35 protein-coding genes and 2 pseudogenes (2 of these 37 cut by a window edge) are annotated in these 57,671 nt (G+C 40.4%); 13 read left to right on the top strand and 24 right to left on the bottom strand.

Translation table 11 applies throughout. From position 1 onward, the window contains the following. On the top strand, positions 1 to 832 hold the 3' portion of the coding sequence (locus tag AAC852_RS19505; RefSeq protein WP_340622423.1) for an NAD(P)/FAD-dependent oxidoreductase. 266 nt of this gene lie to the left of the window's left edge; only the last 832 of its 1,098 coding nucleotides appear in the window; the start codon falls outside the window, past its left edge; it ends in the stop codon at positions 830 to 832. A 284-nt stretch (positions 833 to 1,116) separates the two neighbouring features. Then, positions 1,117 to 2,220 (top strand): alkene reductase, encoded by a 1,104-nt coding sequence (locus AAC852_RS19500; RefSeq protein WP_340622422.1) that lies wholly within the window; start codon positions 1,117 to 1,119, stop codon positions 2,218 to 2,220. A gap of 96 nt (positions 2,221 to 2,316) precedes the next feature. On the opposite strand, the gene AAC852_RS19495 is transcribed toward AAC852_RS19500, so the two are convergent. From AAC852_RS19495 to AAC852_RS19480, 4 genes are read right to left on the bottom strand one after another with little or no spacing between them, the layout of a single operon-like run. Beyond that, positions 2,317 to 3,549 (bottom strand): HlyD family secretion protein, encoded by a 1,233-nt coding sequence (locus AAC852_RS19495; RefSeq protein WP_340622421.1) that lies wholly within the window; start codon positions 3,547 to 3,549, stop codon positions 2,317 to 2,319. Beyond that, on the bottom strand, positions 3,542 to 5,005 hold the full coding sequence (locus AAC852_RS19490) for a TolC family protein (protein WP_340622420.1): 1,464 nt from the start codon (positions 5,003 to 5,005) through the stop codon (positions 3,542 to 3,544). Before AAC852_RS19490 ends, AAC852_RS19495 begins: the two co-directional genes overlap by 8 nt. Next, a complete protein-coding gene (locus AAC852_RS19485) occupies positions 4,998 to 6,206 on the bottom strand; it encodes an ABC transporter permease (protein WP_340622419.1) in 1,209 nt (402 codons plus the stop codon). The genes AAC852_RS19490 and AAC852_RS19485 overlap by 8 nt, the downstream gene beginning before the upstream one ends. Next, positions 6,199 to 6,936, bottom strand: a complete 738-nt coding sequence (locus AAC852_RS19480; RefSeq protein WP_340622418.1) for an ABC transporter ATP-binding protein — start codon at positions 6,934 to 6,936, stop codon at positions 6,199 to 6,201. Before AAC852_RS19480 ends, AAC852_RS19485 begins: the two co-directional genes overlap by 8 nt. A gap of 361 nt (positions 6,937 to 7,297) precedes the next feature. Between AAC852_RS19480 and AAC852_RS19475 the strand changes: the two genes are divergently transcribed. The 5 genes from AAC852_RS19475 to AAC852_RS19455 all read left to right on the top strand — a co-directional run bounded on the left by AAC852_RS19475 (position 7,298) and on the right by AAC852_RS19455 (position 11,323). Continuing rightward, the gene (locus AAC852_RS19475) at positions 7,298 to 7,576 is read left to right on the top strand and encodes an LCI fold-containing protein (protein WP_047681534.1); all 279 of its coding nucleotides are present in this window, start codon (positions 7,298 to 7,300) and stop codon (positions 7,574 to 7,576) included. A 294-nt stretch (positions 7,577 to 7,870) separates the two neighbouring features. Then, entirely contained in the window at positions 7,871 to 8,161 is a 291-nt protein-coding gene (locus tag AAC852_RS19470; RefSeq protein ID WP_340622417.1) for a hypothetical protein, read from the top strand. 124 nt (positions 8,162 to 8,285) lie between these two features. Then, positions 8,286 to 8,573: an LCI family antimicrobial peptide gene (locus AAC852_RS19465; protein WP_340622416.1), complete on the top strand. Its 288-nt coding sequence runs from the start codon at positions 8,286 to 8,288 to the stop codon at positions 8,571 to 8,573. 467 nt (positions 8,574 to 9,040) lie between these two features. Beyond that, positions 9,041 to 9,940, top strand: coding sequence for a LysR family transcriptional regulator (locus AAC852_RS19460; RefSeq protein WP_047681529.1), 900 nt, complete (start codon positions 9,041 to 9,043; stop codon positions 9,938 to 9,940). Between the two features lie 441 nt (positions 9,941 to 10,381). Then, positions 10,382 to 11,323, top strand: a complete 942-nt coding sequence (locus AAC852_RS19455) for an acyl-CoA thioester hydrolase/BAAT C-terminal domain-containing protein (protein ID WP_340622415.1) — start codon at positions 10,382 to 10,384, stop codon at positions 11,321 to 11,323. Positions 11,324 to 11,561: 238 nt separating this feature from the next. Here the strand turns inward: AAC852_RS19455 and AAC852_RS20110 are convergent, their stop codons facing one another. Beyond that, entirely contained in the window at positions 11,562 to 11,798 is a 237-nt protein-coding gene (locus AAC852_RS20110) for a non-canonical purine NTP pyrophosphatase (protein ID WP_422824323.1), read from the bottom strand. Positions 11,799 to 12,014: 216 nt separating this feature from the next. Here AAC852_RS20110 and AAC852_RS19450 point away from each other — a divergent pair, with 216 nt between their 5' ends. Continuing rightward, complete coding sequence (locus AAC852_RS19450; RefSeq protein ID WP_340622414.1) at positions 12,015 to 13,223, top strand: insecticidal delta-endotoxin Cry8Ea1 family protein; 1,209 nt, start codon at positions 12,015 to 12,017, stop codon at positions 13,221 to 13,223. Positions 13,224 to 13,343: 120 nt separating this feature from the next. On the opposite strand, the pseudogene AAC852_RS19445 reads toward AAC852_RS19450, so the two are convergent. Both AAC852_RS19445 and AAC852_RS19440 read right to left on the bottom strand, forming a co-directional pair. Further along, positions 13,344 to 14,477, bottom strand: a pseudogene (locus tag AAC852_RS19445) (DmpA family aminopeptidase). Between the two features lie 355 nt (positions 14,478 to 14,832). Beyond that, positions 14,833 to 15,936, bottom strand: coding sequence for an alkene reductase (locus tag AAC852_RS19440; RefSeq protein WP_340622413.1), 1,104 nt, complete (start codon positions 15,934 to 15,936; stop codon positions 14,833 to 14,835). Positions 15,937 to 16,105: 169 nt separating this feature from the next. On the opposite strand from AAC852_RS19440, the gene AAC852_RS19435 reads away from it, so the two are divergent. Both AAC852_RS19435 and AAC852_RS19430 read left to right on the top strand, forming a co-directional pair. After that, positions 16,106 to 16,603 carry a GNAT family N-acetyltransferase gene (locus tag AAC852_RS19435; RefSeq protein ID WP_340622412.1) on the top strand — a complete coding sequence of 166 codons (498 nt, stop codon included), beginning with the start codon at positions 16,106 to 16,108 and terminating at the stop codon, positions 16,601 to 16,603. 193 nt (positions 16,604 to 16,796) lie between these two features. Beyond that, positions 16,797 to 18,332: a hypothetical protein gene (locus tag AAC852_RS19430; protein WP_340622411.1), complete on the top strand. Its 1,536-nt coding sequence runs from the start codon at positions 16,797 to 16,799 to the stop codon at positions 18,330 to 18,332. Between the two features lie 2 nt (positions 18,333 to 18,334). On the opposite strand, the gene AAC852_RS19425 is transcribed toward AAC852_RS19430, so the two are convergent. The 6 genes from AAC852_RS19425 to aptA all read right to left on the bottom strand — a co-directional run bounded on the left by AAC852_RS19425 (position 18,335) and on the right by aptA (position 30,212). Further along, positions 18,335 to 18,793: a MarR family winged helix-turn-helix transcriptional regulator gene (locus AAC852_RS19425; protein ID WP_340622410.1), complete on the bottom strand. Its 459-nt coding sequence runs from the start codon at positions 18,791 to 18,793 to the stop codon at positions 18,335 to 18,337. A gap of 103 nt (positions 18,794 to 18,896) precedes the next feature. Next, entirely contained in the window at positions 18,897 to 23,570 is a 4,674-nt protein-coding gene (locus AAC852_RS19420) for a non-ribosomal peptide synthetase family protein (RefSeq protein ID WP_340622409.1), read from the bottom strand. Next, positions 23,560 to 25,380, bottom strand: coding sequence for an AMP-binding protein (locus AAC852_RS19415; protein WP_340622408.1), 1,821 nt, complete (start codon positions 25,378 to 25,380; stop codon positions 23,560 to 23,562). Before AAC852_RS19415 ends, AAC852_RS19420 begins: the two co-directional genes overlap by 11 nt. 392 nt (positions 25,381 to 25,772) lie before the next feature. Then, a complete protein-coding gene (locus AAC852_RS19410; RefSeq protein ID WP_340622407.1) occupies positions 25,773 to 28,040 on the bottom strand; it encodes an ATP-binding cassette domain-containing protein in 2,268 nt (755 codons plus the stop codon). 254 nt (positions 28,041 to 28,294) lie between these two features. Further along, complete coding sequence (locus AAC852_RS19405) at positions 28,295 to 28,498, bottom strand: hypothetical protein (protein ID WP_340622406.1); 204 nt, start codon at positions 28,496 to 28,498, stop codon at positions 28,295 to 28,297. Between the two features lie 352 nt (positions 28,499 to 28,850). Next, the gene (gene aptA / locus AAC852_RS19400; protein WP_479715111.1) at positions 28,851 to 30,212 is read right to left on the bottom strand and encodes an omega-aminotransferase AptA; all 1,362 of its coding nucleotides are present in this window, start codon (positions 30,210 to 30,212) and stop codon (positions 28,851 to 28,853) included. Between the two features lie 237 nt (positions 30,213 to 30,449). Between aptA and AAC852_RS19395 the strand changes: the two genes are divergently transcribed. Then, positions 30,450 to 30,839 (top strand): DUF2946 domain-containing protein, encoded by a 390-nt coding sequence (locus AAC852_RS19395; RefSeq protein ID WP_340622405.1) that lies wholly within the window; start codon positions 30,450 to 30,452, stop codon positions 30,837 to 30,839. A 125-nt stretch (positions 30,840 to 30,964) separates the two neighbouring features. Continuing rightward, complete coding sequence (locus tag AAC852_RS19390; RefSeq protein WP_340622404.1) at positions 30,965 to 32,962, top strand: TonB-dependent copper receptor; 1,998 nt, start codon at positions 30,965 to 30,967, stop codon at positions 32,960 to 32,962. 152 nt (positions 32,963 to 33,114) lie between these two features. Here AAC852_RS19390 and AAC852_RS19385 read toward each other — a convergent pair whose 3' ends face one another. Together AAC852_RS19385 and AAC852_RS19380 are read right to left on the bottom strand one after the other, a co-directional pair. Next, positions 33,115 to 33,606, bottom strand: coding sequence for a MarR family winged helix-turn-helix transcriptional regulator (locus AAC852_RS19385; RefSeq protein WP_340622403.1), 492 nt, complete (start codon positions 33,604 to 33,606; stop codon positions 33,115 to 33,117). A gap of 704 nt (positions 33,607 to 34,310) precedes the next feature. After that, positions 34,311 to 34,781 (bottom strand): annotated as a pseudogene (locus tag AAC852_RS19380) (Rpn family recombination-promoting nuclease/putative transposase); the annotation flags it as partial. A gap of 556 nt (positions 34,782 to 35,337) precedes the next feature. On the opposite strand from AAC852_RS19380, the gene stlA reads away from it, so the two are divergent. After that, on the top strand, positions 35,338 to 36,936 hold the full coding sequence (gene stlA, locus AAC852_RS19375) for a phenylalanine ammonia-lyase StlA (protein WP_340622401.1): 1,599 nt from the start codon (positions 35,338 to 35,340) through the stop codon (positions 36,934 to 36,936). Between the two features lie 247 nt (positions 36,937 to 37,183). On the opposite strand, the gene AAC852_RS19370 is transcribed toward stlA, so the two are convergent. From AAC852_RS19370 to AAC852_RS19330, 9 genes are all read right to left on the bottom strand, one after another. After that, a complete protein-coding gene (locus AAC852_RS19370) occupies positions 37,184 to 38,347 on the bottom strand; it encodes an FAD-dependent monooxygenase (RefSeq protein ID WP_340622400.1) in 1,164 nt (387 codons plus the stop codon). Further along, on the bottom strand, positions 38,344 to 45,543 hold the full coding sequence (locus tag AAC852_RS19365; RefSeq protein ID WP_340622399.1) for an amino acid adenylation domain-containing protein: 7,200 nt from the start codon (positions 45,541 to 45,543) through the stop codon (positions 38,344 to 38,346). Before AAC852_RS19365 ends, AAC852_RS19370 begins: the two co-directional genes overlap by 4 nt. 312 nt (positions 45,544 to 45,855) lie before the next feature. Beyond that, positions 45,856 to 49,044, bottom strand: a complete 3,189-nt coding sequence (locus AAC852_RS19360) for an RHS repeat protein (protein WP_340622398.1) — start codon at positions 49,042 to 49,044, stop codon at positions 45,856 to 45,858. Positions 49,045 to 49,095: 51 nt separating this feature from the next. Next, positions 49,096 to 50,778 (bottom strand): toxin TcdB middle/C-terminal domain-containing protein, encoded by a 1,683-nt coding sequence (locus AAC852_RS19355; RefSeq protein ID WP_340622426.1) that lies wholly within the window; start codon positions 50,776 to 50,778, stop codon positions 49,096 to 49,098. Next, positions 50,775 to 53,510, bottom strand: coding sequence for a SpvB/TcaC N-terminal domain-containing protein (locus AAC852_RS19350; protein WP_340622397.1), 2,736 nt, complete (start codon positions 53,508 to 53,510; stop codon positions 50,775 to 50,777). The genes AAC852_RS19355 and AAC852_RS19350 overlap by 4 nt, the downstream gene beginning before the upstream one ends. Positions 53,511 to 54,332: 822 nt before the next feature. Continuing rightward, positions 54,333 to 54,986, bottom strand: a complete 654-nt coding sequence (locus tag AAC852_RS19345) for a hypothetical protein (protein ID WP_340622396.1) — start codon at positions 54,984 to 54,986, stop codon at positions 54,333 to 54,335. Between the two features lie 12 nt (positions 54,987 to 54,998). Beyond that, positions 54,999 to 55,406 carry a hypothetical protein gene (locus AAC852_RS19340; RefSeq protein ID WP_340622395.1) on the bottom strand — a complete coding sequence of 136 codons (408 nt, stop codon included), beginning with the start codon at positions 55,404 to 55,406 and terminating at the stop codon, positions 54,999 to 55,001. Positions 55,407 to 55,864: 458 nt separating this feature from the next. Continuing rightward, positions 55,865 to 57,406 carry an NAD(P)/FAD-dependent oxidoreductase gene (locus AAC852_RS19335; RefSeq protein WP_340622394.1) on the bottom strand — a complete coding sequence of 514 codons (1,542 nt, stop codon included), beginning with the start codon at positions 57,404 to 57,406 and terminating at the stop codon, positions 55,865 to 55,867. Positions 57,407 to 57,477: 71 nt separating this feature from the next. After that, positions 57,478 to 57,671, bottom strand: the final stretch of a protein-coding gene (locus tag AAC852_RS19330) for a DUF805 domain-containing protein (protein WP_340622393.1). 232 nt of this gene lie beyond the right edge of the window; 194 of the gene's 426 nt are visible here — the last part of the coding sequence; its start codon lies beyond the right edge, outside the window; its stop codon occupies positions 57,478 to 57,480.

Genomic DNA, 57,671 nt, shown 5'->3' with positions numbered 1-57,671 from the left:
GTCAGGTGCTATCAGTTGGCAGGAAACTGAATCTGCAACCCGTGAATTTATCGATGGTTATAGTAAATCCGGCTTTAATGTTAAGGCATTGACGAAAGCTGAACTTCAGACACTGGAACCACAGCTAGCAACACTCCCAGAGCTTGCTGCCTTTGCAACGGAAGAAGGTGCTGTTGATCCTTTTCACGCAACACAAGTACTTTTGCAGGAAGCCCTGAACAACGGTGTCACCTATCTGCCTGAAACGGAAGTGACTGCCATTAACTATAATGGCAAACAGATTCTCGGAATTACTACATCACAGGGTGTTATCTGTGCTGATCAAATTGTACTGACTGCCGGTGTCGGCATAATTTCTCTAATGGAAAAATTAGGGGAACAGCTTCCCTTATCTGCATCTCCTTCTATTATCGTGCAATATCGACATCACGCTGAAACCCCTTTTGTACGCCATATTATCTCAACGCCTGATATGGAAGTTCGTCCGATGTCAGGAAAAACTTTGCTTGCAGCAGAAGATTATTTAAGTGACTGTCCTGAAAACAGTGCTACATGCATCGCACTGAATGCCTTACCTGTCATAAAAAAAGCCTTTACAGGCAGTGATAGTCTATGTTTAGAAAAGGCTTCTATTGGCATACGCCCAATTCCTAAAGATGAAATGCCCATCGTTGGAAAAGTTGCTGATTATCGTGGCTTATATATGATCAGCATGCATGCAGCAATTACACTTGCGCCTCTGATATGCCGACTGGCGCAGGAAGAAATAATAAATAACTCAGAACAAGCTGCGTTAAATCCGTACCGGCTAACACGCTTTGATAAAAATTGAGGTTACTCGTTTTAATAACATTATTGAAGACTTGCGTTCATCTCACCTACCCCGCGCTTTTTCGCCTCTCAATATCTGATTTAATGAAAATGGCTTTCGCCATCTTTGCAATATCAGCAAAAGACTTCTGCGTTTATTGCTCTTTTTTAGAGTAATTTATCTCATGATAATAAAACCCTTCTTAACTATCTCTTAATTCGGTAATTTCTCAGCTTCACTGAGGGAAAATATTTGCTCATTTCATCGCCTTCCACAATCAATTCTAATGAAGGATGAGGTTTATTATGCTTTTTGAACACTATTCTCTGAGTGGTTTGTTGTTATCTAATCGTATTGTAATGCCACCGATGACTCGTTCGCGGGCAGGAGTAGATGGTGTAGCTACTGATTTGATGGCTAAATATTATGCACAACGTGCCAGTGCAGGGCTTATCATCAGTGAAGGGACACAAATCAGTCAGCAGGGACAAGGATATGCCTGGACGCCGGGTATTTATAAGCCTGAACATGTCATCGGATGGAAAAAAGTAACAGATGCAGTGCATAAGGCAGGTGGAAAAATTTTTGCCCAGTTATGGCATGTAGGACGAGTTTCACACACAATTTTGCAACCTAATAACGCTGCGCCTGTTTCTCCCTCTGCTCTTCAAGCAAAAGGTGTAAAAGTTTTTGTGGATATTGCAGGTTGTGGACCTGAATATGGTTTTGGTGAAATGGTACAACACTCGCAGCCACGAGCACTGGCATTTGATGAAATTCCAGATATCGTAACTGATTATGTTCAAGCAGCAAAAAATGCTATTGCAGCAGGTTTTGATGGCGTAGAGCTTCATGCAGCGAATGGTTATCTGATTAATCAGTTTATTGATTCCCAGTCTAACCTGCGGGATGACGAGTATGGTGGAACCCTGCAAAATCGGTTACGTTTTTTGAAAGAAGTCGCTATGTCAGTAGCTGCTGCAATAGGTAAAGATAAGCTAGGTGTTCGCCTGGCACCACTCACAACTCTGATGGGTTCAAAAGATGATACCCCTGAAGCAACTTATCTGGCTGCCGCGAGTATGCTGAATGATATCGGGGTGGCTTATATTCATATTGCGGAAGCTGACTGGGAAGACGCTCCTGTTATGCCAGCCGCTTTCAAAGAAGCGTTCCGCCTGCTTTATCACGGTACGCTGATATATTCTGGAAAATACACGTTGGAACGCGCTGAAGAAGCGCTAACTAAAGGTTGGGCAGATCTGATCGGGTTTGGCCGCTCTTTTATTGCTAACCCAGATTTACCCTACCGTCTTGCCAATGGACTGGAATTAAACCAGCCGATAAAAGAAAAATTTTTCGGTGGCAATGAGGAAGGTTATACCGATTATCTGGCGATAAGCGAATAAAAATATATCCCTTCAATTTTCAAGCTATCTCTTGGTGGCTTTATATTCCAGCTCCTTCGGGAGCTGTTTATTCGCCCATATCTGAAATCAATATTTTCAACGAGGTAACGCGATAAATCCCTCTTCCAACCCATGAACTTCCATACCTTCCGGCATAGCTTCCCCGATAGTTACCCGACGAGATACAGCCGGGCTTTTTAAATTCGGGCGCCAGTTTACGGTTAATTGTCCATTGCTATCGTGAGTTAATGCTTTTTCTGGCACAACAGTGCCCCGTTCATTGCGATAAGTAATAATATTAACTTTGGCACTCATACCGGGTCTGATGGGGTAACCCTGTTTCATGGGTGAAGTCACTTTAATCACAACGTCATAATAAATCGCCGATCCGGGGTTGTCGTTATTCACACTTTGCATGGCAATGGTTTCAATTTCACCATCCAAAGGGTAATCGGAAAACCCCTCCCCGCTAATTTTTACTGCCTGCCCTTCTCTGAGTTTGGCGAGATCAGTTTCTTCAACTTTTGCCAGTACCTGATACTGTGTTGTGTCCATCACTTCCAGTAAAGGCATCCCATCGGTAACCCGCACGCCGGTCTGAATTGTTAATAACTTCCCCTTTTCTCCCTGTGTTGCTCTGAGCGCTTTGATTTCTTTATGGGTGTATTGTTCCTGTAGTGCCTGATAGCGGCTGGTTGCATTTTGCAGCTCCATCTCTGCAACACGTACATTGCTAGCACTTCCTTTTTGTCGGGTTGATACAAGATCATCCTTTACAGAAGCGAGCTCCGTGAGTTGCCGACGAAGTTGCTGCTCAAGGTTTTCTACTTCCATTCGTGGAACGATACCTCGTGAAAAAAGCGCCTGTGTTTTTGCCAGATTATTTTTTAATTCCATCACCATATGATTCGCATTTTCGACATTTCTTCTGGCCCGGATGACTTCCTGACTGTTTTCCCAATCACGCAATTGTTCAACGGCAGATGAGGCTTTAATCATTTCAACCTGCGCCTGCCGAAGTTCAATATCCAGCTTGCGGGTGTCAAGTATCACTAATGTCTGACCAGCTTTCACTTGCTGCCCTTCTTTGACCAAAACTTGTTTGATAATGGCATCAAATGGCGCAGGGATAGTTTCGAGACGCCCGGATTGCAGCTTGCCGACCAGACCTAATTGCTTTTCTATCAGGTTGTGTTTTACTTCAATCCACTGTACTGATCCCTGATCTGACGATTCTTTTGAGGACAAATACCCTGAGAACAATAAGGCAAAAAAACAAATTACTATTATAAGTACGCCAACGATGGCCCATTGATAACGTTTAGTCATTGAGAACGATCTCCCAGCTTTCCAGTGTCGTGCCAAGAATTTGATCCAGTTCGGCCTGAGCATTGAGATAGTGGATAAGTGTATTCAGGCGTGCATTTTCGGCATTTCTCAAGTCGGTTTCAAAACTCAGAACCTGAAAGTTACTGGATCGCCCTGCCTGTAATTTTTCCTGTTCAATTTCGAGTTTCTTTTGAGAAAGTGAACTGGCTTTTATTGCTAGTTGATATTCCTGCCAGCGTGATTCTGTATCTCGGATGGCATTGATGACTCTTTGTTCCAGATTTATTTTGGCCTCTTCCAGATGTAACGCCTGCTTCTGGACTTCCACTCTGGCCTGAACTTCCTCTTGTTTCCGGGTCATATCACCGATTGGAATATCCAGTTGTATACCTACATAATTTTCCCAGTTGCGGGCCTCAGAAGAGGATGAACGATACTGGGATGTTCCTCCAACCAATGATAAATCCCAGAGCTGGTTATCTCTGGCCTGTAATAATTGAATATCTGCCTCTTTTGCGGAAAGTAACTGGATCAGATAACCCGGCTGCTGAGCCTGCGCTTTTTTAATAGATTGTTCAACATTCAAGCTGACATGAGTACCTTCCAACGTATCGGTCGCCTGGATGGGAGTTTTAAGATTCAGGGCAAGTAACTTAAGTAATGCCAGCTTTGCAGTATGTACATTGTTTTCAGCCTCTTTTGCCGATAGTTCCTGCATGGCCAAATCAGCCTGCGTCTGTATGATATCTGTCTGGGCCATTCTGCCGGCATCAATCAACTCTTTATTTGTTTCCACTAATCTCTGCATACGTTTAAGGGAAGCGATGGATAATACTTGTTGCTCCTGAGCACGAAGTAACGCATGGTATGCCAGAATAATTTGTGTGATGGAATCGGAAATAGTTGCTTTTAGATTCAATCGGTTGGTTTGTTCCCGGAGTTTTGCCAGTAAGATTGGGGCATTATTAATATCGGTTCCTGCTCCCCGTAAAAGAGGCTGTATCACAGTAATACTTGCACCATCATTGTGAAGTTTGTTTATCCTTGAGTTATTGTTCTCACGCGTCCAGGAAAGTGTGAAACGCGTTCCCAAAGGAGTGAGCAATGTGGCATTAGGAGAAAGGTTAGTTTTCCTGAAACTTGAATCCTGACTTTTACCTGCAATGTAACGTCCACTTAGCTGTAATTTTGGTGTGAATCTATCCTCTGCCACCCGTAAATCAAATTTTTGCGCAATGCGATCCAGATAAATACTGCGGATTGCGTAGTTATTCCTTAAACCAAGCGATATCGCATCACTCAACGACAAGCCGATCACTTCTCCAGAAGTTTCCCGGCTAAGACTGTAATCAGGTTCTGATAAAACCCATCGTCCCTGTTCAGATGCAAAGGTTCCTGTTTGAGTAAAACAGAAAAACAAAGTCAACGAGCTATAAAGGAAATATTTTTTAATCATCACGTAATGCCTGTACCGGTTCCATTTGAGAGGCTTTATGCGCGGGATAAAAGCCGGAGATAAGCCCCGCTACGATTGAACTCCCTATTCCTAATGGAATAGATAAAGGAGCCAGAGAAAATGACCAACCAGAATAAAGAACAAAAAGAAAGGCGACGATGACACCGACTAACGCACCTAGGATTGCGCCGGCAAAAGTCAGTGCCGCAGCTTCATACAAAAAAAGACGCCGGATATCTTGAGTTCTTGCCCCTAAAGCCATTCGCAACCCAATCTCTTTTCGCCGAGCCGAAACGTTCATCAGCATCACATTCGAAATCGCAATGCCGCCAGTGAGCAGCGAAATGCCGGCTAACCCAATCAACATAAAAGAAAAGGTTTTACTTTGTTCTGTCTGCCCTTTCAGTAATTGCTGAGCAACCCGAACATCAATGTTAACCTCTGGAAACTTTCGTTTGAGCAACGCCAATAAATCCTTTGCATCGGTTTCTGTGGTTGCGTTTGTTATGGTACGGGCGATGATGCCGTTCAGATCAATATTGGATGAGATTTTTCGCATGGCATTGATAGGAGCAACCACAACCGAATCCAGAGAAAAAGGAAAGATGGGGTTTTGCCCTTTTACATCGAAAATGCCAATGACAGTGTATAAATAATTGCCAAGCTGAATCTGCCTGCCAATTATGCGGGATGGATCCCCTTCACCAAGGGTAACCGCGACTTCATTGCCAATGACCAGATAAGGCGAGTGCTGATCATAATCAGAGATGAACCGGCCATAACGAAGTCGCAATTGCATAACTTCTTCCAGTGCCGCAGAAGAACCTATTACGGTAAATGTTTCTGTTTTCCCGTTATATCGACCGGAAGAAGGAGAATAGATCCACGGTGCTGTTGAAGATAAACCAGGAATAGCCGTTGTCAGCTCGGCCATATTAAGTGAGTCACCATCAATTCCATGATTATATGAGTAAAAATTTGTTGTAATGACATTGATATCCAGCCCACTGAACATCTTTAACGCAGCCAGTGTGGCGTTATGTCCGGTATTCACAAATGCCACAATAGACGCACAACCAATAGCAATCCCCGATAAAGCAAGCAGAGAACTTTTCCCTGTTGCCATTAAGTTACGCCAGGCTTCTTTCCACATCATTAATACCGACATGCCATAGTTGCCGGACTGACGATTATCATGCATGTGTTGTCATCCTTTTGGTTTCATGCAACTGACCATCAATCATGCGTAATTCGCGCTGCATATGGTTTGCAACCATAGCATCATGGGTTATTACAACCAGCGTCATCGCGTTTTCTGTGTGAAGAGAAGAAAGTAGCAATAAAATTTCTTCTGCTGTTTGCTGATCCAAATTGCCGGTTGGTTCATCAGCCAGCAGTAATGAAGGTTCTCCGACCAATGCCCTGGCGAGCGCCACTCGCTGACGCTGCCCGCCGGATAAATCTGACGGATAATGCATGGCACGGTGTGAAAGCCCCACCAAGTGTAGTTTTTCTCTGGCAATTTTATGGGCCTGTGAGGAAGAAATACCGCGGTAAAGAAGCGGCAGAGCGACATTTTCTGTCGATGTCATTCCGGCCAACAAATGAAAACTTTGAAAAACAAAACCAATTTCTTTATTACGCATTCTGGCACGAAGATCAGCATCGGCTGTTGACATATCAACGCCGCAAAGAAAATATTCCCCCGAAGTAGGTTTATCCAGCAGGCCGAGAATATTCAGTAATGTGCTTTTACCTGAACCTGATGCGCCGACAATAGCACAACTCTGACCGGTAAGAATTTGTGCTGTGATATTTTTCAGAATCGATACTTCGCCCTCCCCTCCATGTTGATAAACACGGGTTAGTCCTTGCATATTGATAACAGGTGATATCGGTATTGTGGGATGAAGTGAATTTATAATATCCATTATTTTTATAATATCTCCCCGCTTTAATGTCTACATTCATCTTTATTAAAATATCCAGTTTCTGATATCGTTAAGGAATTAATAATCAAGTCACCTAAAATCAATGTTGTTATGGTACATTGAGTTGCAATTATGAATAAATTATTTTCTTTGCGTAAATAATAGTAGAATCATTGTTGATCATAAAATATGATAATAGAGATTAGATTTCTAATCCAGAATATAAAAATATAGCTAATTTCTAAATTTTAAAATTGTAACATCATCATATGATGTTTTATATTTACGCGAGTTATCAAAAACAATTTGATCATTAATGTATTTAAACTACAAATTTTAAAACTATTACAGGAGAATGCTTATGTTCAAGAAATTATTGACAGTTGGGGCATTGGCTGTGGGTGTTTTGTTGAGTAGTAATGCAATGGCACTAAATAATTGTCAGGTTGAAAACGTACCAAAACATCTTACCGGTAATCTTTATGAAATGTATGTTGTTAACCCAACAAATAATTTCGCAAATACCTTTGAAAGGTATGGTATCACATGGTATTTTAAAGGAAAAATTGGGAATGGAGAGTGTAGATATAATACCGGAAGGAAAGCCTATCAAGCTTATTATCAAGGAAGAAAATACTAATTCACCAGAGAAAATTATTATCATAATAAATTTATGATGCATATAAACCCCGTTTAAAAAAACGGGGTTTTGGATATTATAATGAACGATAATATTCCCGATTTTACGTTATTATCTGGTTCTAACAGTTTTTTATAACGCCATCTAAATTTCCAATATAAGATAAAAAATTTACAAATTTTAAAATTGTAACATCATCACATGATGATTTAGATTTAACGCACATTATCAAGAACAATTGGGTAATTAATGTATTTAAGTTAAAAATTTTAAAACTATTACAGGAGAATGTTTATGTTCAAGAAATTATTAACAGTTGGGGCATTAGCCGCGGGTATTGCATTAACAGCAGGAACTGCATCGGCACAGACACTACCAAAATGTCCATCTCAAACAGTATACCAAGCAGGCGATGAATATATAAGACAAGTTATTAATCCTTATAACAATTTTGCTAATGTCTTTACTCGGTATGAGCCTGATGTTAAGAAAAATATTACATGGTATTTTCAAGGACCTTCTTTCGCTTGTATAGAGAATGGAGTTCTTGCTTTCGTCGCTCAATTCAGAGGTGTAGCAAGTTAAATTTTTCTCGGAAAGCCTCTTATTATAGTTATAGGATTTTCATAGAACTGACAAACCTCATTGAAAATAATGGGGTTTTTACATAATGATATCCTCTATTTTTTCTTGTTAAATGGAAATTTTTATGTTTAAGAAACTATTAACAGGTGGATTATTATTCGCAGGTATATTATTAACTGTGGGAACTGCATCAGCAAATACAGATTTTAACTATAACGATTGTTATAGTTCTGGAAGAACCCACACTGGACTAAATGGTACAATATTTATTTTATATGAAGTTCGTCCTAATTACGCTTTTGATAATGTATTTACTGATGGAAATGTTAGGTATTATTTACAAAGTGTTAAACCGGTAGCTCCTCGTTGTGGTAAAGGATATGTTGCTTACTATGAAGGTAAGAAAATATAAAATCCTCTGGATAGCCTCTTATCATTAGAGGCTTTTTAGCGGAATGTTACTTTATGTCAATTTATCCTATATCCTTTTGCTAATCATCCTCGACATATGGTTATCAGGTTGAAATGGCTCCTTACTCTAAAACCGATGCAAACGCACTTTGATTTCATCAATATAAAATTGCTTTAATTTTTCCGTTGGATGAAATGACTGGAATGCATTACAGCGGGATGAATCTATTGATAAAATTTCCCTGCTTATGGCTTGGCCAGAAACAAAATATTTCACAGAAAAAGAATGAGCAGCACTGATGTTAGTCGAGACGGTAACTACCCGCCTAAATAAGGCGGGCATGTAAATGATATTACTGCCCTTATTTAATCTTCCCTAATTCAGTTGTTCGCTAACAGACGGCGCTAAAGTTGATCTTTGCAAAAATAATCAGTAATCTGAGAAAAATAATTGAATAAAGTGCAAAAATGAAAATTACACTGGAAGAAATGCAGGTGTTTATTGCTGTGGTAGACAGCGGTTCAATAACTGCTGCTGCCGAACGACTGGATCTTACTATTTCCACTACCAGCCGGGCTTTGTTACGCCTTGAAGAGAAAATGGATAGTACCTTGTTATACCGAACTACCCGACGGATCAAACTCAGCGAAGAAGGCGCCGCATTTTTACAAAAAGCGCGTGAAGTGGTGAAGCTTGCGCAAGAAGCGGAAGAAGTGTTGATAAGCCACAAGAATATTCCTTCTGGTACTCTACGAGTGGATGCATCTACTCCCTTTCTACTCCACGTCGTTACACCGCTGGTTGCTCAATTTCATGAAATCTATCCGCAAATAACACTGGAACTGACCAACTATGAAGGTGTGACCAACTTACTGGAAAAGCACACTGACATTGCCTTTCGTATTGGTTCGCTGACGGATTCTTCCCTGCATGCCACATTGTTAGGTCATAGTCAGTTACGTATTCTGGCAAGTCCTCTCTATGTACAGCGCTATGGAGAGCCTAAAACGGTTGAAGAATTACAACAACACTGTTTACTCGGATTTACTGCGCCAGAAAATCTCAATGAGTGGCCACTGTACGACGGTGATAAGAAGGGTTTTAAAATTACGCCAACAATCGCCGCAAGCAGTGGTGAAATTTTGTGTAACCTGGCTCGAAAAGGTGTGGGCATAGTGTGTTTGTCTGATTTCATGACTCATGAGATGAGAGAAACAGGAGAGTTTAAACAAATATTACCTCACATCACTTTCGAGCAAAAACAACCGATTAATGCAGTCTATTACCGTAACCAAACACTTTCCCCGCGTTTACGCTGCTTTATTGATTTTATTAAAAGCTATAGTTCAAGCCTTAATCGGTTGTGACATTAGTTATTGTCTACAAAGTGTAGTTGATTATTATCATCACAAATAAAAATGGAACCTTTATCTTTTTTTCCTCAATTTATAAGTGAGTGACATTTCAATGCATAAACTTAACTCATTTTTGGGCAAATTATCTTTTGGATCTAAAACTATCGCCCGATTTTTTGAATAAGTCAGTTCAGGAAAAAGAGTTCTAAACGTATCAATCAATGTGGTTTGGCAGTGAAAAAAGATAGCTATACGTGAATCACTAAAACGACCTAATCGGATGGTTGTTCCTTATCGTTAATAACGGCACTTGATATAACTCAGGATAATGATCAAATACAGAGTGAACTTGGTTACTTTGAAATTCTGTCATAAGATTGCTACCTTATCCGTTAATTTGTGTATTGTGGCTATCTCACATCACTTTATCTTAATTAGAATGGTCAGGATATTATGAAAAAAATACTTATTTACATCGTATTTGTTTTAACCTCAATGTCTATGCAATCTATGGCTGAAGAGACCACATATAGTTTACGGGGAAATAATGGCAAAGAAATTACTTATTATTTGATAAAAAGAAATAGCATACCTTCTGAAAATCTTCTTGTTCTGATTCAGGGTTCTGATTGTAACAGTGTTATCAATAACCGGAAAATGATAGAAAATTTTGGTGCTACTTTTCCTGAGAATGATATTCTCTTAGTAGAAAAAGCAGGGCTTGATAGCAGTATTGGAAAAAATGGGATTGAAGTTAATGATTCGGCATGTCCACAGATATATATTCAGAATGATTCGCCATCAAAACGCGTTAAAGATTATCTTGCCGTATTAAATCAATTAAAAAACAAATACCGCCATATTGTCCTTATTGGAGGAAGTGAAGGCGCTCTTGTTACCAATATGATAGCGTCTGATGCAGATTTTATTACTGCTGCGATTTCGATTAATGGTGGTGGGCGTTTTTTTATTGATGATGTTATCCATAGCATCAGGCGTGAGACTCCGGCAGAAATGTCCGATGAAGCAGTTAACAGTTTTAGAACTTTTGCGGAAGCAGCAAAGAAAAATAACTTACCCGCTGGCATGGTAGTCAGTGGACATGGTGCAAACTGGTGGTATGAATCATTATCCATTGATAATCAGAGATTGATCCAATCCAGTAAAATACCATTATTGGTTATCCAGTGTATGAGTGATAATAATACTGATGCGGCTGGAATACTAAAGGTGATGGCAGCTATTGATAACCCAAAGGTTTCTTTTAAGACTTATGATGGGTTAGATCACTTTTTCAAAGATAATGACGGAAATTATCATGCTGCAATAATTACTAAAGATATTAAAAATTGGTATCAGTTACAAAGCAAGGGCGCTGTTGAAAACAGTAATTAATCATCGTCCTAGATTATGAATATAGGGTAGTAATGCGAAAACAGTCATCTTATGTAATCACTTAGATGACTGTAATTTTTTGTTTTCTAATTACATTACTTCAATTAATCATCAGAAATTTGCACTATTGTTATTCTGTTGGTTGCAAAGGTACTTATGTCCTTCAGTTAACTGACTGTAGAATTGCTCACTATCTGTTACTTTTAATATCTGACAAAGATCAGACCAGCCTGTTTCATTACTGCGCTCTAAAGGAGAGAGATAAAATAGATAACCCTCTTGTCGTGTCTGAAAAAAAGACTACCTTATTATTTTCCGTTCTGAGCGCCAAGTGATTGATGAAATAACATTCACGGTTATCTTTCCCTGCTAATAGAGTAATAATTCCATGAACGCCTAATGAAGATAAAATGTATTTAGTATACAGCGAGAGGAAACCATTAAGAGCATCTATATGGAAAGTACTGTCCTCAATAAAAACATATAGTCATTATACAATGTCGAATAATTTTCAGCTAATATCCTTATAAAATTTAAGGTAAAAATAAGAGGTAGGAGTTAAGAAATTAAATTATAATTTCTGTTTATCAAGCAAATAATAAAAATTGAAATTTAATTCTATAAGGTTATCACCTAATATAATTTAAGAAATAATAACGTATTCTACAAACACAATAAGGTAAAAGTGATAATGGAATTGGAAAATATTATAGACACACAAGACAGTAATGTTAAATTGCATATTTTGACTTTAGAAGCATTAAACATGATTAAAACGAAAGATTTTAATCAGTCAACTTCCGCATCTCCACTAGGTGTCGTATCTACCGTATTAAGTATTTTATTAAAACTGACTTACAAAAAATTGACAGAGCCTAAAGAAGTTGATGTTATTGGAATTATTCAGGATACATTAATTAAATATACCAGTGAGTGGTTAGAGTCAGAGTATCAAGCTGTAAGAAAAGATGCAGAAAGCTTACAGGATGCCATCTCCGCTTATCAAAAAAATCCAACAGATGAAGCAAGGCAGCTTATTGTCGTTCGTAATGAGATCGCAATATCCAATATGCGTCGTTTATGTATCCTCAGCATTAACACTGCTAAAAGTCAAAGTATTCCTCAATTATCAAGTATTTGTGCCCTTTCCTGCTTATTGTATTTCTTTACATTAAGAGACACTATAGTTAATGGTGTTGAATGGGGTTATTCACCTGATAATATTGAAAAATATAGTAAATCTCTGGCTGAGCAAGCGGATATTATGTTTAATGATATCCTCATTGCTGCTATTAATAATTATAATGGTGATGACCTTTACGAGCCACAAACACAGGCAAAACGTTCAATGATATATTGGACAAGTGACTATACTAATATACAATCCCATTTAACTTTTGGTGCACAAAGAAAGCCATCGCGTGTTTGTTTAGATCCAAATGATACAGATAATTTATTTATCGACCATAACTATAATAATATTTTCCTCGGTGATGTATTCCTCAATGGTGGTAGATCATCTGATAACGGAGGTTATAATTATCTCTCAGCAACAGAACCGAGAAGTTATGATCATGGCCCGACTACAATCACATTACAGGTCAAGTCAGCAGGCCGCTATCGTTTACGCATGTATTATGCTTATATGACAGATTCACTCAGTTTTAATTATGAAGTCAAAATGAAGCTGCAACAATCTCGTCTTATTTTTGATCAAAACATCAAGTTCTTTGAAGAAAGAGTGTTAACACCTTATAAAGCAGGTTCAAACTACGGGCCGGTTATATATCGAACAACTGAGGTTGATTTAGAAGCAGGGACTTTAGAGTTAACATTACATGAAGATAATTATATATCTGGTAATGGATTCATTCAGCATATTGAGTTCTTAGGTCTATAAAGTAGCAGATTCTAATAAAGCATGAGAGTTACCAACTTAAATTTAAAATTTTTTAATCAAAGTTGGTAACTTGTTTATTTTTAAATCTAAATTTTTAAATTTATATTGAGCTAATCTATTTCAGATCCTACTGAGTAAGTTATATTTTTTCAATATTTCTTTAACTCTGTCTTTAGGAATAGCATAAGAAGTATTACCATTTCTACCAACCATTGTTTTGGCTGCAAACATCGCATTAATGATGGCCTCTTCCGTTGCATTTATGGTTGCTTCATATAATGGGTCCAGTTTGTCATTTGGCAATATTTCTACTGTTTTTATATCCTCTCTGGAAAATGCACCATTATTTGCAGTGGAAAATGCAATAAATATTTCACCACTGGTATTACGGGCTATGCCACCTACCTTTGCAAGTCCAAGAGATACTCTTTTAGCTATTTTTTCCAATTGATGAGGCGCTAATGGCGCATCTGTAGCTACCACAACTATTATAGATCCAGCATCTTTTATTTTTTTCTTATCCCCATGGTATATTGGGGTAATATCTTGGATTTCTTTACCAATTGGAACTCCTGAGATAATAAGATCATCTCTAAATCCAAAATTCCCCTGAACAAGCACCCCGACAGTATATCCTCCATCTGTTTTGTCTAAAATTCTTGATGAAGTGCCTGTTCCCCCTTAAATTGAAAGAGGTTCATTCCGTTCGCCACCGACATTACCTTCTTCTATAGCTCCTGATTTAGCACTATTCAACGCATGGTATACATGTTCTTTTTTTACATGCATACCGTTTATATCATTTAATATGCCATCCCATGTTTCTGTAACCACGGGTAGTAACCAGAATAAATCATCTTTTAGTGGTGATATTAGATTGTTATCAATCATCCAACTAATTGTTGAGTCTCTGACGATACCGACACTATGCGTATTGGTTATTAATATCGGGGTTTCCAGAAAACCACTTTCCTCAATCCATTGACTACCTGTCATTTCTCCATTTCCATTTAAAGAGAATATGCCGGAAAATACCGGACTAAAATTTATTCCTCTGGGTAATATTGCTGTTACACCTGTTCTTACCGGGCCTTTGCCAACTTCTAATTTTCCATTCCCCTCAATGATAGTTGAATAGCCAACTTTTACACCATTCACATCGGTAATCGCATTATATTTTCCGGTTTTTCCAGAGAAAGGAATACCGTAATCTCTGGCTCTAACCTCATTGGCCAAAGAATTTGATGCTATCATTGTCGAAATAGATAAGATTAATATTTTCAATATTTTCATGCTGTTAATAAGTACTCCTTGTTATAATAAATTAATATTAAATGTCATAATCATCATGAATAAAACGAAAACACTTCATTAAAATAATCTTATGATGAGATTTGTTTTTTAGGTTTATTTTCACCATGAGTAAACTAAATAATTTGTCTGCAACGGTAAACAGTTTCACGGAAATGAACTATTTTATAAAAAATCACGAAGTTAATTATTTTTGATATTTATCGAATTAAGTGACAAAAAGAATGATAAAAAAGGAGAAGAGAAAATGTGGCGGCCCCACTGAAACAGCTCAATTAAGCCGCCTGTCAGCATCAGATTAGTAATTCGCTTTCGGCCAGTCGGTATAACCTTTTGCTCCATTACCATAATAGGCGTCATGATTGGCACTGGTCAGTTCAATGTTATAACGCAAACGTTCGACCAAATCAGGGTTGGAAATAAATGGACGACCAAATGCAACCGCGTCAACTTTTCCTTCCGCCCGGCGGGAAATAGCCATTTCCAGATTGTAGTCGTTATTGCCGATGTAAGCACCTTCAAACCATAACCTTAATTTATCTAAATCAATGCCTTCAGGAATCACACGGTCTTTTTTTGTAGTCCCTTCAACAAAGTGCAGATAAGCCAATTTGAACGGGTTGAGTTGTCTAATCAGATAGCCATAAGTTGCCATGACATCACTATCAAGCGGTGTGTTTCCTATTTCAGTTGTCACTGGGGACAACCGGATACCAACCCGACCAATGCCCCAAACTCCGGTGACAGCTTCAACAACTTCCAGAACCAAGCGAACTCGGTTTTCAATAGAACCGCCATATTGATCCGTACGGTGGTTAGTTGAATCACGTATGAATTGTTCCAGCAAATAGTTATTGGCTGAATGGATTTCTACACCGTCAAATCCTGCCCGTTTGGCGTATTCAGCAGCATGTTTGTATTGCTCAATAATGCCGGGGATCTCATTGGTTTCCAGTGCGCGTGGCATGGAAACTTCCTGCATTCCGTTCTCAGTGTAAGCATAACCATCGGCTTTAATGACAGATGGTGCTACCGGTGGTTCTCCGTTAGGTTGCAAATCGACATGAGAACAACGCCCGACATGCCACAATTGCATCACCATTTTGCCACCAGCAATGTGAACAGCATCGGTGACTTTTTTCCACGCAGTTACTTGCTCTTCTGTCCAGATACCAGGAGTCATCGCATAGCCGCGTCCCTGCGCTGAAATATTGGTTGCTTCTGAAATAATCAGACCTGCACTGGCACGTTGAACGTAATATGTTACGTTGAGTTCGTTCGGGATACCTTCCCTATTTACACGGCTGCGTGTTAAAGGTGCCATAACTATACGGTTATCGAGTTCAATTTCGCCTAGTTTAGTTGGTGAAAAAAGATCGGTGCGAATGCTATTGTCAGACATAAGATTTCCTTTATTAATAATAGATCAGTCATCTACTGCTTGAATTCAGAATTTTCCCTTGGTTTTCGAAAGAAAAGCAATATATAAATCACATAATCATAAATATTAATGCCATTTTGACAAAATTTGTTTATAACATCTCTTAGTTAGAATATAACCAGGAAACAGTATGGGATTTTCACCACTTATCAGAGTATTATCAGCAAGCGATGTTGCAGAATATCAAAAACTTAGATTCGAAGCTCTATGTTCTGATCCTGATGCTTTTGGCTTAACATATGAAGAAGAGCATACCAAAAGTAAAGAAGAATTTATAACTATATTAACTGATTCTCTGGTGTTAGGCGCCTATTTAAATAATGATTTAGTTGGCATGATCAGGTTTCAACGAGGTACTGAGTATAAAAATTTACATAAAGGAACTATTTGGGGTTTTTATGTCAAACCTGGCTGTCGAGGTTTGAAAATAGGAGAAAAGCTTATTGAAAAATTGATAGATCTTCTGGAGGGAAATGTTAAACAAATATCATTAGCTGTTGTTGAAGAAAATGTATCAGCAATAAATTTATATAAAAAATTTGGTTTCGAAATATTTGGCACTGAGCCTATATCACTAAAAAATGATTCAACATACGTTAATATGGTATTGATGTACCTGATAATGTAGATATCTATTTTTAACAACTTAATTCTTAATTAAGAATTATAAATTTTGGTGTTGAGTAAATTTCAGACAAAGACATTATGGGTAGCGTTGATATTGAAATATTTTTCTTATTAAAAAGCAAAATAGGTAGTACTACTTCTCTCTCGGTACACCTGTAATTCATTTAACAAACATCGAAACCAGGATAAACTTCATGAATGCTTTACCTATTGTAGCCATTTTATTGATGTTATTTTCTTGTTTAGTGAATGCTGATGAAGTAAACACAGACTTAGATAAGAAAAATGAAGCAGCAACTGCGCGTTTCTTTAGTAATCTGATTGAGACTAATAATCCGAATATTGCAGAACTAACTATGGCAATGAGAATGATGCCTAAAGGTGCAGATATTCATCTTCATTACTCTGGTGCAATGTTTGTAGAGAGTTATCTTGACTGGTTAGGGGATAAAGGATATTGCATTTATGATAGATCTGAGCCGAAACTTAAAATAGAAATTTATCAGGTAGAAACACGTCAAAAAAATCAACTCCCGGAGGGAAGTCAGCAATTTTGTCTCGATAAGGATGAGATCATCGCAAATAATACCTTCTACCGGAAATTATTGGAGGTATGGTCAACCAAAGATTTCTATAACCATTATGATATACAGAAAGCCCCGGATCAGCACTTTTTTAACACCTTTAATTATTTTAGCCCGTTAGCAAATCAAGATCTAAGGGCTGGATTTACTAAATTAAAAAATCGGGCCAAATATGAAAATGTTCAGTATTTGGAAATTATCTTACAAGAGGCGCCTTCTGTTGAATACCCAGATCTTGCGAAAGTGCTTGATACGTTAGATCCAAATGCCGATGAAAACGTCGTTTTCGCAGCGCTGGCTCCCTATGCAGAGTTTATGGCTAAGGACCCAAATTTTACGAAAAGTATATCTAACTACATCCAAACTGGAGAAGCTGCGATTTCTGGCATGGACGATGATAAATTTCGTGTTCGAATTCAAGCCTATGCTTATCGTGATGAGCCACGCGCTATTGTATTCTCAAGTTTATATTCGGCATTTTCAGCAGCACATACCAGCAAAAAGATTGTCGGTGTGAATATCGTTGGGGCGGAAAATGATTACATCTCAATGCGTGACTATAAGTTGCACATGTTAATGTTTCGGTATTTAAAAATTCTTTTCCCTGATGTCCATTTATCTCTGCATGCAGGGGAGCTGGTTAACGGAATGGTTCCACCAGAGGAGCTGGCAAATCATATTCAATATGCTGTAGATATCGCAAGAGCTGATCGGATCGGACACGGCGTTGCTATCGCCAGGGAGGAGAATGCTTTGGCATTACTCAGTATACTGAGAGAGAAGAAAATACCTATCGAAATAAACCTGACAAGTAATGGCTTCATTCTTGGAGTAAAAGAAAACAGCCACCCGATAAAACTTTATCAACGTCATGGCGTTCCTTTCGTGATATCAACTGATGACCCTGGGGTTCTTCGTAGTGACTTAACTCAAGAATTTGTAACCTTTGCCATAAACTACAAGCCATCATATGCAGATATCAAAAAAACGGTGTTTAATAGCATTCAATATTCTTTTCTAACCCCAGAGGAAAAATCGACAGAATTGGAGGATCTGCGAGCCAGGTTTTTAGTTTTCGAATCAGAGATCGCAAAGATAGAGAAAACGCTGCACAAAAGTGCGCCTGAACTAGCTGAGCTGGATTAACCTCAAGTCGGCGTTTGCGCATATAAAAGATCGGCTGCACGATTACACAGCTCTGTAAAGATAGCAATTTCGCCCTGAGACATATTAGCAGCCACGATATCAGCCATATTGTGGCTGCTGGACTCAACCCGCTGTAAAAATATTAATCCCTTCTGGCTTAATTTAGTCACCAATTCACGCCTATCGCTTTCCCCTGCTTCCTGTTCAATGAGTTCTTTATCTTTCAATGAACGCAGGATCTTAGATGTTTTTGAACGGGTATAACCAAGCTTTTCGCCAATAACACTGGGTTTTATGGGTTGATACTGTCGAAGTAAATATAAAGTATCATATTGTGCCCAGGAGACACCTTCCGGATTTGTAATGGTTCTTCTTGCGACAAGAACACACTGGAGTCTGCTCAATGCTTCTTCAAAGGGTGTTATTGCCGCATTATAAGTATTTTGATTATCCGTTTTCACATGACCTTCTTATATAACCTGAACGTTGGATGCAACTTGAAATCCACAGGGCATATATACGGCTAGAAAACAGTAAAAATCAAGGAAGAAAATTGCTTCACAGTTACTTATATTCCGGTTCATATTTTTTGTCCATAAAATAAGCAATCAATTTCGTAAAAGTTCTTACAGTGATATCCGGAAAATCAAATCCACAATTTCTAATCATCTGATGTGTCATTTGGTTGTTATAGGTATTGTTACCAATAGTCAAAGTTTGTTCTTTAAACAGATGAACTAATGAACCTAATGCTACATCATCGCCATTAACAACCATTTTTTCGAGTTTTTCCAACCAAACTGACTGAGAAACAGTTTTGATGTTATACCCTTTGTGTTTCAGTGCCAGATACACCGGGGTAAAGTCAGTACCTTTAGGATGAAATAAATGGAAGTTATGATGACCGGGTATTTTATTGGAAACTGATAATGTCACAATGACTTGGCTGACAAAATCAACAGGCAATAGATCTGTATTTAATAATTCTGGGTATAGCGCAATTTCCATTTGGATAAAACTTTTAATCTGACGCCACAGAAAATCATCGTCCTGACATGCACCAGTGACACTGTCACCAGATATTCGCCCTATTCGGTAAATATTGATATCGACACCTTGAGTTCTGGCTTGTTGTATATATTGTTCAGCTACCCATTTACTTTGAGTATAACCAATAGATAGTGAATCTGGATGATCCGGAAAACAATATTCTGTAATGGGTTGTTTAGGATAGTCTGGTGCAAATACTGCAATTGTAGAAATGTATTCAAGTTTCTTGCGTTGATGGTGACAACAGAAGTTAATGATTTCTACCATACCATCTACATTTGTCCCTTTAACGGAACTGTATGGGAGAACAAAATTAATATGAGCGGCTGCATGATAGATTTTAGCCACTTGCTCTGACAATAACTGATATTCTTCCTCATTTAGGCCAAATCTGGTTTCAGTAATATCTCCCGCCACAATTTCAACACGTGAAAAATCGATATCATGATCGATACCATAGCGATGAGCATTTTTTATTATACGGTTTAACCCTGCACTGCTATTTGTTGCCCTGACTAAACAAAATACTTTACCAGTCAGTTGCTGAAGTAACGAACGAAGAAGATAGATACCTAAAAAGCCCGTTACTCCGGTGAGCAATACACCATCACTTTCCGACAGGCTTAGTTGCTGAACAGAAGTCCAGTCGTGCTGTATGGATGCGTCGTTAATGAATGTGTTCTTTGGTTCGTTATGGTTTTTTTGGTCACTATTTAGATAGTTATCAACAGAAGCGGCCATATCACGTAAAGTAGGAGTGCTGAACAGTAACTTGAGGGGAAAATCAATATCAAATTGTTTGCGCAATAAATATACCAATTGTGTTGCTGACAGTGAATGTCCCCCAATATTGAAGAAGTTATCTCCTGCTTTAATTTGTCGGTTTGGCAGAACTTTTTGCCAGAGTGATTTTACTTTTTGTTCAATTGAAGTCAGGCATTCTTCAGAGATACTACTATTTTCAAACTTACCAGTTGCAAAATCTGATACTTGGTTTATCTCAACAACATGTAATGCCTTACGATCAATTTTTCCGCTTGGGGTCGTTGGAAGATCAGATAAAAATACAAACTCATTTGGGATCATGTAATCTGGCAGATGAGTACGTAATTCAGTTAATAGCTCGGTGCGTTCTAATGTCGCAATTGTGGTTGCCGCTATGAAAGCCACCAGCATTTTATTACCTGCGGAGATTTCTTTGCCAATCACAGCAGACACTTTCACGCCATCCAATGAATTGAGTACCGCTTCTATTTCTGATGGTTCAATCCTGAATCCACGAATTTTTAACTGATTATCCAGACGCCCAAGGTACGTGAATGTATCATCAGATTTTAGCTTTACCAAATCACCCGATTTATAAGCATGTTGGCTAAATACACCTGGCCAGTTTCCGGTTAGAAACCGCGTTTGGGTTTCATGCTCTTTGTTGTGATAACCGGGAGAAAGAAAGTCACTGACAATCCAAAGTTCGCCTGTTGCCCCCGCCGGAACCATGCGTTTGTACTCATTAAGCGCGAGCAGAGTAAATCCAGGTAGTGGATATCCGATTGATGCGCTATCCCCCCATAAAGATACATCTGTCGGCATGATATAAGCAGAACAGACATGACTTTCTGACGGGCCATAGAGGTTAATCAATCTTCGGTCAGCATTGAACATATGCTTAATGTCAGAAGTGAGAACCAGTTGTTCACCGGTTGAATAGACTTCTTTAAGCATCGGCAGTTGGGCTTTATTCATAACGGTTAATTGAGCCAAATGTTGCAGCGCAACATAGGGAAAATATGCGCGGCGAATTCCATTTAACTCAATAATATTTTGTAGATAATGCAGATCTTTACGTTCTTCTTCATCTGCAATATATAACCTGCCTCCGGTACACAACGTACCAAATATTTCCTGCACGGAAACATCAAAAGACAAAGACATGTAATGCAAAGTGCAATCACCTGCACTACAGGCAGAGATCCCTTTTTGCCATTCCAGCAGATTAGACAGTGTCTTATTCAGTAGACGTACCCCTTTAGGTTGACCTGTCGAGCCAGATGTATAAATGATATATAACTCATCATCCGGTTTACGTTGTACTGATTGCCAATTAACATCTTGGGCGAATACCATTTCATCTAATATAACTTTGGAAATAGATACAGACGTTGCTGCAACAAGTTCACTTGTGGTAACGATACAATCCAGTGCTGCATCTTGAAGCATATATTCAATACGTTCTGAAGGATAATCGGGGTCAATAGGAACATAAGATGCACCCGTTTTTAAAACGGCCAGTAAAGCAACGATAGAATCTTCATTTCGATTTAACAACAATCCGACCCGTGAACCTACACCGATGGTGTAATTTGTATAGATAAATTCAGCCAACTGATTAGCCCGATGATCTAACCATCCATAAGACCAATGGTTATAGCGTGTCATTAACGCAATATTATTCGGGTGATTTTTCGCATACGTTTCAATCTCCCTGATAAAACATTGAATACCCGAATCGGAAAGTGGCGTACTTGAACGATTAGCTATACAAAATTGTTCATCTTGTGTCAGGATCTCAATTTCACCTAGAGTCTTTTTCCCCCATTCCCCTATAGATAAAGTGATTTGCTTATATAGTTTCAGCCAATATTGTATCGTGTTGCCTGCAAATAGTTCGGCATTAAATTCCATCACTAACTGATTGGATGTTCCCGTTTTAATAAAGAGGGTTAAGTCATATTTAGCTGCCTGAATATATCGTTCGGAAAGTTTTACTGGAAAAGGAAAATCCCGGAATACATCATTGGTAGTGTCAATCATGACAAGCAGTGTCTGAAATACAGGGTTAGCTAATCCAAAGTTTTGACCAGTATCAGCAACCATGTCAGCAAAAGGTAACTGTTTGTTTAAATGAGCCTGAACAAAACGCTCACTCACTGACATTGCAAATTGATTCACTGTAATATCTGCATCTAAATACGACCGGAATGGTAGTGTGTTGACCAAATATCCTACTGTTTCCTCAAAATCAGTGTTGTCACGCAGCGTAAAAGGAATACCGATAGTGATATCTTTCTGTCCAGACAGATTATACAGTAAGAACTGCCAACACATGGCCATATACATAAAGGGAGTCATTGCAAGGTTTAGTGCCTGCTGAGATATTTTCAGTACTTCATCATGGCTAAGTTGCACGTGAAGATAACCTGCTTTAGTTCCTTTGTTCTCTTTTCTGGGAAAATCAGTCGGAAGATCTATCATAGGAGGATAAGGAGTAAGTGTCTGCTTCCAATATTCTTTCATTATGGAAGTTTCAGGTTTGGCTAATAGTTCTTGTTGCCATTGAGTAAACGCCAGATAGTCAGCACCGATTTTCAGATTTTTTAGATTTTTCAGATAATGGTCTTCTTTGTCTCTAATCGGTTCAGTTTGATCACAGTTTTCAGACAATTTGTTTTCAGATAATTCGCTTTCAAGTAAATGACAATAATATTTGAGAATATTTTTTACAATAATACGTACTGAAGGTGCATCGACGATAATATGATGGAAGCAACATACCAGCCAACACTGTCTTGATTCATCTGTTATCAAACAGATATCGAATAATGGCCCTTTTGCCAAATCATATTGTTTAGAAGCCATCTGTTGAATAACGGTTTCCGGATGAAAGACCTCAGTAAGTGTTTTATGGACAATATGAATATGATCGGGCTGTTCTATGACTTGATAAAGCTGCTTTTGGTTAAATGCAAAGCGCGTACGTAAAACAGGTGTGATTTCAACAAATTGAGTGACTGCCTTTTCCAGCAAATGATGATCTAAATGCGTCCCGATTTCTACAAGTAATGGGACATTGTAACATTCAGGTTGGATCAATACCTGGTCAAGTAGCCATAATCCTTTTTGCCCTTGAGTACTGGGTATATATGTCCTGCTACTTAATTCAGGTGCATGGTCGGTTAAGTTATCAATTAAATTATCTAGTGACGAAGAAGAAAGGATAATGTGTGTATTCACCGGCAGATCTAAGAATTCAGAGAGTAAATCTGCACATCGACTGGCATCATTAGCAGAAAGAGTACTTAGGTCGTATTCATTATTATGCCATTTGTTTTCACTATGCCACTGTAAATGCCGTTGTAAAAAGTTATCCAATGTATCCTTAACTGCTTTATATAAAGTCTCATTTTCCATCTTTTCTCTCCAGCCAATTTTTCCTTAATTGAGTTGCTAATTTTTCGATACTACCCGCTGAAAAAACATCAGCAGGCGAAACGTGAATCCCAAGTGTTTTACTGACAAGAGAGGCTAACTTGATTAGATGAAGGGAGTTCACACCTTGTTCCCAAAATAGAATCGCTGGATCAAGGTTCTTGTCACCTGTAATTTCTTCCCAGATTAAGAGAACCTTTGTTTGTACAAAATCAGTTTGTACAGAATCATGCTCAGAGTCATTTTGCTTGTGTATTCCATCAGCGATAAGCTGAGTCATCTTGAACCGGTCACGTTTACCATTTTTATTCATCGGTAAAGAGTTAACATGCGTCATTCGTTCTGGAACCATATAAGACGGTAATTTTGAATTTATAAACTTGCGTAGTTGAATGTCGGATAGCGGGCCTGATTTACTCAGATAACAGGCATGTAACAGCGGTTCATTAGATGTTTGTTCTATAGTTACAATGGCATCTTCTATTTGAGGATGTGAACGTAGTATATGTTCCACGCCCGTGATTTCGACTCTAAAACCACGAATTTTACATATGTGGTTACCACGCCCCAGTAGTGTGATATTGCCGAATTTATCTCTTTTAGCCCGATCGTCAGTGCGATAATAGCGTTCATAAATACCATTAAGATCTAACCAGACAAAACGCTCTTTGGTTAACACAGGATCTGAGTATCCTTCGGCAAGCCCTGCACCGCTGATACAAAGTTCTCCCGGAATATCCGGCCCACATATTTCTAAGTTATCATCAAGTACAACCATCTTGACAAGAGGAAATGGACAACCAATAGGAACAGGGGAATCAGGATCGAGTATTTCGGTTGGCGATATCTCATAAATAGAGGAAGAAGATGAATTTTCAGTGCATCCCATTCCATTAAATATACGTCCTTTACCCGCTTTAGCTGCAAATGAAAATAGTCTGGGATTAACAAAATCTCCTGAAACAATCACACAATTAGGTTTATGTAAAGTATCGGGGTAAACTTCTACAAATAACCGGAAGAGTCCGCCAGATAGAAAAAGAATAGAGATATTTTGGCGTTCAATGATGTTATTAATTTCTACTAAATCAGGAATATTTGACGGATAGATGACAAGCGTGGCGCCAGTAAGAAGACTCATCCAAATTTCACTGGTACTCGCTGCGAATGCGGGGTCCGCAAGCTGTAAATAACGGTCATTTTCTGTATTACCTAATTGACTGACAGGAATCGCAAGGCGGGCTAAACCACAATGACGGATAATCACACTCTTGGGTTTACCAGTGGAACCTGATGTCAACAATATCATCATTGGATCTGTCGCAATGAGTGTTTCAAACACGGCGGGCATATAACCTAAATCACGCGTTTTCAAAAACAGGTTTTCTACAGAGATAAATGGGCAATTTATAGGTGCGCTATCCCCTTTTGATTTGAACGTCTCATCAGTATCTGAGATCAGTAAACTAACATCAGCGACCTTGAGGCAATCTGCCTGATATTGTGCAGGATTACTATGACTAAGTGGCACAATAACAGCACCAAGCCGGATCACCGCCACCAGCACCAAATATAACTCAAGGCAACGAGTTAACTTGACAGCAATTTTATCGCCTTTTCTACCCCCCATTCTTTGCAAAACAGAGGCTATCTGGGTTGATTGATCCCAAAGTTCACGATATGACAGTACCTCAGAATTAAATACTAATGCTGTTTTATTTGGGTATTGATTTACTATCTCAAATAAGAGGTCCGGTATAGCATGTAACTGCTCGACATGTTTTATTTTCATGCAGAAAACCTCCGCATATTTAATATAAATTAATTCAGATATACTAAATAATGCACTCAAAGAGAAATAATCCTGTTAGACATAACTTCTCAATAAATAGGTGTTTTAATTATCTGAAAAATTTGATAGAACAAAGTCTACAACGCTACTTTGAAATCAGTCAAATGACTTTTTTATTATTCAAAAAATAAAACTTCATTAAAACATAATGTTATAAATATTACAAACAACAGTTGCCCTTTAAAAATTAACAATATATGGATAAATAAAAGACCATTTATATTATTCAGGCAGGATAAATTAATCTATTAATATAAAATGTTTAACTCCAGTATTATTAGAAATGGAGTTAAACAATCAGGAAGAGTTTAAAAGCAACACTTAAGATAAAACTATTTTTTATGGCAGTGCTGGCGTAAATATTCGGCTGTCAATGAGTTACCCTGTTCAAACATCTCCTGTGGTGTGCCGCTGAACATCACTCTTCCACCATCAGTTCCTGCACCTTCACCTAAATCAATTATCCAATCGGCTGCCGCAATAATGTCCATGTTGTGTTCAATGATCAGGACAGAGTTTCCCTGCTCTACAAGGCGGCGAAATAACTTAATAAGGACCGCCACATCTGAAGGATGAAGCCCGGTTGTCGGTTCATCAAAGACATACATATCACCTTTATTATTCAGGTAAGTTGCAAGTTTCAATCTTTGGCATTCTCCACCGGATAAATGATCAAGAGACTCCCCAAGCCGCATATAACCTAATCCAACATCTTGAATATGTACTAATGTTGGGTAGATCTGACTATCTCCCTCAAAAAAATTTGTCGCCTGAGCAATACTCATATCCATCAGATCAACAATCGTTTTACCTTTATACCTATAATTTAAAGATTTTTTATTGTATTTCTGCCCGTGACAAGCTTCACAAGGCAAAGTCACAGAATCCATAAAAGCCAAATCAGTTTCAATGACACCCAATCCGTTACACTCCAGACAGGCGCCTCTGGCATTGGGTGAAAACCATGACTTGGTCACATTATTAGCCAGCGCAAAGCGTTCCCGAATGTGATCAAAAACCCCGCTCCATGATGCAATATGAGAACGCTTAGAGGTATGGAGAGGTTTTTGGTCGATAACAACAGCATTTATATATCTGGGAACAACCTCCCCCATAATCAGGGAACTTTTACCTGAGCCAGCCACACCACTGACAGCAAGCATGACACCCATCGGTATATCAATAGAAATTTCTTTTAGGTTATGCAAGGTTGCATTTCTTATGGGGAGATAGCCAACGGGTTCTTTCGGCGTTTGGTTGAGATGGGTTATTTGGGACAGATATTTTCCAGTTACTGTCCCAGAGATACGTAATCCATTAAGATCACCTTGATAAGCAACAGCTCCACCGTTGTCTCCTGCGCCGGGACCTAAATCAATCACATGATCTGCAATTTTGATGACATCGGGATCATGTTCGACCATTAAAATAGTATTGCCTTTATCACGTAGTTGCCGAATCAATGCATTAAGTTTTGTAATATCAGCCGGATGCAAACCAGTACTGGGTTCGTCAATGATATAAGTCATTCCGGTGAGACTACTGCCTAAATGACGCACCATCTTTAAACGCTGAGATTCTCCTCCTGATAATGTCGTTGTTGAGCGATTAAGATTTAAATAGCCAAGGCCAACAGAGCACATTGACGCTAAACGTGCTTTTAAGGTATTGAGCAGCGTACTTACTGAAGGGGCATTTAATGTCGCTATAAATTGCCTCAGCTCTACAATCGGCATATCTACACAATCACCGAGACTCTTACCCTGAATTAAACATGAACGGATACGTTTATTGAGTCGCTGCCCGTGGCAGACAGGGCACTGTTTCATTGAGACAATATCCTGAAATTCTTCGCTTTTTTGCTCTTTGCTATCCTTAACCAAATAACTGCGCGTAAATCGGGTAATAACGCCTTCAAATCGGGCAGATTTAGGCCAATCAGGAGAAGGCGCTGTCGGTACGACGTTATCCGCATAAAGTAAAAGTTGGCGTTCTTCTGTAGTGTAATCAGCAATTTTCTTGTCATTATCAAACAAACCAGAATGAACATATCGGCGCCACCGCCAAGTACCCGGCGCAAATGTGGAATATTGAATTGCGCCTTCATGCAATGATTTGTTTTCATTCACCAGTCTTTCAACATCTATGGTGCTGGCAATGCCTAACCCTTCACAGTTTGGGCACATACCTGATGGATGATTGAATGAGAAGATATTGGAATAACCGACAAAGGGTTTACCGATTCTGGAAAATAAAAGTCGCAGCAAAGTATAAATATCTGACGCCGTACCAACCGTAGAACGTATATTTTCACCAATACGTTTTTGGTTAATGATAATTGCAGTAGTGAGGTTATTTATCTCATCCACATCCGGATGACCATAGTATGGCAACCGATGCCGGATATAAGACGGGAAAGTATCATTAAGCTGTCTTTGAGATTCCGCAGCAATTGTACCGAATACAAGGGAGCTTTTACCTGAACCTGAAACACCTGTGAATACAGTGATAACGTTTTTAGGAATGTATAGATCAATTCCTTTAAGGTTATTTTGTCTCGCACCACGAATTTTAATTGTGTTTTGTTCATGATTTCTCATTTAATTCACCTTTCACGCGTGACTCATACCAACATCGGGAAAAAAACACACATTTATTCTGTCAGGTGGCAGACTATAGCATCGCGATATGTAATTTCCAAATGGAAATCATATTTTGCATTTGTTAGAAAATTTACCGGGGATATAAAAATAAATTAATGACTATAGTTTCCTTTAGGAAACTATATTTCTACGACTTTTAAAGCAGGAAGTGAATGTCATGTCAGGAGAGGTAAGAAGAAGATTTTTTCAGTTTATGAGAATAACCCTTCGTCTTCATCATCGTCATCACCAAATATTTCCTCTAATATTTCTAATAACTCGTCTTCATCTAACCAACCATTCCCGCTCATACTTCCCGTCATTTCTTTTTCAAAAAGCTTACATATCTTATCTGCTGCTATCTTGGAATCTTCATTCAGTTCAATCAGGGTTTCAATCTTCTTACGTAATTTCATTTTCGCCTCAGTTAATTTTTAGGTTTAAGATGGAGAATACATTCAACGAACTACATAAACACACGACAGATAATATTAGTTAAAATTTATTTTAAGTTTGAGATCTGCATCAGGCTTTGTACAGGAATTCACATTGCCCTGACGTAACCGTTTGTTCCTGCTGCCAATCCATAATATGGGCGAAACTGAGCGGTAAAATACCGCTCAGATTGGTTATTGTTTAATGATGACTTGGGAAGGAGAACTGAGCCGCTTCATGACGTTCACGCTTAATCCAACGTTGTGTGATAGTGTACAGTGGTCATTTCACCATTAATGAGATGCGTAATTGTTTTCATATTTCCGACTTTCCTTACTTAATCCGATGTAAAACATCGCCCACTGCATTGAACAAACGGTCAAGGTCATCGGGTTTAGCATTAAACATCGGACCAAATTGCAGAGTATCGCCACTAAACCGGACATAAAAACCCGCGTTCCACAGCGCAATACCTGCTTCAAAAGGACGGACATTACTATCATCGTCACGCGGTGCGATTTGAATTGCCCCAATCAAACCACAGTTACGAATATCAACAACATTCGGACAATGTTCGAGCCCATGCAGTGCTTGTTCAAAATGAGGAACTAATTCAGCGGCTTGTTGGATCAGGTTTTCTTTTTCCAATATTTCTAAAGTCGCCAAACCAGCAGCGCAGGCAACGGGATGAGCCGAATAAGTATAACCGTGGTTGAATTCGATCATGTGTTCAGGGAGTGGTTGTGACATGAAAGCATCATAAATGTCACTGGAAACAGTGACTCCACCAAGAGGAATAGCCCCGTTAGTAATCTGTTTGGCAAAATTGAGAATATCCGGAGTGACACCGAAATAATCTGCGGCTGTCCAACATCCCATACGGCCAAAACCAGTAATAACTTCGTCAAAGATTAACAAGATATTATGTTGGGTACATATTTCCCGCAAACGCTGTAAATAACCTTGTGGCGGGATAATTGCCCCAGCAGAGCCAGCAACAGGTTCAACGATAACGGCAGCGATATTACTGGCATCATGTAGTTCTATGAGATTCAATAACTCATCGGCCAATTCAGGGCCACCCGTTGATGGGAGCCCTCTGGTGAATGCCATATCACTTTGCAAAGTGTGTGGCAGATGATCAACATCCATCATTTGACCAAACATCTTACGATTTCCACCAATACCACCCAGACTTGTTCCACCGACATTAACACCATGATAGCTACGCATTCTGCCAATCAATTTGGTTTTTGTCGCTTGTCCTCTTATACGCCAGTAAGCACACGCTATTTTTAACGCTGTATCAGCAGTCTCTGACCCTGAATTGGTAAAAAAGACATGGTCTAAATTACCGGGCATCTGTTGAGCGATTTTATCTGCCAATCTGAATGACAGAGGATGGGCATATTGGAAACCTGGAGAATAATCTAATGTACCGAGTTGTTCTGAAGCAGCCTGACGGATTTCCGAACGTGAGTGACCCGCTCCACAAGTCCATAACCCCGATAAGCTGTCATAAATACGACGACCTTTATCATCTATTAGCCAATGCCCATCCGCAGAGACAATCAGCCGTGGATCTTGCTGAAATTGACGATTAGCACTAAATGGCATCCAATGTGCTTTCAGGTTCAGGTCTTGGAAAGAATCAGCATGAGAGGAATGAGTTTGAATAGTATTGTTATCTGACATTTTGTAACTCCTCATATTAGAATTGTAACAAAAAGTTGTAACGACAAGTTTGCAACAAAATGATATTCAAGTTAAATCTCATTTATCGAATCATCAGTTATGAATTTACTCACGCAAATGAAACTATAAACTCTAATACTGACGTACTAATCAAAAGTCCCCAAAATATTTTAACAAAACTAATAAAAATGCAGTAAGATTGGTATCCAATCGTCAGTATTGATCTGGGTCATTATTTTGTTATCACTTTTTCATCTATCACAACGCAGAACACCAGCGTTAATTGCCCTATTGGCGATTATGATGTTGTTCATCGCTCCGGTGGTATCAAAAACACTGGAGCACAGCCGTGGTATAAAAAGTGAAGCATGTCATGGTATGTCGATACCTGAGATGCAAAACAGCAATCATCATGGCGTCGCTCATATCCATATGGGGTTGATGGACGATATTGCCTGTGGTTATTGCCAGCTACTGATTAATCTGCCGTTGTTGTCGGGAACATTCGTTCCTTTTCTCCTGCTGACATTGACGATTTCTCGTGCACCACCAACACCCTGTTTCTCTGGCCAGACGATCCGGTTGTTCTACGGCGAATCACAACCACGTGCCCCACCTCTTAATTAATCCGCTTACTTGAAATAAATCATTTATTTTTCTTGCCTTAAGTCGTCTTTCATAAGGCAGGCTGGTATTGCTCTAAACAAATTCAAAAACAGGATTTGTTACTCATTAATTAAGGGATATTTTTCATGTCTAGTACACAATTATTTCGCGTCTCTCCTCTGGCTACAGCGTTAGCAATTGCATTCTTTATGCCAGCCAGCAGCTTAGCTGTCACGAAAGATCAGATTGAAGAGACGAAAGACTCACACACCATCCATGAGCGTGAATCAGTAATAACCGTAACCGCGCCGGCTGTTTCACCACTTAGTGTTTTCTCCTCACTTAAAATACCTCGTCAGCCTGTGCCTGCCAGCGATGGCTCGGATTATCTGAAAACTATCCCCGGATTTTCCCAGATCCGTAACGGTGGAACTAATGGTGACCCTGTATTTCGCGGTATGTTTGGTTCTCGCTTGCGTATGTTGATTGACGATGGTGAAGTTCTGGGCTCTTGTCCATCAAGAATGGACGCTCCAAGTTCTTACATTTCACCAGAGAGCTATGATGTATTGAGTCTGGTCAAAGGGCCACAAACTGTTCTTTGGGGGCCAGGAAATTCAGCAGGCACTATCCGCTTCGAACGCTCCCGTCCGCAATTTGAAGAACCTGGTGCTAAAGGCAATGCCAGCACAGTTGTTGGTTCTAACGGACGTTGGGATGGTAACGCAGATTTGAGCTTCGGTAATCAGCATGGTTATATGCGTCTTATTGGCAATAAATCTCGCTCTAATGATTATAAAGATGGTGACGGATACCGTGTTCCTTCCCACTGGAATAAATGGAATACCGATGTCGCGTTGGGATGGACGCCTGATGAAGATACGTTACTGGAATTAAGCGCAGGGCAAGGTGATGGAAAAGCACGTTATGCCGGACGTGGGATGGATGGCTCCAAATTCAAACGTGAAAGTTTGGGAGTACGCTTTGAAAAGTCCAATATCGGCGATGTGTTTGATAAGTTTGAAACCAACTTTTATTACAACTCTACCCGCCATGTGATGGATAACTTATCCCGCCCTTCTCTTCCAGCAATGGACATGGGACATGGTATGAATATGAAAATGGCCCATCAACTGGATCGCCGCACTTTTGGTGGACGTATGATGGGAACATGGCTCTGGGAAGATTTCAGATTACAGAGCGGTGTGGATATGCAGACCAACACCCACCGCAATCAATCTCAAAAAGATGCCCGATTCCGTGATTATGGTATTTTCGGCGAGCTGACTTGGGATGCAACTGAACAAAGTAAAGTTATCGGTGGTGCGCGTTTGGATCGTGTTTTAGTCGATAAATACACTCAAGACACTCAGGAAGCACGAACAGATACTTTACCCGCAGGTTTTGTCCGATTTGAACATAACCTGAAAGAGCTCCCGGTTATGCTTTATGCCGGCGTAGGTTATACCGAACGTTTCCCTGATTATTGGGAACTGTTCCGTTCTAAAGGTAATGCTTTCAAGAAATTGCAAACAGAAAAAACAACGCAGTTAGATATTGGTGCACATTATAACGATCAGAATCTGAAAGGTTGGATTTCAGCTTATGTTGGTAAGATTGATGACTTTATTCTATTTCACTATGTGGACAGTAAAGTCAGCCAGGCAAGTAACGTGGATGCCACTATTTTGGGTGGAGAAATGGGAGTTGCTTACCATCTGAATAATAACTGGAAAACGGATGCAAGTCTGGCTTATTCCTGGGCGCGAAATACTTCCAATCATCGTCCATTACCCCAAACTCCGCCACTGGAAGCACGCTTGGGTTTGACCTGGGAACATGGTGATTGGGCAAGCAGCGGTTTGCTGCGTTTGGTCAACAGTCAGAACCGGGTTGCAATCAACGAAGGTAACGTTGTCGGGAAAGATTTTAACCGTAGTGCTGGTTTTGCCGTTTTCTCTGCCAACGCTGCCTATAAGGTGACCAAAGATATTCAGATTAGCGCTGGTGTTGACAATATCTTTAACAAAACTTACAGCGAACACCTCAATCTGGCAGGAAATAGCGGCTTTGGTTATTCGGCCAATACGCCAGTAAATGAACCTGGTCGTACTTATTGGGCTAGATTTAACGTAAAATTCTAAACATTAGCCTCCCAGACTTTGCCCTGAATCATATCGGGGCAAAGTCTTCACCATTTCTTAATGAACTTTTTTATTAAAGTTATTTTTACACTGCATTAAGAAATATCTTCTTAAAAAGATACTTTTATGGAGCGATAATTATCAGAGGAATCCTAAATGTCGGATTCATTCGTCAACAGCCAATGACGCAATAACATAGAAAGTTGTTCTTGCTGTTCACTGGATAATGCCCCAAGAATTTCCCTCTCATTTTCCAGATGACTTTCAACCACTTTATCTATGAGTTCTTTTCCTTCCGCAGTCAAAGAGACTTTGCAACTGCGTCGATCTTTAGCATTTGCAACACGCTCAACCAGCCCTCGTTGTACCATATGCTCAATGCGGGTACTCATTGCCCCTGAAGTCAACATAACGGATTGATACATCTCAGTTGGTGTAATTGGTGTGTCATAACGGCGTAGTGTCGCAAGAATATCAAACTCAATAGCGCTCAAGTTGGATGCCTTGAAGATAGGCTGTAAGCGCTGTTCAATAATTTTATTTGCACGGTATAAACGCCCAATCACACCCATTGGTGAAGGATCAAGGTCTGGACGCTGTTGCTCCCATTGTATAAGTAAACGGTCAATGTGATCGTACTTCATGTCTTTTTCCCTATTCATTTGTTTTTGAGAAAAGATACTTGATAAAATTTATATAGGCTATTATTTTAATTTACCTTTACATAAAGATACATTTTGTATGAATTTTACTGTTGGTTTTTAGTATCTAAATCATCATTCAGGAAATAGAAATGCTGCGTAATATTTTTCTCACCGCAGTAGCTCCAATCGTATGGGGTTACATGACTTAACACTGTACACTTTCAGTAAATAGCCGCTGTCTTTTTTCGAAAGCGGTATTCACGCCCCGAATACAAAGGGTAACATTCGCCAGGTATCTGTACATTGGTGAAGGCGGTCCCTCGCAGGAAGGTGTATTAGTCAAGGGGGATTGAATGGCAAAGAGCGTATGGCGGAATAACAATTCTTCACATTAATGGCTGTTATAACTAGACATTAAAAATTTGGTCAAAAATGGCTTCTTTTTAATTTATAAAATTTGTGACTAACTGATTTAACTAGGCTTTAAACCGAACCCATAATTTCCACTGGTTGACTCCCCATTTTTTATGGGCGAATGATATCTATACCGTATAGGGTAACACATGTACTTGAAAGCTTGTGCAATCACTTGGGCCATCCAGCCTTCTGATGCCAAAAGCACGGCCTTGATACGGTCACGTACTCTTATCAACAAAAATGCCGATCTTAAATATCGGCACCTTGCTGTGAACGAGGCGATTAATTTAATGCTTTAACGCTTCAATTTTATCCCGGCTCAGTCCAGTACTGGTGACAATGATATCCAGACTGATGCCATGCCGTAATAATGCGCGGGCCGTTTCCAGTTTTCCTTCCTCCCGGCCTTGTTCGATACCTTGCTTGATACCTTGCTCAATACCCTGTTCGCGCCCTTTTTGTTCAAGCTCTTCTACAATGGTCATCAACATTGTTTCATGCTCCGGGGATTGTTCAATCAGTTGATGGACAAATTGTGAAAGATTCAGCGTATGTCCATTCAGTAAAATATAGCTTAACACAACATTGCGCTGTTCGTCGCTATTATACCCTGCATTCAGCAAGGCCACCAAATGAGGGACCCATTCCAGCATATCCCGGCAGCGGATATGCTTTTGCACTAGTTCCAGCAAGGCAACGCTTTTGTGCGTCAGGATCTCTTCATCACTGAGCATACTGACATCCACCAGCGGAAACGCCTAATTCCCTGGCCGTATCAGGCTGCGTTAAAAAATGTTTGAATAACGCGTCATGGTGAGGCTTTTTTGCTTTCTTTGCCACAATCCCGTCTCCCTGTCTTGTCAGTTAATAATTCACATTCACTAATACTATAATCTCTCTGGAAAATCGGCAATTAATGGACTATTTATTATACCCACCTCCGGCCAATCACCCAGCCCTATTTCCATAGTTGAATAAAAGAGCACTGCTTTATTCAGAATGTTATATTGAGGCTATGGGCAACAAGTTTCCCAGTATCAAAAAGACTGGCAAAAAAATATTATTACACTCAACCATACAATAATATATATTCACTTAACTCAAAGATTCGGGCCCCATTACCGGAAAGCGAATTTATTCGCTTTTTCTCGGAGCGTGAACAGTCAAATTTTTCTGGCATGATTTATTTAAAATCGGCATCTTCAAATCAAACTGATTTATCAGATTGAGTTGTGACTAATGCACCTCTTCCATGATTGCACTTTTTATACGAAACCACGTATCATTACATTCTTATTTTATATGGAGATGAAAATGAACGTTAAAAATATTAAGCCAACTATCATTATTAATGAAAATGGCTTTATCACTCTGGAAGAAATCTATCAGATTGCGACAAAACAGAAAAAAGTAGAAATATCAAAAATTGTCATGGATATTTTGAACCGTGGCCGTAAAAAATTAGAAGATAAATTAAATTCAGGAGAAGTAATATATGGAATTAATACAGGGTTCGGAGGCAATGCCAATTTAGTTGTGCCGTTTGAGAAGATCTCAGAACATCAGAAAAATTTATTAACTTTTCTTTCTGCTGGTACTGGGGACTATATGTCCAAAACTTGTATTAGAGCTTCACAATTTACTGTGTTACTTTCTGTTTGCAAAGGTTGGTCTGCAATCAGACCGATTGTCGCTCAAACAATAGCCGATCATCTTAATCATGATATTGTACCCCTAGTTCCCCGGTATGGCTCAGTGGGTGCAAGCGGCGATTTAATTCCTTTATCTTATATTGCACGTGCATTATGTGGTATTGGTCAGGTTAATTATATGGGAGAAGAAATTAGCGCGGCTGAAGCAATTAAACGAGCAGGATTGATCCCGTTATCCTTACAAGCAAAAGAAGGTCTTGCTCTTATTAATGGCACACGGGTAATGTCAGGTATCGGTTCAGTTACAATTATTAAACTGGAAAAACTATTAAAAGCGACAATATCTGCTATTGCATTAGCTGTTGAAGCATTACTCGCGTCTCATGAACATTATGATGCCAGAATCCAGCAAGTAAAAAATCATCCGGGTCAAAAAGCAGTAGCCTGTACATTGCGTAATTTATTAAAAGGTTCGACACAGATCGATTTATTAGCGGGAATTAAAGAACAAGCGAATAAAGCTTGTCGTCACCAAGAAATCACTCGGTTAAATGATACCTTGCAAGAAGTCTATTCAATTCGTTGTGCCCCGCAAATATTAGGCATAGTTCCGGAATCTTTAGCTACAGCTCGAAAGATATTGGAGCGAGAGGTTATTTCTGTGAATGATAATCCTTTGATTGATCCAGAAAAAGGTGATGTCTTACACGGTGGGAATTTTATGGGGCAATATATTGCACGAACTATGGATGCATTAAAGTTGGATATCGCTTTAATTGCCAACCATCTTCACGCAATTGTGGCACTGATGATGGATAGCCGTTTCTCTCGTGGATTACCAAATTCACTTAGTCCAACTCCCGGCATGTATCAAGGTCTGAAAGGTATCCAACTTTCACAAACAGCCCTAGTTGCTGCAATCCGCCATGATTGTGCTGCGTCTAGTATACATACTTTAGCAACAGAGCAGTACAATCAAGATATTGTTAGTTTGGGTCTGCATGCTGCGCAAGATGTTCTGGAAATGGAACAAAAATTACGCAATATTGTTTCAATGACAATATTAGTAGTCTGTCAGGCAATTTATCTCCGTGACAATATTAGTAAACTTGCACCTGAAACAGCTAAATTTTACCAGGCGGTACGCGAAATTAGCCCTCCTCTAGAGGTCGATCGTGCATTGGATAATGATATATTCCGAATTGCCGATGCAATTATTAATGATCAACTTCCTTTACCAGAAATCGTTCTTGAAGAATAAAATGACTGAAACTCTTCAATAATAATCTTCCGGCTAATTAAAATGGCCGAAACGGCCTGATATCCGTTCCGACCTTGATACTGCTATGCCACAGAGTCCCCCGCTAGGTTTATAGGCTCCCTGCCTAGCTGGTGACAGTGTAACTCGCTAATCACACTAATACAGATAAAAGTACGTTTAGCTGCTTATGCTATCCCTCACTAAATCTATCCCTCACCAAATAAAGTGCCACACAGTTTTTTATGCTCTAAAGATTTTCCATAGGAAAATTTAATGAGTTTTCGAGACTTTTTTTGAGTTTTTCTGTTGGCACAAATCGTAAGGACAGATCTCTTTTTAAACGGTGAAAAATACGATCCTCTTGCTCAGTTTCACTCAGCATTCTTGATGTATTAACGAACATTTCAGCCCTTGGAATACGAATTTTTTCGTATTGACGCAAAGCAGAAATTGGATCTGACTGCTGCCTGAATACATGCCCTAAAACAGCAGCGTCTTCAATAGCCATACCTGCACCTTGACCAAGGCTTGTCAACATAGGATGAGCCGCATCACCTAAAAGCGTAATTCTGCCTTTTCCCCAGAGGGGAGAAAAAGGCCTATCTTGTGCAGAGACAGAAATGATATTTTCGGATGGAGTTTGTGAGATAATATCAGAAACAATAGACGGCCATCCCTCATAATATGTCAGGATGTCTTGATTATTTCCTTGCCATTTGCGGGCCTGCTCAGTATGCATGTTTGCAGTTCCCCACCAGTATACTTCACCTCCATCTATATCAATCAAACCTATTCGTTTTCCTGCTCCCCAATAATGACCAACGTAACCAGGTGTTATCTGCGGATGTTGATAACGAGTAATAGCTAACCAACAGATATAATCGGCTGAACGAACTGGCTTATTTCCTTGGATATATTCGCGAACAAAAGAGTAGATCCCGTCAGCACCAATGAGCAAATCTCCATGTGCTTCTCTGCCATCGGCAAAACGGACAGAAATACCATCATCCCTCTCGGAAATTTCGGTGACCTTAGCGCCGACATGGATAATATTCTTATCAAGTTGTTGTAGCAGAGCTTCCTGCAATGCCTTACGTGATATACAAACACTATCGAATCCATTAGAAGACGAGATTTCAGGTATTGGTAATTTGCGTATTAGGCGATCTCGGACATTCCTAATTTCAAAGCACTTAATGGGAGCACCAAAGTGCTCCAATTTCAGATTAATACCGATAGAGGATAAGGCAGCAACAGCATTAGACATTACAGACAAACCTGAACCTGCTGTACGTAAAGTTGGAGCCTGTTCATAAACTTCAACAACACAGCCAATGCGCTGTAACACTATGGCAGCCGTTAAACCACCAATTCCTGCTCCAATGATAATCACTTTTAATTGACGATTCATACTTCCTCCGAAACCAATGAGGCTTGTTTTGTCGGGGAGAACGCTCTCATTTCTCGAAGGATTGTTTTTGCAACTTCCTCCACATAAGGCTCTTCCATAATTTCCAAATGATCACCTGGCACATCAATAACATTGATACGGCCCGTTGTCTTACTCTCCCAACCATTTTTAGGATCGCGATACTCACTTCTTACCGTATCATGCATAGAACGTAATACTTCAGGTAATGGACTCGTTGCATGTAATAGCGTCATATTGATATCTGCCTTATAAGCAGCATAATCTGTAGCCGCTTTCCAATTGGTTTGATACACGTCAAATAATCTTTGTACGACGGACCGAGAACTGCCTTGTGGAATGACTCCTGTGGCAATTGCATGCTCTGTAATGTATTCGAATCGTTCCTGTAAAGAAGTTATATGCTGCGGTACAATCTGCTCAGGGAGAGTCGCTCCTTCATTAATCCACAATAATTCCCAGAAAAACCATCGCAACAGTGCTTCCTCATTCACTTTTTCCTGAGACTCTATGTTATCCATGTTAAGAGCAACCGTATCTAAGATGAAAAGATTTGCGACTTCTTCTCCACACTCTTTCAATTGACGCGCCATCTCGAATGCGACAAATCCGCCGTAAGACCAACCTCCGATTGAATATGGTCCATGTGGCTGGATTTGACGTATGGCCTCCAGGTAATTTGCCGCTTGTTCTTGTATACTGGTCAATGGCTTAGAACCTGCGTCCACGCCGTAAGCCTGTAACGCATAGAAAGGTTGATCCTTGGGGAAATACTTCACTAACCGTAAGTAAGATAATACATTGCCCCCCATTGGATGGACAAAAAACAATGGCCGTTTATGATCTCCAGTACGCATGGGAACAAGAGGACTGAATTTGGGATAGCCTCCTTTTTCTCTGACATGCACAGCTAACTGTGCGACAGTTGGGTTACTAATAAAAAGGGACAAAGGAATGCTGACACCGAAATGTTTATCTACCAAAACGACCATTCTCATGGCTGTCAATGATGTACCACCATTATCAAACAAATTTTGATGGATAGATAAACTGGGTATTTTCAACAAATCCGCAGCCAGATCACACAAGACTTGCTCATAGTTGTCTCGAGGAGCAATATCTTCTACATCATTATGCCCATGTATGATCCGCATATTACGTAATGCCGCATCATCACGTTTCCCACCAGGGGTCTTAGGCAGCGATTCTACCCACTCTATTTGGGAAGGGAGCATGTGCTTAGGGAGCATTTCAGATAAATGTTGTTGTACGCGCACTGTGAATGCTTCGTTTTTTTCTCCAATCAGGAATGCGACCAGAAAACCATCATTTTCGCCACGTTGTTGAACGACAACAGCAACGTCTTTCAGTACTTCATCAGCATCAGGTGTACTCAATATCGCTAATTCTATTTCCGCCAGTTCAATACGATAACCACGAACTTTAGCCTGAGTATCCTTGCGGCCTAAATAAAGAATATTGCCATCCTTAAGCTTCACACCCAGATCACCAGTACGATACAGTGGCTCATCATCGTCTTTGAGCATAATAAAGCGTTCTGCGGTTAGTTCTGGCTGACGGTAATAACCTAGCGCGACCGGTAAACCACGAACGTAAATTTCACCTTGTTCACCAGAAGCGACTTCCTCTAATTGACTGTTAAGGAGCACGACATCTGAATTGGTGATACTTTTACCAATAGGAGGAAGTGCGGGGAAAGACTTTGGAGCTCCCTCCATCGTAAATGCTGTGATGACATGCGTTTCCGTTGGGCCATATTGGTTCTCAAGAATACCGTTATTTATTTGACCAACAAACAGACGAATATCTTCTGTAACCCGAAGTTGTTCACCGGATGAAATAACCACTTTCAAGTTTTTTGGGTAAGTGTTCAGTGCGACTGCTGTTTCAGCCAATTGTTGCAGTGCAACGTAAGGCAGGTAAATTCTTTCTGTCTGGTAGTTATTGATAATATGCAGTAACTGCAAAGGATCACGCCGTTCATCTTCACTAATAAGGTGTAATTCGCCGCCAGAAGTCAGTGTAGAGAAGATTTCCTGAAATGAGACATCAAAACTCAACGGTGCATACTGTAAGGTAGAACGAATATTCTTACCCGTATGCGTTTCATTCTGCCAGACAATCAAATTCGACAGGCTGCGATGTGGCATTGCCACGCCTTTGGGTTTGCCCGTTGAACCGGAGGTAAACAGTAAATAAGCCAGATGCTCAGGGGCTATTTCGCTATCCGGTATATGTGTATTACCGTTTATCAATGTGTCTACCCTTATGGTCGGGACTGTCACCATGTTGAGTAATGTATCGGACTTATCATTAACAATTGCCAATATCGGCTGAGCCTGTTCCATCATTGCTTCAATACGCTGAGCTGGATAACTCAGATCCAATGGTAAGCAGACTCCACCTGCTCTCATTACACCAATCAGTGATGCAACAAGTGTCGGAGAACGTTCGAGAACAATAGCAACTGGTGTATTTTGAACAACTCCCTTAGAAATCAGTTCAGAAGCAATTTTACCGGACTCTGACCAGAGTTTTTCATAACTCCATTGCATACTATGATAACGAATCGCGATTGCATCAGGTTGTTCCCGTACATTCTGCGCAATCATGTCCAACATTGATATGAATTTTGAGGATGGTATTTCCTTTCTTCTTTGTGTGAGTGGCTGGCTTAAGGTTGCCGGCTGATCACCACTACTGACCATTCTGTCCAATATGGTCATATAAGTGTCCATATAGGTGTCAGCCTGCACTTGTGAGAAAACATTGCCGTCAAAATCACATCGTAAATAATGTTGGCCGGTGATGAAGTCAGTCATGACATTGAACAGTATTTCAAAATTAGTTTCTTCCCACGGATCAAACCCGATGAGGGATAAATCAGGACCACCAAATATTTCTGTTAATATATGGAATCGAATGTAATTAAACGCAGAACTTATTTTCGCACCTTCACCTGCTACTTGCTGAATAGCATTAAGTGGGTATTTACGGTATGGGGCATGACGCTGTTCAGCGCTAAATACAGCGTGGATACACTCTTTCCATGTTTTGTTCAATGCAGAGAAACGCACAGGGAGTGTATTAAGAAACAAGCCGAGCGTTTGCTCTGAATTTTGCGCATCCGGTCTTCCATGAGTGACTAATCCAGTCGCAATTTCATCCTGAGCAGTAATCTTGGCCACAGTTAAACAATGCGCAGCAAAGAATACTGATTTAATAGAAACATGTTCATGCTGTACTAAGATCGCCAGCTTTTTTTCAATTTCTTTTGGAATAATTGCCTTTTTTGAGAAATTTCGATTTTCTGGCAAACTTTCATACAATCGGTAGCTGGAAAATTGGGTTCGGGGAAGCCGACTAAACATGTTCTTCCAAAACGCTCGATGTTCCTGATCTTGTAAAGCATGGAGTTCATCTTGTATATACAAAGCAGGTGATGGAATTGCATCAGTTTCAGAAAAATATATTCCCTCATTCAAGTAACGAAAAAAGAGTTCACGTATTAAATTTGCCACACTACCACCATCCAGCAGGGCATGATGGAAACTGAACACCATCTCTATAGTGTCTGCGGTCTTGAATAAGCTGATGTGATATAATGGCGCACGATCAAATTGGTAGTCTTGACGGCTGTTTTTCTCCATGTGCTCTTTGATAACGTGTTCAGTCTCAGCCAATGTCAATAAACTGAGATCCTGAATCTCTATGGCATTATCAAGATAGATACTGTGATTGATGATTTGCAAAGGTTCGCTGAAATCGGCCAGGTTAAAGTGTGAACGAAGAGCAGGATGACGTTGGATAGTCGCTGCTGCACTTTTACGAAAGATTTCAGGTTCCCACTTTCCTTTCAAGCTATAGCGGAAAACATCTTTATAAGTGGCCAGGCTTTTACTCTGCTGGCTATGATATATCAGGCCAAGTTGGAGCTGGGTGACAGGGAATGCATCCTCATATTGAGAAAGTGCTGCCCGCTCTTTTTCTTTGATCAGTGCGAAAGGAGATAATTCAACGGTTCTTTGAATTTTACGGTCGAAGTCAATTTGTTGGCTCAACTCGGCTATCGTTAGATACTGTGATAATTCAGAAAGAGTGACATTTATTCCCACCTTTTCAGCATCAGAACGCACTTTCAACATTAAGATTGAGTCACCGCCTAATGTATAAAAATTATCCTGCACACTGAGTTTTTCAATCTTTAATACCCGTTTCCAAATCTCTGCTAGTTGATATTCTGTTTCTGTCTGAGCATCATCATGGTGACTCAAAACTTCTGTTTCCGCCAATGCGCCAAGCGCCCCACGATCAACTTTACCGTTTGGTGTAAGAGGAATATAAGGAACCCGGAAAAATTTCAGAGGAACCATGAAATCAGGTAAAAATCCCAGTAAAATTTTGCGTAGGTTTTCAGAAGTAAAATTCGGGTTATTTGCTACATCATTATGAGTTATCACATAGTATGCGCAAAGATAAGTATCACCATTATGGTTCTTTTGTGGTAAAACTTCCGCCTGACTAATTCCCTGAATATGCTCAAGTGTGTTTTGTACCTCTCCCAACTCGATACGATTACCTCTGATTTTTACCTGATTATCAATTCTTCCCAAATATTCGATGCTGCCGTCAGATAACCACCTTGCTAAATCCCCTGTACGATACCAGCGCTCACCCCCATCCAAAATGAATTTTTCGGCAGTTAATTCTGGCCTATTGTGATAACCACGGGCCAATCCAACACCACTAATCTGCAACTCACCAGCGATACCGATAGATTGCCGAGTACCATGCTGAGACATAATTCTCAATGAAATATTGTTGATTGGAAAACCAATGGGTACTCGCTTGATCACTTCATTATTTTCAGGAATAAACTCGAAATACGATACATCAACGGTTGCCTCTGTTGGGCCATAGAGATTGATCAAAGCGGGTGCATTTAACCCAAGAGAGGAAAAAATCTTACGGAACTGATTAACCCGTGTAGCAGGTAACGCTTCACCGCTGGTGAATACACGACGCAGACTGGTTAATTTCTCTACTAACTCAGGCTCGGCTTCCAGAATATCTAAGAAAGGCTGGAGCATAGAAGGGACAAAATGCAATGTCGTCACATGATGTGTACTGATCGCTTTTATAATCTCTAAGGGGTCTTTATGAGCACCCGGTGGTAATAAGTGAACAGATGCCCCAGAAATCGACCACCAAAATAACTCCCAAACAGATACGTCGAATGAAATCGGTGTTTTTTGTAGTATCACATCCGTGTTATCCAGTGGATAACGTTCCTGCATCCATTCAATCCGGTTTACCGCTGAATAATGATTGATCATCACGCCTTTCGGTTGACCGGTGGAGCCTGATGTATAAATCATATATGCCAGAGAATCCGCTGTAGATAAGTTGTGCTGCTTTGCATTCTCTTGCGCTGAAATATTACCTCCATCAATAATGATATAAGATGGAGCAATTAAAGACTGATTAATTTTGTCGGAGATGATGACTGTGACACCACTGTCCTTCAACATGTAATCAATCCGCTCCTGCGGATAATTAGGATCTACGGGTAAATAGGCAGCACCTGCTTTTAATACCGCAAAGATAGCCGTTAACATATCCGTGCTGCGATCCATCAAGATGGCAACGATATCTCCTTTCCTCACCCCCTCTTTCAGTAAAACCGTCACCATATTGTCGATACGGGTCTGAAACTGAGTATAAGTAAGTGCAGGCTGATCGCCAGAATTTGCGATAGCGACGGATTCCCCGTGTAATGAAACCTGATTATCAAATAACGTTGATAAAGTTTCTTGCTGCGAGAATTCTACGATTGGCCCTTGCTCAAAAAGCGCCAATTGAGCCATTTCTTCTGCCGAAGAGAGACTGACTTGTGAAACAGTTTGTGTGGGTGATGCAATCAATTGCTTGGTAATACGCTCTAAGGAAGCTGTAAATGTTTCGAATGGATAATCGTCATCGAAAATATCTGTCGCGCCAGTGATATCAACAGCGACCTCACTATTATTTCCGTAGGTATGTATGTGGATCGCAATAGCGTCATTTTCATGAGCTGTTGCCGCCGCATAGATATCTTCGTTTTTATAGGTATCACGGGAAGTCGCTGTTATAGGTGAGTGATTATAAGATACTGTGACATCAAACCCTTGGCGCTTTGTTGTCCCCATTGACTTAAGCAAACGCCCAAGAGGAATATGCTCAAACGTTTTTAGTTTTGTCGTTTCTGTTTTAATACGAGCCGCCAACTCAATAAGGGTATCCTCTGCGTTGACCTTAATAGCCAATGGCAGAGTATTCGCCCATTGGCCTGCAATATTAAGTTGATTAATACGGCGGTTGAGCAACGGGATACCTATTGTTAACTCGGTGTTATTGTGTATTCGTGATAATAAAATAGTCACCGCAGACATAATGACTTGGTAGGGATTCATCCCTTGAGAAATAGATTTATCAACATCAGCTTTAGCCAGTATATATCGATGCTGTATAAAACGAGATAAATGAGTTTTCTTTCTCCGATTAAAAAAAACGGGCTCATGGCGTTGTGTAAGCGCAATCAATTCTGTTATTTGTTGTTCTATTTCTGATTTTAACAGAATTGATTCTTGTTCAATGACTGCTGAGATATATTTCTCAGAATTATGAGACAAACCTCTCGGATTAATTTCTTCATTTTGATAGTAATCAGCAATTTTTTTTGCTAAGTAGTTTATTCCCCAACCATCACAAACAATATGATGGGCACGAATAAAAATAGCCATACCGCCATCTTTCAGATTTCGTAACAGGGCGATCTCAAGGAGTGATTTATCATCCAGATTAAAAACGCGTTCTGACCATTTTTTAAAGAGGACAGCAACATCGTCACCTTCTGCATCAATTATCTCTGCTTGGTTATCGAAAATATTTTGTATCTGCTGACTTAACACGCCCTCTTGTTCAATGATGCGCAATCGGCATGTTACATCATGACTAAGAACTTTATTAACTGAATAAAAAAGTTTTTCAAGGTTAATATTTTCTTTTAATATTTTTACGATGGATATTGTGAATTGACTACTTTCTGGATTACGTTGAGATTCATAGTAAATTTCTTTTTGATACTGAGTAAGAGGTACAACTGGTAATGTGCTCATAGCTACTGATGCTCTAATTTAGAAAGCGATATTTTATTAATTACATTCTCCTTGGCACAATATCTATTAGTTTATATTGCATTATATTTTCTCTTAAAGGTTTAATAAAACTCGGTTGAAAGTGTGCGTATCGTGCAGAAATCGATCCATCAATCGCCTGCTGCTGATATAATTCCGTTACGGTATGCAATCTTAGTTATTACTCTATCCAGAGCTATAATTAACAGCTCTGGATTTTAAAAATATGTATTCTCCACTTAATAAAAGTATTATTCACTGATCAACAAGGCCAATTCATTCCCCCTATTTAGTTCAGGCAAAACTTTCCTGATTTTGGTTTCTGGACCAGCTAAACCATTCCCATACATTTTCCAGAGCGCCATTTAACCATCCTGCATCACCATCAGCAGGTAATGTTTCCTCTATATTTCTAAATGCTTCAAAGTTGTTAGTGTCTTCTGTTCTCACATGCAGGAAAGTTTTTCCATGTGAATAAATGGCGGTACTGGAATTTTCAATTAAAGACGCCGGCGAAATATCTACATGAGTTGCAACTTCAGCTATAGTCTCAGCCGCACGCGCAGCCAAGCTGCGAAGACCAAGCGCTTTAGCTAATTTGCGCCCTGCTAGTGCGCCTTCTATCGCCGCTGTCGCAGCAATGTCACCAACCCCTTCCAGTGTTTTCTGAGACTCAGACACCTGAGAGCCCATTGCAGCCGCACTTGCGGCAATACCTGATTTAACCAAGTCATCATTTAAAACAGCGGAAACGGTACCGGATGCAATACCTACCTCAGCACCAGCTAGGATTCTGTATTCATTCGTCCGTCCCTGCCGTTTTAAAACTGGATCATTCACGCTTGTCACACCATGAGCAACAGCCGCGCTACCAGCACTTCCACCAGCCATAAAATTACCTGTCGCAGTAGACAAGTGCGCTGCTGTGCGTCCGCGAAATAATTTGGCATAAGCCTTAGATAAAGAGCGTGAAATAGGGCCAGCAAAAACACCAATAGCTCCGGCAATCGCTCCGCCAGCGGCAACCACACCAACAGCAACAGGTATTGCCAGCCCCGCACCTGACACAACACTCGCAATGGCAATCGCAACACCGACACCAACACTTATGCCCCTGAATCCACGAATAATATTCCTTTTCTGCTGTTCTGTTTTTGCTTTACTCAGCGCATAATTTAGCAATTTTTTATATGTTTTCTTATATACGAACTTTACGGCAGGCCCTGCAATCTTTTTAACCACACCTACGGGACTGAAATCAAAAGAAAAGTCAAAATCAAACGGTGATGTTAAGAATCTAGAGAATGAAGGTAGAGAAAATGATGACCAGGAAAACGATGGTCTGGAAAAACTTGGCAAAGAAAATCCATTGTTGAATATTCCACCGATCAACGTAATGACGTTGCTCATCAATGATGCACCTCCATCACTATCAACCCCGTTGACGGGATTATTGTGCACCATACTGAACATATTTAATCCATCAATAATACCGCCGGGATCTGCACTGAGCCAACGTCCTGTCCACGGCTGATAATATCGCAGGCCGTAATAATAGAGCCCGGTTGCATCTCTTTCTTTTCCTGAATATCTGTGAAACTTATAAGCTGCTTCAGTCTGGTTTCGTACAGTCCAGATTGACGTTCCTCCATAAGGATAATATTCCTCTTGGCTGATAACCTTACCGGCTTCATCAACTTCCATCGCACTACTGCCAGTAAAGTTACTATAAGAATAACGTAACTGATCACCTTTAATTTCGGCTGGCTGACCTGATACCCAGTGAAGTAGTTTGACGTGGCCCACCGTTATAATATGTAGCTCTTCATTGAGTGCATTTCCCCTGAACATCGTTCTTAATTCCAGTCCGGGAAGATAGACTGTTCGGGCTTTACGCTGAGTATTGCCATTCAGGTGTTGACTGACTTTAACCAGCCGCTGGCTGTCTTCATTATAGCGATACCATTCTTCATCCATCTCAGTGTCGCGATTCACCGAAGTTACTTGAGATAATTCTCCACGTTGATTATACGCAAGCTTCTGGCCCGGCAATAATGAGGTTTGATGTCCACCAGCATCAAACCAAGTATCTACTTGCTCCGGATCAGTGGTAAACGTGCTCAGCACAGCACGATTGTTGCGAGAAGAAACTGTCAGAGACGTTGCATGGTTATTGCGGCTACCCGATGCATTATGTTGGATTTGTGTAAGATTGTTTCCACGATCATAAGTGTAGCGACGGGTGTAATTGGTATACACATCATCACCATTGGATATCGGAATCAGTGGTGATGGAAGAGAACTTATTGAGCCAGAAAGAACCGACATTTCCCGGCCAGTGGCCCTAACCAGTTGGTAAAACGAATCATAAGTATATTGACTTTCAGGGGAAATTTTCTGGTTACGCCAGTACCGTACAGCTTGTGCATGATCGTAAACATTGACAACATTTCCTACCGGATCATATTTATAATGAAAATTCTGTAAAATTGCGGCCTCGGATGGATGATCGGATGGACGTTCAACCCGACTTTCAGACAACCGCTGAGTTTTCTGTTCATACAGATTTGTCGTTAAGATCCCATTACCATCTTTTTGGGTTAGTATTTGCCCTGCGGCAGAATAGGTCAGAGATGCAATTATATTTTTTTCTTCTCCCTGTGCAGGAGTTAACCAATGACTTTTTAACTGGCCTGCCCGGTCGTATTCATAACGCTGCTGATTGCCCATAGCATCAGTTTGTGTCAGTAACGCGCCAGTGACATCCGTTGTCATATGAGTAGTAAAACTCGCTGTGGTAAAACTAGTCGTGATAAAACTATCCTCGAAAATATTCCTGGAAAATGAAGTATTCCAATCATTGGGTGTATTTCCCTGCCAATCAGCTTCTATATCATCTGGCAATAGCTGACGGGTTATTTTTAAAGGACTTCCCAATAAAGATACGCTCTGAAATTCTTCACGTCCTGCTGTATCGTAGCGGGATACACAGGTTCCTACCAGATTATATGCCTTTTCTTGTTGACTATTTCCTGACCAAACAAAGCGTTCAACAACACTGGATTCCTGATCTGGTGCTTGTTCAGTAATACTCAGCAAGCGACCTGCCAGATGATTTTCCTCATATAAATATCGCCGCTTCACTCCCATTGCATCGACGCTGATAACTGGCCGTCCTGCAATGTCATTTAATGCCATAGCAACGCCATCATCGGCGCCTTCTGTTCGGAGAGCCATACCACTCAAACTTTGTATACTGGCCCTGTCTGGTTTTATGCTGTTATCTCTTTTCCATAAATCATATTGACGTGGTGAAAAAATCCGCTCTGGAAAGCCAGCCAGCGTATATTGACTAAAAGAAATACGTTCATCAGTTAGATCCACATTATCTGGATGTCGGTAATACTGAACCGTTCTGACGTTTAAACCACGGTTATCCATAACTACAACGGACGGGGTTTTTGAATATAGTGTCTGTGCCATTCGATGACTCCTGAAAAATGTTTCCCGATATGTTGGTGGCTAGAACATTTGTTATTGATTTACTTCCGCTGCTGTGTCGTTTTCATCCTCACTGACAACAAACCAGGGAGTAATTAACGTCCGTCGCAAATAACCTGCCGCAGTAACTACTTTCCAGACACGCCCCAGCGGGTCGTAATAGTTTGTGTCCGCGAATAGATCGCGGCGTGCACTATCATCTTTTACATATCGCCAGTCATTGAGAAAATAAGGCAGATATGTACGCAGAGGCTGACCTTTTCCGTCATATTCTGTCCTACCAGATATCACCCATCTGAAATCAGTATGTTCATTTATGGGTGCTCCAGTTTCATCCGCGATGATCGTACCGTCATCCCTTAACAACCATGCGACCCCTGCCTCATGCCTGACTGCGGTTTGTAACGTTCTTCCGAAGCCATCACTGAAAGAGATACTTTGATGCAATTGTTGTGCTGGATCGCTGTCATATCTGTCCGTCGAAATACTCAGCATATGAGGTGGGAGATGAGGATCTGTTTTTAAATTTACGGTGGGGTTTTGTAGCAGATAACGTTTAAGAGCAAGCCGACCAATGTAATTATCTTCGGTGAGTAAGTCTTTAGAGTCTGTAACTTCCGTTGTTGCCCGCAGCATCCAGCTCAGTGGATCGTATACTGCAAGCCCGGCCACAGGGATACCCGCTTTTAATTCAAGCGCTTTATCGACAAGAGAAGGCACAATAAAAGGTGTAACTTCATTTTTTGGTTGGGTGTACCCTTGCATCACCCCTTCTTCTAGTCCCCAAAATCTTACACTTGTTACTCTTCCAAGCGCATCATAAGTGGTAATAGAAATATTGTCATTGGCGTCAGTTACCATATTGGCAACGTTAAAACGGTAATCATATTGAGCAGAGGCAACCGAGCCTGTGGGGCTTTTTTCCTGAATGACAGCACAGAAATGCGTATCCCAGCCAATAAGGTTTTTACCGGTCATCAAGGTTTGACGTTGCGCCAGTGGTCGATAAAATCCTTCTGCCCCCGCAAAATCGGTGTAGCTATGGCGCCCAACCCAAACGTTGAATACATTATTATCTTGTAAAGGTGCCGAAACAGATTGCCAACCCGCATTTTCAAGCTCTTTCTTCAGCTCATCCGAACTCATTATTCCAGCAAAAGCTTTTAACGAAGTCTTAGTAAATTCAGCGGATTCTGTGTAGGCAACAAGAGGCGGAAAATCCGGTTTACCTCCAGCACCTGTATAATTCACCACCGAATGCCCCAAATAATCATCTTCCGTTCCAGGCAGTACTCCAGCATTATCAGTAGCATTGAACCATTCCAACGATAATCCTCTGTCAGGCACGATATCCTGAGAGAGTTCCTTCGCATCACTACGTGAGATCGCTGGCAATCCCGGTATCCATGATATTTCGTCAAGTAAATGGTGATATTCGTAACGCTGACGAGTTAAACGCAACAACATTTGTTGGTCGTCATAACTGCTGTCAAACAAGGTTTCTGGCAAGGTATCCGGGTATGGTGATGCTGTGGGTTTCTGCCGTCGGGGATAAGCAATGTTCAAAGTATCTGTTGGAAATCCCAACATATCACTTTTCAAAATAATTTGTTGGCTGCACTGTGGATCGACGGTAATACGCTCATATTGGTAGCTTCGTGATTCCAAAATGGATGGCCACGCTGAAGGTGCATCTGTTGATACGCCCGCAATTATTCGGATTTGCGGGCGTGATTCACTGACGGCATACGGTGTTCCTGCCAGCTCTGTCTCATCCTTCCATACACTTCACTGCGTAACGGCATCCCTTTCATTGCCCGGTTTAACCAGTACATTTCCTCTTGATTGGGAGTGATTGTAATTTCACTGTTGGTTGTAGCATCGTAGCGGGTAAAACGAGGAGTAAAATGCGCAAAAGCCTGTTCATCACCTTGCCAGTATTCGTGTGGCAACAGACTATCTAACTCTGGTATTCCCGTTGCAAACCAGCTAATGGTACGGGAAGGTGCAGGTGTTTCAGCAACTGTTCCATAACTAGCCCCCGCCTGTTCATCTGTATCCGTTTGCGTGACTCGACCGAAACCACGGTATTCCCGTTCTCGCCCGTCCCAAGCACCACGAGCATAATCACAACGGCTTGATAGTCGGTTTCCTGTCATCTCATCCAATACTTCTGTACGCCACAAGAGATGAACTGGGAATGGCAAGTAACTGGCTATCATACGCCCTTCCTCTGCTGCCTGTTGTTTTTCATCCAGCCAGAATTGAGCAGAACTGCGATAACTTAATACAGTATCACTACCCATATTGTTGTTTATCGTATTCAACAGCCAGGGTTTCTGGATTGTCATTTCCAGACGCCAGTGCTGTACGGAAATGTGTGGCACAGTCAGAATAATGCTGGTAATCCCAATCCCTTGGGTGTCTGCAATCTGGAGTTGACAGGTGTCATCAAAATGCACCCCAGATGGCAGGTCAATTTTCAACGGTGCGGCGAATCGATTACCACTTTCATTGATATAGAGCTCCATATCAGTATGACGGACGTAAATCAGGTCAGTAGTACCGGAACCGTCTATATCAGCCATATACAACCGATTGGGGTTAAAAGTTTCCCCAGTAATTTGGAAACCCGGCAGTGTCAATGGATCACCAAAACGTCCCCATCCCAGATTTGGCCAACAGCGAACACCTTCAGCAGAAATTTCTACGAGATGTTGCTGACCAGAGCCGGTCATATCACTGAATGCAACTAACTTGCGCTCATCTCTTCCGGGGATCGGCAAGGGAATAGTTCCCCTATGTTCGACATCTTGAGCTTTACTCCATCCCTCTTGGCTATCTGTCCAAAACCGTACACTATTGGGACCAATGAGTGCGAGATCGGGTAATCCTGTGCCAGTGATATCAGTCAATTGAGCTTGTGGATGAAAATATTCCACAGGAATGGAAGACAGAGGAATAAATGGCGTCCATTCCCCTTCCGGCGTCATAGCGTGGTAACCTCTAAATCCGGCGGCTGTGATCAACCAATCCAACCGTCCGTCACCATTGAAATCGATCAGCATTGCATTGCCCTGCTGAACCGGAATATGAGGTAACGGTTTTGCCGTATCATAGGTGACAGCATCTGCTTTATCTGATGCTCTGTCCCTCACTGGTGCGCGATACCACCAGGCCCCAGGAATATCCTGATAAAGCACACCGGGGATTCCCTCACCATATAAATCGACCAGTTGATAAGGTTGGAATGCATTAAAATCTTCCAACTCAGGCATCTTCTGCCAGTTCAGATTCAGATCATTTTCAAAGCGCTGATAATCGACTTCCAGTGGCGCCAGAGTAACCGGTGTACCATCGGCTTCATGTGCCAGACGACGCGCACTCAGTAACAGAGAAATACGGTTGTTCAGGTCATAATCCAGGATCAGACGGGATACCAGTGCTGGAACTTCGTTTGTGACGTTTTCTTCTGCCAGCGTCTGCAAACGGTGAAACATCAGAACTTGCCGACACAAACGGCGGGTGCGCACTTCAAAACCAAATTGATAGTGGGAAAAACAGTCTGGCCGGCACAACCACTCGCCGGCAGTATGATATTCCGGCACAGTGTAAAGGGAGGAGGAACGCTCACCATAATCAAACACCAGATGAAACAACCAAACGTCATCCGCCGGAATACCGGATTTCAGCGCGATAAATGCCGCTTCCGGGAGAATATTGCCGTAGCAAACTTTCGCCAGATAGCGCTGAGCATACATACCGGGATGCTGACGAAGTTCATCGGCATTGCAGCCTGCATTATCTTCTGCACGATAGTGATAATAAATATGTTCCCCCGTTGGGGTTACCGTCTCTTCCAGCAACCAACAGGCAATTTTTGTTGCATCTTTCGGATCGGCAATCTGAGCGTGGTTGTGTTTACCCAGTAAATGCACCTGTCCATCTGTCGCAAACATCACCCAGAACGGTGTATCCTGACCGCTCTGCTGCGGTTGCCAATACTCCAGCTTACTGAAATCACTGATAATGCGTGGTTGATAACGGGTGACGATATGCGTTTGTTGCAACGCAGTTCCCAGTAATGAAGTTGCAATACGTCGTTCTGGCTGCCCTTTTGCATCGGGAACAACAGATAACACTTCATCGGAAGGGCCGAGAAACGTATCTTTTCCTTGATATTGAGGCACACCATGAGATGTGCGCAGGCTGATTAAACCTGCCCCACACTGCCATCCCATACCAAATGCTCCATTACCCACAGCACTGCTGTAACTTAACGCCAATGCTGGAGCAACTCCCCGGCCACCAGACACCGGCAAAGGCAGTGAGAAAGACGTTATCCCATCCGGCCCAATCGCCCCCAACGACTCCCCCATTCCGTAGAGTGAACCCCCTCCTTTTGGTAACGATGGCATCTCCAGTTTCAGATTTTTTGAACTCTGCATATAACTCTCCCTCAACAGACTCTTGGAAGAGCCTGTATTTTCTGTAGTCAATTATCAGGAACGGATAGTGTAGCGAATGTGCAGAATAAGATTGATTCTGTTCAGTAACAAATCTGTACTGTACATAATAACCTCAATTATTTTATAAAAAAGATCGTCATAAATTCTAATAGTCAATATCTTGTAGACTATTACCCTATTTTTGAGCGAATCCCTCACCTTATCTAATATTAAAAAATTCAAATAAAATGTTATTTTTAAATAGCGGAATAAAATGAGTATTTTGATCAAATTTCCACTTTAAACATAGCTTGCAATTCAATTGTAAAAAAATAATACCTCAATCAATATAGATATAAGAAATTTATTTCTTTAAATACAAGGAACAAAATTAGAAATATTTTTATAACTGGTGAGTTAAAGTTCATCATGAGATTTTGTCAAGATTTTATTTTTATCATACTATATTAATTAATTAGTGCGATGTATTATAAAAAAACGCTTTCTTTTTTTATTGGAAAAATAGAATAATAAAGGTAGTATTAATTTAACAAACATTGTTGTCAATTTATGTGGCGGTGTGTGGAAGCGTTTATGAAATCGTTTTCGTTACAGTAACAACCCAGGATGAGAAAAGGGTGTATCAATAATGAAAGCTTATTTAATACAAATTACTGAGACAGTAATCTCAACTGACACATAATTAATATACATAAGATGGCCAGTTGAGGTATAATAATTAATATAACCATATTGTAATGATATTAATAAATATATCCTTCATATTTCAAGTTGCATCTCGAAATCCATAGGGTATATTTTTTATCTTATCACTTCTAGATTAATACTTATATCATTATCGTATTTTTTTCCTTTTTCAATTCTAGTATTACACTTATAATTTTGTGGTGTATTTGAACCGAGATATGTGACCTCAACTTTATCACCTATATTGACATCATAGAGAATTTCTTGTTCGTCAAAACCAGGGCTATTTGGATAATTAATATTATCATTTAATAAAGTAACCTCTATTTTATCTTCAGGCTCAGCATACTTTTGCTTCACTGCTCCACTACGTAACACAAGCATTTTATGACCGGGACTGACAACTGCATAAACAGAGACAACTTGATATTCTCTCAGTGGAGTTAAAGAGAGTTGATCAAATCCAGAACCAATAATTCGATCTTCGGTTTTATAAAAAAAACTGTATCGCCCGTGTTTATCCCAAGAACCGACTATAATAATAGGCTTATCATCATTCTTTCGATTAATAGTACCTTTCCAACCAGAAGTAGGTCCAACATTCACACTAGTAAGCTGACCTCTAGGGTTTCTTGGTCCCCTGTTTCTATCACCGATTAAAAAAGCAGAGCCTATATTTCCGAATCCTTTCCCCCCCACAACAGGTTCACGACTAAAAGTAAATAATTGCATATCTTGTGATGTATCATTCATTTTCTCTATAGACATTTTCATTTCCCCCTACAACATTTTAAGATTAATTGAATATTTTTCCTGCCCATCTATATCAATTCTTCCAACAAGAATTGATAATAATTTATCACCCCCTCCTCTATTGTTTCCGGGGATCTCTTTTGCATCTCCATAACTAAAATTATCACCTACATGATATTTAACCGCATCTTGATGTGGTGGATACCAATAGTCTTGAAAAACCCACACGTTATCGTTATTATCATCATCAGCTATATATATCTTAAGTGCTTTCCAAGACTCATCTTGACGGCCAATCCAAGGAACAACTAAATCCCCCCGCCATTCTCCAAATCCATTAATCTGAATACGTTTATTCCCATCCTCTCCATTCACTATAACAACGGTATACCTAGTTCTATTCTCGATAGTTTTAATATGTGTTTTCTTGGCCATTTTATTTTCCTTTCTAAAATATTATTTATCGATGTTAATTCACTAAATTAATATTGCATTTTCCTACAGCAGTAGGATAGATAGCGAGAGCTAATTTTTAAATCTCATTTAATATTAGATGACTGGGGATAAATGATAAATGTAATAAGGAATAAAATAAAATCCAAAGACAGAGCTATTCTGTGAATTTTTTCAAAAGTCCCCAATATCATGAAATATAATTTATTATCAATAAAACTCACCCACAATTAAATTTCATTTTACTAAAAATAAAAACATTAATACTAACTCCGTAATATAAATTTGGCGCTTGTTATCACCAAGTGTACTTTTTTTCACTCGAATTGATAAGATGGATACCCGCATGGTGTCCATCTTTTATTATGTGCATACTCTAATCATTATTTACACCAATCATAACCTTCTCTATTATCTACCGGTTAACGGAAGACAGCCACTCAGAACGAAACCATATCTGCCGGATTAAATATGCTTTTCGCTCCCAGAGCACCTTTAATCAATGGAATAACCATCGGAGAAAAGTAGGAACCCAGTGGGATAGTCAAGTGATCAATGCGGGTAAGCATGGTAAAGTCGTGGTTACGTCCGGTGAGATCATCGCTGATGGATTTGCCAATGCGCACTGTCTGTGCCACTCCATGACCACTCCAGCCATGCACTATATACACAGGGACGCTGTCACCACTTTTGCGGGCATCGGTAGCACCATTCAGGGTTAAGTCGCTGATCCCGCCCCAGGAGTATTCCAGTTCGGGATTTTCCAGATACGGGAACACGGTCTTGATACGATCTAATAAATAATTGTTCACATCACGCGGAGACCAGGAGTTTCCAGTACCCTGTCCACCGAAGAGCAGGCGGTTGTCGCGCACTGCTCGATAATAGTCTATCTGTAACTGTGTATCGTAGACTGGCAGATCTGACGGGATCAGCTTTTTGATATCCATTGACAAAGGTGAGGTTACCGCTATATAGGTGAAAAAAGGCACTGTAGTGGAAGGGCCAGAGATAAACTCATTGCTGGAACCATGCACTCCCAGTACCACCGCTTTACTTGCCCTGATAACTCCCCGCTCAGTTTCTATAACCGTACGATTAACATCCTGCCTGATGCTCATCACTTTCGTACTGTCATAAACTCGTCCTCCCAGTCTGACAAAGCCATAAACCAAGCCTCGCAACAGCGCCAGAGGCTGAACCTGTCCACCAATGTTGTCAATATTGGCACCATGATAGATACCCGAATGCACATATTCTTCCTGCAATTCATGTGGCCCAATAATCTTTGCCGCCTTATCTCCCAACTGACACCGGGCATCAGCATTAGCCACCAATGATCCCATATGACCTGGATGTATCGCTGCTGTAATGTGACCGTATTTGCGATCGCATTCAAAACCGTAACGCTCACAGAGTTCATCCACAAGATCCATTGCTTCAACTGATGCAAAACGCCATAAACGTTTAGCTTCATCGGGTGAGAATTTCTCCAGTATGGTTTCAGCTCCCCAACGGGCAATACCGGGTGTCATCTGCCCCCCATTACGGCCAGAAGCTCCCGAACCGATGCTATCCTTTTCGACTAGAATCACATCCATCCCCGCTTCAGCAAGATGCAGCGCTGTGGAAGCCCCTAGCAACCCGCCACCAATGACTACAACCTCACAACTCTGGTCTTTAGAAAAGCCCCCAAAAGCCGGCCAATCAGCCAATGCAGCCTCATAGTAGTTGGCTGGCATGGCCTTAGCCGCTATATCTCTGTGCCAGTTCCAGATACGCGGATCCAACCCCAATCGGCTGGTTCTATGCTGTGCATCCTGCAACAGCGTCGGCCGGAATCGGTCAATATTAACGGACGGATCATCGACCGCAGTTAAGATCTGGGCGAACAAAGATGTTGTGGGAAGTACAGATGAAAGCACCCCCACCCCTGCGAGCGTCGCGACAGTAGAGATAAAATCTCTTCTATTCATTGTCATTTCAGCACCCCTTTAGTGATCTGGAATCACCCGTGGATATTTTCCTGTGAGTGAATTCGGTTCTCTGAACTTTATTTATTACTGTCCGCTTGCCCTTTCAGAGCTGCAAGAGCCAGTAGGATAACAGTGCCAATAAACGGGATAAGATGTAACAGTAACCACCAAGCGCTATAGTTAATATCGTGTAGACGACGGGCATTTACTGCCAGTGCTGGCAAAAATGTGAGCAACAGATAGATAGCACTGAACCACCCCATATAAATTT

Origin of the sequence: Xenorhabdus siamensis, assembly GCF_037996745.1 — a bacterium.
Lineage (GTDB): Bacteria > Pseudomonadota > Gammaproteobacteria > Enterobacterales > Enterobacteriaceae > Xenorhabdus > Xenorhabdus indica.
The sequence above is the reverse complement of the archived record's forward strand: the minus strand, read 5'-3'. Positions and strand labels throughout refer to the sequence as shown.

Coding starts and splice junctions, on each gene's coding strand:
- AAC852_RS19440 (WP_340622413.1), bottom strand. CDS start 15,936: ATGTCTGACAATAGCATTCGCACCGATCTTTTTTCACCAACTAAACTA.
- AAC852_RS19470 (WP_340622417.1), top strand. CDS start 7,871: ATGTTCAAGAAATTATTAACAGTTGGGGCATTAGCCGCGGGTATTGCA.
- AAC852_RS19475 (WP_047681534.1), top strand. CDS start 7,298: ATGTTCAAGAAATTATTGACAGTTGGGGCATTGGCTGTGGGTGTTTTG.
- AAC852_RS19340 (WP_340622395.1), bottom strand. CDS start 55,406: ATGGCCAAGAAAACACATATTAAAACTATCGAGAATAGAACTAGGTAT.
- AAC852_RS19365 (WP_340622399.1), bottom strand. CDS start 45,543: ATGAGCACATTACCAGTTGTACCTCTTACTCAGTATCAAAAAGAAATT.
- AAC852_RS19430 (WP_340622411.1), top strand. CDS start 16,797: ATGAATGCTTTACCTATTGTAGCCATTTTATTGATGTTATTTTCTTGT.
- AAC852_RS19410 (WP_340622407.1), bottom strand. CDS start 28,040: ATGAGAAATCATGAACAAAACACAATTAAAATTCGTGGTGCGAGACAA.
- AAC852_RS19455 (WP_340622415.1), top strand. CDS start 10,382: ATGAAAAAAATACTTATTTACATCGTATTTGTTTTAACCTCAATGTCT.
- AAC852_RS19420 (WP_340622409.1), bottom strand. CDS start 23,570: ATGGAAAATGAGACTTTATATAAAGCAGTTAAGGATACATTGGATAAC.
- AAC852_RS19480 (WP_340622418.1), bottom strand. CDS start 6,936: ATGGATATTATAAATTCACTTCATCCCACAATACCGATATCACCTGTT.
- AAC852_RS19485 (WP_340622419.1), bottom strand. CDS start 6,206: ATGCATGATAATCGTCAGTCCGGCAACTATGGCATGTCGGTATTAATG.
- AAC852_RS19370 (WP_340622400.1), bottom strand. CDS start 38,347: ATGAATCGTCAATTAAAAGTGATTATCATTGGAGCAGGAATTGGTGGT.
- AAC852_RS19465 (WP_340622416.1), top strand. CDS start 8,286: ATGTTTAAGAAACTATTAACAGGTGGATTATTATTCGCAGGTATATTA.
- AAC852_RS19495 (WP_340622421.1), bottom strand. CDS start 3,549: ATGACTAAACGTTATCAATGGGCCATCGTTGGCGTACTTATAATAGTA.
- AAC852_RS19415 (WP_340622408.1), bottom strand. CDS start 25,380: ATGAAAATAAAACATGTCGAGCAGTTACATGCTATACCGGACCTCTTA.
- AAC852_RS19450 (WP_340622414.1), top strand. CDS start 12,015: ATGGAATTGGAAAATATTATAGACACACAAGACAGTAATGTTAAATTG.
- AAC852_RS19335 (WP_340622394.1), bottom strand. CDS start 57,406: ATGACAATGAATAGAAGAGATTTTATCTCTACTGTCGCGACGCTCGCA.
- AAC852_RS19435 (WP_340622412.1), top strand. CDS start 16,106: ATGGGATTTTCACCACTTATCAGAGTATTATCAGCAAGCGATGTTGCA.
- AAC852_RS19460 (WP_047681529.1), top strand. CDS start 9,041: ATGAAAATTACACTGGAAGAAATGCAGGTGTTTATTGCTGTGGTAGAC.
- stlA (WP_340622401.1), top strand. CDS start 35,338: ATGAACGTTAAAAATATTAAGCCAACTATCATTATTAATGAAAATGGC.
- AAC852_RS19350 (WP_340622397.1), bottom strand. CDS start 53,510: ATGCAGAGTTCAAAAAATCTGAAACTGGAGATGCCATCGTTACCAAAA.
- AAC852_RS19500 (WP_340622422.1), top strand. CDS start 1,117: ATGCTTTTTGAACACTATTCTCTGAGTGGTTTGTTGTTATCTAATCGT.
- AAC852_RS19490 (WP_340622420.1), bottom strand. CDS start 5,005: ATGATTAAAAAATATTTCCTTTATAGCTCGTTGACTTTGTTTTTCTGT.
- AAC852_RS19385 (WP_340622403.1), bottom strand. CDS start 33,606: ATGAAGTACGATCACATTGACCGTTTACTTATACAATGGGAGCAACAG.
- AAC852_RS19360 (WP_340622398.1), bottom strand. CDS start 49,044: ATGGCACAGACACTATATTCAAAAACCCCGTCCGTTGTAGTTATGGAT.
- AAC852_RS19405 (WP_340622406.1), bottom strand. CDS start 28,498: ATGAAATTACGTAAGAAGATTGAAACCCTGATTGAACTGAATGAAGAT.
- AAC852_RS19345 (WP_340622396.1), bottom strand. CDS start 54,986: ATGTCTATAGAGAAAATGAATGATACATCACAAGATATGCAATTATTT.
- aptA (WP_479715111.1), bottom strand. CDS start 30,212: ATGTCAGATAACAATACTATTCAAACTCATTCCTCTCATGCTGATTCT.
- AAC852_RS19390 (WP_340622404.1), top strand. CDS start 30,965: ATGTCTAGTACACAATTATTTCGCGTCTCTCCTCTGGCTACAGCGTTA.